A 57671-nucleotide genomic window follows, 5' to 3' on the forward strand; every position below is an offset into this window, starting at 1 on the left:
ACTCGTTGTCGTACCAGCCGATGACCTTGACCAGGTCGCCGGACACCTTGGTCAGCGGCGCGTCGAAGATGCAGGAGGCCGGGTCGGTGACGATGTCGGTCGACACCAGCGGCGCCTCGCTGTACTTCAGGTAGCCCTTCAGCGGACCCTCGGCAGCGGCCTTGACGGCGGCGTTGACCTCCTCGGCGGTGGTCTCCTTGCCGGCCTGGAAGGTCAGATCGGTGGCGGAGCCGGTCGGCACCGGGACCCGGATGGCGAAGCCGTCGAGCTTGCCCTTGAGCTCCGGCAGCACCAGGCCGATCGCCTTGGCCGCACCCGTCGAGGTCGGCACCATGTTGAGGGCGGCAGCCCGGGCCCGGCGCGGGTCCTTGTGCGGACCGTCCTGCAGGTTCTGGTCCTGGGTGTAGGCGTGGATCGTCGTCATCAGACCCTTGACGATGCCGATCGAGTCGTTCAGCGCCTTGGCCATCGGGCCCAGGCAGTTCGTGGTGCAGGAGGCGTTGGAGATGATGTGGTGCGACGCCGGGTCGTACTGGTCGTCGTTCACCCCCAGCACGACGGTGATGTCCTCGTTCTTGGCCGGGGCGGAGATGATCACCTTCTTGGCGCCACCGTCGATGTGGGCCTTCGCCTTGGTGGCGTCGGTGAAGATGCCGGTCGACTCGACCACGATGTCCACGCCGAGGTCGCCCCAGGGCAGTGCGCCCGGGTCGCGCTCCTCGAAGACCTTGATCGACTTGCCGTCCACACTGATGTCGGACTCGCTGGCGACCACGTCTCCGGGCAGCCGGCCCAGAATCGAGTCGTACTTCAGCAGGTTTGCCAGGGTGGTGTTGTCGGTGAGGTCGTTGACGGCCACCACCTCGAGGTCGGCACCGGCGGCCTGCGCGGCCCGGTAGAAGTTCCGGCCGATGCGGCCGAAGCCATTGATGCCTACGCGTACGGTCATGCTTACGTTTCCCTCCAGCGTCGCTTTGGGGCCCCCGGGAGGTGGAGCCACCGCTCACCCTAACGGAACGCACCGATCGGATTACGAGCCGCTCACGCCAGTGGTCTCATCGACGACGCAACTGGTGACCAAGGTCCCGTGCTCGAGTCGCGGTCGGGTCTGCCTGCCCACCCGACACCCGGCCCAGCGCCGTGAAAAGGGCTCAGTCCTCGTCGAGGAGGTCGGCACTCAGGCTGGCCTCGGTGTTCGGGATGCCCAGCTCGGCGGCCCGCTTGTCGGCCGTCGCGAGCAGCCGCCGGATCCGGCCGGCGACGGCGTCCTTGGTCAGCTGCGGATCGTGCAGCTGACCGAGCTCCTCGAGGCTGGCCTGCTTGTTCTGCACCCGCAGGACGCCCGCGGCCTTCAGGTGGTCGGGGACGTCGTCGCCCAGGATTTCCAGCGCTCTTTCGACGCGGGCACCCGCGGCCACCGCCGCCCGGGCGGACCGGCGCAGGTTCGCGTCGTCGAAGTTCGCCAGCCGGTTCGCCGACGCGCGCACCTCGCGACGCATCCGGCGCTCCTCCCAGGCCAGCAGGGTCTCGTGCGCGCCGAGCCGGGTGAGCAGCGCGGCGATCGCGTCGCCGTCGCGGATCACCACCCGGTCGACGTTGCGCACCTCGCGCGCCTTGGCCGCGATTCCCATCCGCCGCGCCGCGCCGACCAGGGCCAGCGCCGCCTCCGGTCCCGGACAGGTCACCTCCAGCGCCATCGAACGGCCGGGTTCGGTCAGCGAGCCATGGGCCAGGAAGGCGCCTCGCCAGGCGGCCGCGCAGTCGCAGAGACCTCCGCTGACGACCTGCGCCGGCAGCCCGCGGGCCGGCCGGCCGCGCGAGTCGATCAGTCCCGTCTGGCGGGCCAGCGACTCGCCGTCCTTGATCACGCGGACCACGTAGCGAGTGCCGCGGCGCAGCCCCGAGCCGTTGACGATCACCAGCTCGCTGGTGTGGTCGAAGACCTCGCTGATGTCGTTGCGCAGCCGCCGGGCGGCGGCGCCGGTGTCCAGCTCGGCCTCGATGACGATCTTGCCGCTGACGATGTGCAGACCGTTGCAGAACCTCAGGATGGCCGCCACTTCGGATTTCCGGCAGCAGGGCTTGGTGACCTTGACGGTCGCCAGTTCCGCCTTCACCTGAGCAGTCATGGCCATTGGTGCATCTTGCCACGGGGCGCGGGTCGCCCCGGCGGCCAGGGCAGCACCGGTCGGACGTCGCGAACGACTCGCCTAGTCAGCAACGGTCGTGCCTGACCGGTGTGCGGACACCATGCTTCGGCCTCGTCGCACGGTGGCCGCGGAGGTCGGTGCTAGATGCCCAGGACCTCGGCGTACGCGGAGGCCAGCCGGAAGACGTCGTGCCGCGGCGAACCGTCCCGGGCGGCGAGGTCGGCCACGATCAACTTGGCCCCCATCGAGGCGGCGTAGGAGTCCAGGTGCGGGTCGTTCGCGGCGAACCCCTCGTCGGCGAGCACCACGTCGAGCCGGAGGTCCGGCGCGTGCTCGGCCAACAGCTCGATGTGGCGGGCGGCGGTGAACCCGGCGGTCTCCCCGGCCGGCTCCAGGTTCAGCGCCAGCAGCCGGCGGGCCGAGGTGCGATGGATCGCGGCGGCCAGGCCGGGCACCAGCAGGTGCGGGATCACCGAGGTGAACCACGAGCCCGGACCGAGGATGATCCAGTCCGCGGCGTCGATCGAGTCGACCGCCTCCCGACACGCAGGCGGGTCCTCCGGGATCAGATGGACCGAGCGGACCTCGCCCTGGGTCTTGGCCACCGCCGCCTGGCCGCGGATCGACGACACCTCGTCGGGGCTCAGCGGATCCATCCCGATCACCTCGGCCAGGATCTCCAGCGGCACCGCCGACATCGGCAGCACCCGGCCCTTGGCGCCGAGCAGCCGGGCGACCATGTCCAGCCCGGCGACCGGGTCGCCGAGACTCTGCCACAGGCCGGCGATGAGCAGGTTCCCGATCGCGTGTCCGGCCAGCGGCCCGTGCCCGCCGAACCGGGACTGGAGCACGTCCGCCCAGGTCCGGCCCGACTCGTCGTCGCCGCACAACGCCGCCAGCGCCATCCGCAGGTCGCCCGGCGGGAGGCAGTCGAACTCGGCCCGCAACCGGCCCGACGAGCCGCCGTCGTCGGCGACGGTGACGATCGCGGTCAGGTTGTCGGTGACCCGGCGCAGCGCGCTCAACGAGGCGAACAGGCCGTGCCCGCCGCCGAACGCGACCACCCGCGGCAGCGCCGGGCGCAGCCGGCCGAGCCGCCAGTAGTTGTCCCCGTCCAGTCCGCTCACTCCCGCCCCAGATCTCGGTGCAACACCTTCGTCGGCAGCCCGGCGACCCGCAGCCGGCGGCCGAGCTCCTCCGCCATCGCGGTGCTGCGGTGCTTGCCACCGGTGCATCCGATGGCGATCGTGACGAACCGCTTGCCCTCCTGGACATAACCGCCGATCATCACCTCGATCAGCGCCTGCAGCCGAGTCAGGAACTCCTCGGCGCCGTCGCGGCTGAGGACGTACTCGCTGACCTCGCGGCTGAGTCCGGTCTGCGGACGCAGGGCGGGAATCCAGTGCGGGTTGGGCAGGAAACGAACGTCGAGGACGAGATCGGCGTCGACCGGCAACCCGTTCTTGAAACCGAACGAAAGCAGCGTGACCTTCAACGGCGCGTCCTCCTCGCCGCCGTAGGTGTAGCTGATCCGGGACCGGAGCTGATGGATGTTGATCGCGGAGGTGTCCACCACCAGGTCCGCCGCGGCCCGGAGCGTGGCCAGCGTCTCCCGCTCGCGGTGGATCCCGTCCAGCAGCCGACCGTCGCCCTGCAGCGGGTGCGGCCGGCGGACCGACTCCTGGCGCCGGACGATCACGTCGTCGGCGGCCTCGAGATAGAGGATCTCCGGCAAGACGCCGGCCCTGTTCAGGTCCGCGAACATCGTCGGCAGCTGTTCGAAGAAGGTCCGGGTGCGGACGTCGATGACCACCGCGAGCTTGGTCAGGTTGCTCCGCCGAGCCTGAGCGCACACCTCTTCCACCAGCGTCGGCGGGAGGTTGTCGACGACATACCAATCGAGGTCCTCCAGCGCGTTCGCTGCCGTCGACCGGCCGGCCCCCGACATGCCGGTGACGATCACCAGCCGAAGCGGCGCCGGTCCGGCCTCCGGCTCCGTGCCAGCCTCCGGCTCGGGTCCGGCCTCCGGCTCGGTGCCGGCCTCCGGCGCGGGCCCGGTGCCGGCGAGTTCGCCGGCGGCCGCGGGGGAATCGGCCTCGTCAGGGTCGGGCGGATCGGGAAGGCGGGCGGTGCTCACCGGACCATTATCGCGAGCGGGCCGGCGGCGGGACCCCTAGCGGCGCACCCGATAGCGAAGATCGACCGAACCGGACGCGAACCGGTGCTCGTCGAGGAGCTCGAGATCGAGCCGGAGATCGGGCGGCAGCCAGTGTGTGCCGCCACCGACCAGCACGGGCACGGCGAGGAACTCGATCTCGTCCACGAGCCCGGCGCGGAGCGCGTACGCGGCCAGCCCCGCACCGCCGACGGCGAGGTCGGCGTCGGCCGAGGCGATCAGCTCGGCGACCTCGCCGGCGTCGAAGCGGGACCTCAACCGGGTGTGCGGACTGTCGAGCTCGGTCAGCGTGGCCGAATAGACGATCTTCTCCGCGGCCCGCCAGATCCGGGCGAAGTCGGCCGCGACCGGTTCCGTCCCGGCCGAGTCCGGAGCGGTCTGCCAGTAGCGCATGGTGTCCCACATCCGCCGGCCGTACAGATAGGTCCCGACGTCGCGCATCCGGTCGTTGACGAAGCCGTGCACCTCCTCGTCGGGCGCGGCCCAGTCGAAGTTCCCGGTCCGGTCGGCGATGAAGCCGTCGAGGGAGGCCATCACGAAATAACGAAGCGCTGCCATGCCGGTTCAGACTCGGGTCAGGTCAGGATCTCACCGGTCGCGGTGTTGACCGCCTCCGGCTGCGGCTTCGCGTCCAGCCGGACCTTGATCGCGAGCGCGGTCTTGGTGCCGAAGCCGGGCACCGCGGCGATCTCGTCGACGGTCGCCGCGCGCAACTTCTTCAGCGAACCGAAGTGGCTGATCAGCGCCTTGCGCCGGACCTCCCCCAGCCCGGGTACGTCGTCCAGCAGCGACTCGACCATCGACTTGCTCCGCCGGTTGCGGTGGTGGGTGATGGCGAACCGGTGCGCTTCGTCCCGGATCCGCTGCAGCAGATACAGCCCCTCGCTGGTCCGGGACAGGATCACCGGCTCGTCGCTGTCGGGCAGCCACACCTCCTCCAGCCGCTTGGCCAGCCCGCACAGCGCTACGTCGTCGATGCCGAGCTCGGTCATCGCGGCCGCCGCCGCGGCGACCTGCGGCGGCCCGCCGTCGACCACCACCAGCGCCGGGGCGTACGCGAACTTCCGCGGTGCGCCGGTCGTCGGGTCGATCAGCAGCGGGCCCTCCTCGGTGCTGCCCGAGCCGTCGTCGACCACGCCGGGTCGCCGCTCGTCCAGCAGCCGGCGGAACCGCCTGGTGATCACCTCGTGCATGGCCGCGACGTCGTTCTGGCCGTCGACCCCGCGGATCACGAACCGGCGGTATTCGCTCTTGCGCGGCAGGCCGTCCTCGAACACCACCATCGAGGCGACCACCTCGGTGCCCTGCAGGTTGGAGATGTCGTAGCACTCGATCCGCAGCGGCGGGCTCGGTAGGTCCAGCGCCTCCTGGATCTCTTCCAGGGCGCGGTTGCGGGTGGACAGGTCGCCGGCCCTGGTGGTCTTGTGCCGGACCAGCGCCTCGCTCGCGTTGCGGGCGACGGTCTCCATCAGCGTGCGCTTGTCGCCGCGCTGCGGCACCCGGATCTGCACCGCTGAGCCGCGCTGCTCGGTCAGCAGCTGGGTCAGCGACTCCAGCGAACTGGGCAGCGCGGGGACCAGGATCTCGCGCGGGATGCCGGAGTCCTCGTCGGCGTCAGCGTAGAGCTGGAGCAGGAAGTTCTCGATCAGCTCGTCGGTGCCGCCGTCGTCGACCCGGTCGGCCACCCAGCCGCGTTCGCCACGCACCCGGCCCTGCCGGACGTGGAAGATCTGCACCGCGACCTCGAGCGGGTCCTCGGCCAGGGCGATCACGTCCGCATCGGTGCCGTCGCGGAACACGATGGCGTTCTTCTCCATCGCCTGCTGCAGGGCGGCGATGTCGTCGCGCAGCACGGCGGCCTTCTCGAACTCGAGCTCGGCGCTGGCCGCCCGCATGTCCCGCTCCAGCCCCTTGATCAACGGCGCGGCATGGCCGCCGATGAACTGGCAGAAGTCCTCGGCGATCTCGCGGTGTTCCTCGGCGCTGACTCGGCCGACGCAGGGCGCGCTGCACTTGCCGATGTAGCCGAGCAGGCACGGTCGGCCCAGCTGCCGGTGGTTCTTGAACACCCCCGGCCGGCACGATCGCATCGGAAAGACTCGGAGGACCAGGTCGACCGTCTCCCGGATGGCCCAGGCGTGGGAGTACGGGCCGAAGTAGCGGGTGCCCTTCTTCTTCGCGCCGCGGCCGACCATCACCCGCGGATATTCCTCCGACATCGTGACCGCCAGCCACGGATAGGACTTGTCGTCGCGGTATTTCACGTTGAACCGCGGGTCGAACTCCTTGATCCAGGAGTACTCCAGCTGCAGCGCCTCGACCTCGGTCTGCACCACGGTCCAGTCCACGTGCCGAGCCGTCGCCACCATCGTCGCCGTGCGGTGGTGCAGACCGGCCGGGTCGCCGAAATACGAGTTCAGCCGCGACCGCAGGCTCTTCGCCTTGCCGACATAGATCACCCGGCCGTCGGCGTCGGAGAACCGGTAGACCCCGGGCTGGTCCGGGATCTCGCCCGGCTTCGGCCGGAACGCCGGCGTTCGGGTCAGTCGGGTCGGCACCCCATCAGCCTAGGCGGGCCCGCCGACAGTGTTTTCCGGCTCGCGCCCGCTCCGCGCCTCCGAGGCTTTCACTTTCTCCCTCGCTCGCAGGTCGGCATACCGGGCGCTGCCGCAGTCTCCGATCGCCTGCTCGTTCAGTCGGAAGTGAAAGCCCGGCGCTCCGCTACCCGACGCTCGCCGGTGATGTCCGGCTCGCGCCCGCTCCGCGCCTCCGAGGCTTTCACTTTCTCCCTCGCTCGCAGGTCGGCATACCGGGCGCTGCCGCAGTCTCCGACCGCCTGCTCGTTCAGTCGGAAGTGAAAGCCCGGCGCTCCGCTACCCGACGCTCGCCGGTGATGTCCGGCTCGCGCCCGCTCCGCGCCTCCAAGGCTTCCACTTCCTCCCTCACTCGCAGGCCGGCATACCGGGCGCTGCCGCAGTCTCCGACCGCCCGCTCGTTCAGTCGGAAGTGAAAGCCCGGCGCTCCGCTACCCGACACTCGCCGGTGATGTCCGGCTCGCGCCCGCTCCGCGCCTCCAAGGCTTCCAGAGGCTTCACACCCATCGCTGCCGCTTCACACCGCCTGCTTGGGGTGTGGGGCGGCAGCCAGGGGTGTGGGGTGGCAGCCAGGGGTGTGAAGCGGCTGACGGGATACGGACGGCAGGCGGAGCCGGGTCAGGCGTCGACGTACACCTTGCCGCCGGTCACCGTCGTCTTGGACTCGGCCAGCGGCCGGGTGGCGGGGCCGTTCACGACCGAGCCGTCGGTGATCGAGAACTTGCTGCCGTGGCACTTGCAGTCGATCGTGTCGGTGACCTCGGTGACCGCGCAATTCTGGTGCGTACAGATCTTGCTGAACGCCTTGAACTCGCCCGTGCTGGGTTGGGTGACGACGAAGTCGGCGTCCTCCATGATCACGCCGCTGCCCGCGGGCACCGACGACTCCGACACGCTCGGACCGCTCGGGGCCTTCTCCGTGGCGGAGCTGGCGGCCTTGCTCGGCTCGCTGCTGGACTGGGCAGCGCTCGGCGAGGACGCGGCCGTCGAGCTAGCGGCGGCGCTCGGCGAGGGGCTCGTGGTCTCGCCGCTGCTGCAGGCGGCGAGCACCGCGGTACCGCCGCCGGCGAGGGTCAGCAGACCGGCAGCCTTCAAGACGGTACGGCCGCGCGGGTGTCCGGCCGCCGAGACGAAGGGGGACGCAGCGTCGGGCCGGTCGTCATATCGGGTGTCGGGAGTCGGGTGGGGGTGCTCGGTCACGGCTGGCCTTCCGGTCGTCGCGGTGGATGGTGTCGACCACTCAAGCAACTCCGGCTGTCCCCGAGCTGTGGGAACGTTGTCGGCGCCGCGCGGCTCGACGGTTGTTCAGGTCAGGACGAACGGGAGGTCCGATCGGTTCAGCGGCGGCTGCCGGACGTCGTGCGCCCCGTCCCAAGTACGGTTGCTGGCGTGCCAGCGGAAGGTGTCGACCGGGCGCTCGGCGCGTCCTACCAGCTGGTCGAGCGGATCGGCCGCGGCGCGGCCGGCGAGGTGTGGCGTGGCACGGACCGGCGTACGGGTGAGCAGATCGCGGCGAAGCTGCTGAGATCGGAGTACGTCGAGGACCACGAGCTCGTCGGCCGGTTCATCCGCGAACGATCAATCCTGGTCGGCCTGCGCCATCCCAACATTGTCGCCGTCCGCGACCTCGTGGCCGAAGGCGATCGGCTGGCCTTCGTGATGGAGTACGTCGACGGCGGTTCGCTGCGGACCGTCCTTGCCGACGGGCCGCTGCCGGCCGGGCTCGCGCTGCACGCGAGTGTCGGGGTGCTCGACGGTCTCACCCTGGCCCACGAGCGCCGGGTGCTGCATCGCGACGTCAAACCGGACAACGTGCTGGTCGCGTCCCGGTGGCGCGAGACCGCACCGCTCGGGGTCAAGCTGTCCGACTTCGGCGTGTCCAGCCTGTTGGGTGACCGCGGCGGCACGTCCACCGGCCTGGTCGGCACGCCGGAGTACATGGCCCCGGAGCAGCTGCTGACCGGGTCGGCGGACGTCGAGGTGGACGTCTATGCGGCGGGCGTCCTGCTGTACGAGCTGCTCGCCGGCCGGACCCCGTTCGCCGGCCCCGGCACCGGCTACGTGATCGCCCACCGGCACGTCACCAGCCTCCCGCCTCGGCTGCCCGTCCCCGCCCCGCTGTGGGAGGCGCTGGAGCAGCTGCTGGACAAGAGCCCGGCCGGCCGGCCCACCGCCCGCGAGGCGTCGGCCCTGCTGCGGGCACTGCCGGAGGAGGTGTTCGAGCTGCCGGCGCTGGAGACCCAGCTGGCTCCCGCATCCTTTCCGCCTGCGGGCGGTCCGGCGACCGAGCTCCGCGGCATCGAGCGGCCGAGATCGTCGACGTCCGCGACGGACTCCACCGCCACTGCCACGCCCTCGGATCCGACGGCGGCCGGCTCCGGAGCGGGCACCGGCAGGTCGAGCGCTCCCCCGCTGCCGGACCTGGGCGCACCGTCGGGCGAGACCATCCTCCGACCGATGGTGGTGGCGGCGACGACCCGCCCGACCGAGCCCGCCGAGGAGCTTCCTCGGCGGCGCGTCGTCGATCGGCTGCGCAGCGTCCGCTGGCGCAGTCCGCAGGCCGTCGCGTCGCTGGTGGCCATCGCTCTCGTCATCGGACTGGGCGTGTTCTGGATCGCCGAGCGCCGGGGTTCGCCGAGCACCGGCCCGTCGGCCGAGCCGACCGCGGTGCCGGTCCAGCAACAGTCCCAGCCCACCGTGACCGGACTCGGCATCGCCCGATCGGCGACCTGGGACGCCGCGACCCGTTCGGCCCGACTGACGATCAGCTACTCCGCACAGCGGGCGCCGTTGCTCGGACCGTTCCTCGAGGTGCTGCCGGCGACGACCGCCCAGGGCCGGTGTCCGTCCGTCGTCTGGGAAAACGTCACCGTACGGCGCAACTTGAGCGCGGTGACCGGCATCGACGCACCGTGCGGCTGGTCCGTCGAACCGGCCCAGGTACCCGCCCGCGGCACCACCCAGGTGTCGGCGACGGTCGCCCTGGGCGCGCTCGACGGCGACCCGACGGCCGCCCTGCAGCAGTGGTTGCAGTCCGCGGCCGAGGCGACCGAGACGGCGACCGGTGACAGCGACACGGCCAGCACGGCTTATCCGGCGCAGCGGATGACCGACATCCAGGTCGTGGCGCCGAGCCGGACGGTGAGCGGGAGGACGCTGCGGATATCCCTGCTCCCGGTGTGGCCGAACGGAGTCGACCAGCTGAACCCGCTGTTCGTCAGCCCGCCGTCCGGACGCCCGTCGACGACGCTGATCGCGGTCGCCGGCGGTACGTCCGGGGTCCGGTTCTCCGACGGCTGCTCGGGCGCGCTGTCGATCTCCCCCGACGGTCTGGTGGTCAGCGCGGCATCGGTCTCGGACAGCTGTCAGGTGGATGCGACGGTCGGCAACTTCACCGATCTGAGCAGCAACTCCTTCGCCATCACCACCCGCGGAAGCTGATCGCGCACCCGTCCCGAGCCGTCCCCCGGCAGAGTCAAGGTCATCGGCGCCAGCTTCGCCAGCTGCCGGTCGGCTGTGTTCAACCGGTCCAGATCCTTGATCCCGGCGAACGCGGCAGGACGCCGCCGGACACGGCCGGCGTGGGCCGCGCCGCCATCCCGGCGGTCGTAGGCGGAGCGGCAGTGGGCATGGGCGAGCGTCATGCACTCACGGTGTGCGGCGGTGTCATTGCCGGCAGCACGTGCGATGGGCGGGCCGTCACCCCACAGCGTGCGGAAACGGCTCCCGTACGTGCGGAGGACGCGTCGAACGAATTCCCGGGTCGGTCCCTCCGGGACCGGCGAACGGCAGCGAAAGGTCGCAGCCCGTTCAACGATACTGTCCAGGCTGTCCTGGCTCTATCCAGGCATTTCCGGCCGAGCCTGGACAGCGACCCGAACTCATCGCACCTAACCACAATCGGTTTACAACGTACGCGAGAATGAGCGTGTATATATGTCTCTCCGGAATCGGAGATCACATATATACACACCGTTCTTTCACACCATCTTTCACACATACACATACGGATCGTCGACGATCTCACTCAAGCGTTCGAGGTGTTTCTCCTCCTCCTTCTACACACGCCGCTCGACGGCCCTCCGTGTCGCGCCTCGTCCGCAGCGGCGACCGCCACCGGGCAGCCTTTCCGGCTTCACGACGTGATCGGCTTCGCATGATCAATGGAAACGAGGCACACGGCGGAAGCCTGGAGAACCTCGATAGAGGCGACAGCACGGCACGGTCCACGCAGCGGGCCCGGCCGCCGCAGGTGTCCGGTGCCAAGCGCCAGGCATTTTGCCTAGGGACACAGCAAACCCGACTGAGGTAGGAAGAGGAGCCGAAGTTCACTCGGCTTTCGCGCCAGCGGCGAGCCAGATCGACCCGCATCTCGGCCGTTGAGCCGTCCGGCCCAGACATCCCTGGAGGTACCCGTGTCTGCAGAGCCAAGCGATCCGGTCGGTTCCGATTCCCGCGACCTGACTCGGCGTTGGATGCTCCGGGGCGGCGTCGTCGCGACCGGGGCCGCGGTTGTTGCGGCGATGACGCCGTCCGCGGCGATGGCCGCCGACGGCGACCAAGTCGTCTTGGGCGGCGACAACGACGCCAGCTCGGCGACGACAATCGGCATCGGCGGCGGCGCCGGATCCACCGACCCGGCGCTGTCCCTGGTCAACGCCGACGGTCCGAGCCTGCACCTGGAAGCGCTGGCCGCGGACTACGCGGCCGCGCTGGAACTGGGTCAGATCGCCAACACCGTGCTCGGCCCGTTGGTCGGGGTCGACACGTTGAGCGGGCTGAGCACCACCTTCCTGGTGACCGGCATCGACCTGGCCGACCTGCCGACGCCGCACCCGCTCGCCACACCGAAACGGATCCTGGACACCCGTACCTCATCGGGCCGGTCCCGGGTCATCCGCACCTCTCCCGGTGCGTACGACTCCACCTTCCGGTTGAAAGCCGGAGCCTGGCTCGACGTCGAGGTGGTCGTCGAGGGCGGCGACGTGATCGTCCCCGGCGCTCATCTGAACGTGACGTCCACCGGCGCCACGAGTGGGGGTTTCCTGTCGGTGTACCCGCCGGGCGACTTCCCCGGGACCTCGACCGTCAACTACCCCGGCAAGATGACCATCGCAAACGGCACCTTCGTCGGTACGGGAGTTGTGCTCGGCCGCTACGCGGTGCGGGTCAGGGCATCAGCGCCCAGCCATGTCGTGCTCGATCTGACGGCGGTGACCATCAAGGGCAGCGCTCCCGAGCCGGCGGCCCAGCAGGCGGCCCGCTCCTCGCGCAGAGCGCGGATCTCCCACCGGCTGCGTTCCAGGCTGAGCGAGCGCCTGCAAGACCTGCTGGCTCGGTAGGACCCGGCGGCAGACGATCGACGAGGCGGGCAGATGAGAGCACCACGGTCCACCTCGAGCCGCTACTCCGGGTTCGCGTGGCTGCGATTCCTGGTCATCGGCGCCCTCGTGATCGCCGGCTACGTGATCGTGCCGATCGCCGTGCCGGACCGACTGCCCGCCGCGCACGCCGATCCCCAGCCCGTCTCCGGTGCCTTCAGTCTCGGCGGCGGGGTCGACGGCTCGATCGACGCTCGGACCGGCCAGTTCTCGGTGTCGGTGCCACTGGTGAACGTCCCCAGCCGCGGCGACAGCGGGATCGATCTCACCCTCCAGTACGACCAGTCGAGAGCGTTCGGCAACGTCGACCGGTTCGGCATCGGCAGCGGATGGAGCCTCGGCACCACATTCGTCAACACCGTCAACGGCCTCACCGCCTACCCCGCGAGCGGCGGCTCGTATGCGTACGACCCGACCGGCCGGTTCTCCTCGAACCTCGTCAACTACCCGAGGCAGGACCTGACCTTCGACCTCACCGGCGGCACGCTGCCCGCGAACGCCCCGCTGCCAGCCCTGGACTACAACTACCGGATCCGCTACGACGACGGACGATGCGACTACTTCGACGCCGCCGGCAATCTCATCGCTCGTGCCGATCGCTTCGACAACCGGACCTACGTCGACTACGACAGCATCGGGGCCAACCAGTTCCACCCGACGAGCATCACCGACGCGTACGGCCTGGTCACCACCCTCGCCTGGGACGGCACGACATCACTGACCGTGACCTCACCGACACGCTCGGACAAGCTGGCGGCCTCCAGCGTCGTCACCTTCGACAACAATCGACGCGCCGGCACCGTCACCGACCCGGTTGGTCGGGTGACGACCTTCCAGTACGGACCGGTGCCCGAGGCCACCAGCCAATACCTCAAGACGATCATCGGTCCGGCCGGCGCCACGACCACGGTCACCTACAAGCCGATCGACTTCACCTCACCGACCCTCAAGTTGTTCGTCGCGAGCGACCTCGCCGTCACCGACTCCGACGGCAACGCGCTCAGCCCGACCCGCCACTTCGACATCAACCCCTCCGGAAACGGCAACCACAACTACGCCGGCTACCCGACCTACGTCAGCACCACGACCGACCTCCTGTTCGCGCGCGCCGATCCCGGGTACCGCTACTCGACCTCCCTGTACACCGACGCCTCCGCCACCGTTTCGACCTACGACTCGATGCACCGGCTCCGCTCGCGCCAGGTGCAGGTGAGCGGTCTCCTCGTCCAGCAACACGACTTCGACTTCCCCGGTTTCAGCCCGACCCCCAACTACGCCCAGCCCACGACGACGACGCTCACCAACTGGGGCACCAGCGGACCGGACGGCTTCACCGTCGCCGACACGCCGCGGGTGACGTCGACCACCACCAGCTATGACGATCACGGCCGGGTCGAGACCAGCACCGACAACCAGACCGGCACCACGACCACCATGACCTACGACCCGACCTTCGGGTTGATCACCGACAAGGAGATCACGCAGGTCCGCACCGTCGGCGGCCAGCCTCAACCGGCGATCACGCTGCAGTCCGTCAGCAACACCCTGACCGCCGACCTGAGAAGCGTCCAGACCTCGACGACGTCGGAGGCCTCACCGACCGGAGATCACCTGTCGGCGCGAACCTCCGAAACCTACGGATACGACGGCTACGGCCAGCTCGCCAGCAAGAAGGTGAGCTTTGCCGCCGGCGCCGCACCACCGAACAACGGTGGCGGCCCGGCGTCGTCGACGACCACGTACACCAGCACTGTGAATCCGGGCGCGGTGACCCGCACCGTCGCCGTCACCGTCGGTGCCGGCACCGCGGACGCGCAGACCACCACCACCGTCCTCGATCTCGTCTCGGGATCGCCGGTACAGACCATCGACGGACTCGGCCGGATCACCCAACGCGGCTACGACGCGGCGAACCGGATCGTCAGCTCCAAACTGCCCAGCGGGCTGACCACCACGACGAGCTACACCACGCCCGACGCCGACACGCCGCCGGCCACCACCGTCACCGAGCCCGACGGGCACATCCAGCGCACGACGTACGACGGCATCGGCCGGGTCAGCGTGGTCAGCGACAACGTCGTCGCGGGTCCGTCGACGACACCCGGTCTGGTCTTCACCTCCGCACCGACGGCCCGCATCGTTTCATCCTTGTGCTACGGCGATCTCGATGACACCGACACGTGCCAACCCGACAGCACCGTCATCACCGCCACCGACAAGGCCGGCCGCACCACCGTCACCACGCACGACGCACTGAACCGACCCGTGTCCAAGGTCGGACCCACCGGAATCAGCTATGCCACCACGTACAACGACGTAGCGAACCTGACCACCACCCAGACCACACCCGACGGCGCTAGCTCCCCGTCGCAGGCGACCACGACGCGGTACGACTCCCTCAATCGAGAGCTCTCCTCCCGGACCACCTATCCCGTCCCGGGACCGCGGCCCGGCGCCGTGCTCGACCCCGTTCGCGCCACCACCTACGACGGGTTGGGCCGGCCCACCACGGTCACCGACACCGACGTGACGATGGTGCCCGACTACGCCGGGCCGGGCAGCGTCACCCAGACCACCACCATCGCGCCCGCCAGCACCGCGCGCGTCCAGAGCGACCCGATCACCTCCGCGATCACCACGGCGGTAGACGGCCGTTCCACCCTCAACGCGCTCAGCCAGGACAACACCACCCGAAACGGGATCGCCCTGACCTACAACGCGGCCGGGCAGGTCGCGACCAGCCAGGACGCCAACGGCAAGACCACCAGCTACACCTACGCCGACGACGGCCAACAGACCGTCACCAACGCACCAAGTGGCATCGTCACGACCCGGACCTTCAGCCCCACCACCGGCCAGCTCCAGAACGAGACCGCCAAGAGCCCCAGCGCCACCACCAGCACGAGCTACACCTACGTGCCCGCAGGCCAGATCGGCGCCGGCCTCGTCGCCACGGTCACCAACGAGTCCGGCACCGTCAGCTACGGCTACGACGCGGACCGCAACCGCACCTCGGTCAGCTATCCGGACGGGACCAGGACCACCGCGGTCTACGGCGCCAACGGGCTGCTCCAGTCCTCGACCGACGCGACCGGGGCGACGACCAGCTACCTCTACAACCCCGACAGCTCGCTCAAGTCCGCAACCCAGGCCCGCGGCAGCACGACGCTCGCCTCCGTCGGATACACCTACGACGGGCTCGACCGGATCCACTCCATCACCCGCGGCAACGGGCTGACCACCACGCACACCTACACCCGCACCGGACTGCTGGCGACTCAGATCACCGGCGACTCGACCGGCAACCAGGTCGAGGCCCACAGCTACAGCTACGACAACCACCACAACCTGACGCAGCGGACCGACACCACCGCCAAACCCACCCAGTGCACCGTCATCTGCACCGCGAGCCCCAGCACCTACGGCACCTACACCACCAGCTATCGCTACGACAGCTACGACCGGCTCACCGGTTCGTCCGTCTACAACGGCAGCACCGCCACCGGCACCCCGGTGACCAAGCTGGCCTACACCCTCGACGTGTCCGGGAGCATCGCCGCCACCACCCGGACGACGACGCTGACCAGCAACGGACGAACCACCATCACGACCGCGGTCGCCACCAACGCGCTCGACAGCGCGGGACAACTCACCGCGCAGACCACCGGATCGGCGTCCAGCCCGACCACCACGTCCCAGACCCACGACGACGACGGCCGCGTCCTCACCTCGCTGACCGGCTCCGTCACCACGTACCGCCCCGACGGCAAGCCGGCCAGCGTCACCACGAAGTCCGGCAGCCAGACCATCTTCAGCTACTGGGCCGACGGAACCCGCCGTCGGGCCAGCACCACGGACTCCTCCAACCAGACCACCTGCGTCGACTTCCACTACGGTGTCGACGGCACCCTGGTTAACGACACGACGACCACGTCCTGTGGATCGGCCGGCGCCACCGCGGCCACTGCCTCCTACCTCCTCACGGCGGGCCGCGAGGCACGCACGCTCGTCCCGTCCGCGGCCGCCACCAAGACCGCCGGCCGAAAGCTCGCCACGACCGCCGCGCCCGTCACCCAGGGCAGCGGCGTCGGCTATCTGCTCCGGGACCGGCACGGCTCTGTCACCGCCCTCGTCGACAGCGGCGGGGCGGTCACCAACACCTACGCCTACAGCGACTACGGCGCCCCGGCGCTCCTCGACGGACGGTCCGGTTCGGTCGTCGGCGCGGCCAGCGGCACCGGACCGGGGCAAGCGAACGGGCTCCGCTTCACCGGCGCGGCCCAGCGCGCCATGTGGACCGACGCCAGTCTCGGCACCCTGACGACCCCCGCCCGGACGTACGACCCAACGCAGGGCCGGTTCCTCGTCCGCGACCACGCCGACGTCCACAACCGGTACGCCGGGTTCGACGCCAACCCGATCACCAAAGTCGACCCGACCGGTCTCAGCCCGCAGGCCGACATCACCGAGGACGTCTTGTACATCGTGGCGTTCGCCATCGCTGCCGTGATCACCGGGGTCGCCACTCTCGGTGCCGGGGCTGCGCTCTTCGGCGCGGCGGCCGTCGAAGCCACCGGGGCGTTAGTCACCAGCTTCGCCGCGCAGGGTGTGGCAACGCTCGCCAATCTCGGCGTGGTCGCCTCGAACGCGCTGCTGTTGACCAACGACACCATCAAGTTCACGACCGGCAAGCAGGTGCTCACCGACGACCAGCGCAGCGACGTCAACAACATCTCCACGGTGCTGGGCTCGGTCGCCGGCGTGGCCGGCATGGCTGCGGCCGGCGCGGATGCCATTACCGCCGCAGCCAACGCCGACATCGAGCTCGACGAGTTCACCCACATCGACGTCGGCGACGACACGCAGGACCTGCCCAACGACGCCAAGATCTTCCGGCGAGGCGGATTCCGAGGTCCTGCACACGACGCGACTGAACCCAACAATGTGCTGCCGGACCTTACCAACCAGCAACCGCCGGATTCGGTGAACAACGCGGACCAGAACGTCGAGGTCGATCCCCCAGTGGTCCGACCCGATGCCGCCGCGGCTCCCAGGCCGCGATCCGCCAGTTTCAACGCCCGAAGCGCGCCCACGTTGACCGAGGACAACGACACGGTGGTCAACGTGCGCGACGACGGGGCCGCGCAGGCCGACCAGCAACGGGCCAACATCCGCGGGCGCTCGGCCAGCTACGGAGCGATCGGCGCGGCGAGCGAGGAGTTCCTCACCTTCGTCCGACCCAGACCCGAGCCGCCGCACCCCGTACCCGAACCACCCGTCAACCTCCTCCAACGCGACCATCCGCCGCTTCCGAACAGCCAGAGAGGCACCCATGAGTGACTCGCGCCCGAACCGGCCGCAGCACCGAACCCGGCTCGTCCTCCTCGCGGTCACCGTCCTGGCCGTCATCGCGTTGCCCACTCCGGCCGCGACCGCCCAGCCCACCGCCCAGCCGACCGCGCCCAAACACGTGGCCCGCGCTGCCCTCGTGGGCGCCGATGCCGACCCCAACGACGAGTCCACCAAGATGCCGCGCACCATGCGCGACGACCTGACCGGCGACTTCCTCGGCCTCGGCTACGACCAACGGATGCGGGCGGAGGACTCCAGCCTCAACATCTACGACAACGAGTCCCGAGGTGGCGGCCTGCTGCAGAGCACCGCCATGGACCTCAGCGTCCCACCCGCTGGCGGAGCGCTGTTCAACGACGGAATCGAGGCCGGCCGGATCAACCTCTTCTCGGCATGGACGAGCCTGCGCAACCGCAGCGGTGCCGGCATTCCGGCCCAGCGCCGCGACGACTACCACCTGAACACGATCCTCCTGGCCACGGTCAACGGCTCGATCTTCATCAGCGGCACCAAGGGCTCCACCATCTACGCCAACGGGACCGGTTCGGACGCGTACCGGGTGCTCGTCTACAAGGTGCCGTTCAACGGCTCCTGCGCCAGCGAGGCCTGCGCGCTCAAGGTCGCGTCACTGCCCACCGACATCGAAGTCAGCGACCCCACCACGCTGTGGTACGAGCACCGCTCGATCGGCGTCACCGCGCTCGCCGCCGGGTGGAACGGCAGCCTGGCCGAGGTCGTCGTCGGCCTGTCCGACTACGGCGTCTACACGTTCCACGACGATCTCACGGCCATTCCCTTCGGCACGTGGGGCGGGATGAACATCCCCACCGACCCCGGGACCCAGACAGTGGTGACGGCGATCTCGTTCCTTCCCAACGACGGCCAGCAACGTCTGATCATCTGCGTCATGGGCATCTCCACCCAGGTCTATGTCGTCAGCCTGCTGAGCAGCGGCCAGCCCAACGTCTCCCACGCCATCGCGACCCTGACCGGCGACACCAACTTCAGCTCCATACCGCTCTCCGCGGCGGGCGGCTACCGACCCAACTCCGATGGCGCCCGGGTCGCCACCGTCGGCATGTCCAACGGCACCATGCCGCTGATCCAGACGGACAACCTGAGTCCGTCCGTGATCAACACCACCACCCTCGCCGCCCCGGCGGTCGCCATCAATCCCGTTCCCCGCCTGGACACCACCGGGGGCACGGACTGGGCCGTCGCCACCCAGACCGGAGCCGACATCGGCAACGGTGTCGGCCAGATGTTCCGCGACAACGGCACGACCCTGATCGCGCAGAAGCTGTCCATCGACGACAACGGCACCACGCAGAACTATGCCCCCGACCGGACGTCGTTCCGCAGCTGGTTCCCGGGGTACCGGCAAGGCCGGTTCCGTCTCGTCAGTGGCACCGATGGGCCGACCGTGATCAAGCTCTGGTCCGACTTCCGGTCCGGCGCCGGCTGCTGGCTCGCCTACGACAGCGACGGCAACGCCTTCCCGGAAGACGGGATCACGCTGCTTCCCACCCAGGAGCAGTCTGCCTACTTCACGCTCGGCGCATACACGGCCGGCGTCGGCGAGGCGGGCTGCTCCCAGGACCCGAGCGTCGACGGCGCCGGCAGTTGGCGAGGCTACCTCTCGTTCACTCCACTGGAACGGCCGGGAGATACCCGCATCGTCGGTCTCAACCTCAACAAGGCCGGCGCGGACCCGTGGACCGTCGACACCAGCGACCAGGCCGGCGGCTCGACCGGGTTGATCGTCATCCCCGAGCACGATCCGTCGCTGCCGGTGATGCCGTACGGCTACCACACGTTCTACTTCCCCGGCCCGGTCGGGCCGATCCCGGGCCCGGCGCCGGCGCTGACCGCCTACCGCCTCTCCGGACCGGTCCGCAACGTGACGAACGGCGTGTACCGCATCGACGTCGGCAAGCTGTCCTGGACCGTCAGCGAGGGCGACGACGCCGGCACCACACAGATCCAGACCGTCACCTCCCCGCTGCGGGTGCAGGGACTCAGCGGAACCACCTGGACCGACCTCGGGGGCTTCATGCCGCTCGTCAAGCCCGCCTCGTCGACCAGCAACGGCGTCACGACCATCACCATGGGCACCAACACCACGCCCGCCGGGACGTTCTACTGGGAAAATCCGCTGAACGGTCCCGCCTACACCCAGCTCCGCGTCCAGAACGCCAACGACGACGGCACGTCCACCTCGACGCCGGTGGTGCTCGCCAACACGGCGCCATACGGTCCCGCCGAGAGCTTGAGCCAGATCACGCTGACGCCCCCGAACAACGGCAACGCGACCCCCGTCCCCAACGGCGTCGACGCCGCGCCGGTCCAGGTCGCGATCAGCGCCGCCAACGCCCAACCGGGCGCCCCCGTCCTCGACGCCAGCGACCTGGCGTACAAGTCGGTCTACTACCGGGATCCGCAAGGGCACCTCGTCACCAATCTCTACCCGGTCGACCCCACCCCGGCGTCGGGATGCTCGACGCCGTGTTACAGCTACGACTCCTTCATCGGCGTCCAACCCGGCGTCACCGCCTATCCGACCGTCGGAGTCTCCAAGAGCGGGCAGAGCTTCGACTACGTGACCACCACCCTCGCCGCGGAGGACGGCACCGAACAGCTCACGAGCTACGTCGGTCTGGCCAAGACACCGCTGTCCAGCCCGGGAACCGTCACCGTCGGGGGCACCACCTCGACGCCGAACAGCAGCATCTCCGGCGGCGACGGTCGGGCCGGGTTCTCGGTCGAAGGATGCGTGGAAGGGACCTGCCGGATCCCGGCCATCACCGCCACCCAGCCGGCCCTCTATCAGGCTGGCTCGCAGGATGCCGGCCCGTCGATCGGCTTCCAGCAGGCGACCCAGGCCACCACGTCGCTCGAGAGCCTGCCGCTCACCTGGAAGGGGAACTACCAACCGGCGCTCGCGACGAGTCCGCTGTCCATCAGCAGCTCCTACCTCATCCGTCTGGCCAGCCCGAACAACTTCCCGGCCAACACGACGAGCAACCCGACCGTCGCGCAGACGGTCGACATCACCCTGGTCAGCCACGGCCAGCCGCTGAGTCTGGAACGGATCGGTGTGCCTGCGGCCACGACGTCAGCGGTCAAACGCCGCCACCGCTAGGTGGGTCGACCGGCCCGGAGCTGGCGAGGGGCAGACCGGCGCCGGCGGGCTTGTCACCCGCACGCTTGATTCTGGGTCTGGCGTAATCAGCGCGCCAGTGGTGAAAATGCCAAGGTGCGGAACAAAGCCGAAGCAGCGCCCCGGATGGCTCGCAGGACGAGGCAGGATCGGGGCTGACGGTGTCGACCGTGATCGACAGGCCTGCCGTCCTGGCCGGACGCGATGCGGAACTGGCAACTCTTCACCGTGCACTGGAGGCGGCCAGATCGGGCACGCCCCAAGTCGTCGTCATCGAGGCCGAGGCCGGTATGGGCAAATCCACCCTGGCCGAGGCATTCCTCGCCGACGCAGCGGGCATAGGTGAAGCGCTGTGGCTGCGCTGCGACGAGTTCGAGCAGCATGTCGCCTACGGCGCCGCCGGAATCCTGCTCGACGATCCATGGCTCTCGACCTCGTCCGATGTGGAGGTCGGCCGGGCCATTCTCGACCGGTTGGGGCGGGCCCGAACAACTGCCGGACAGGTGACCGCCCTCGCGATCGACGACGCACAGTGGATGGACCGGCCCTCTGCCTGGGCGGTGCGCTTCGCCCTTCGACGGCTACGTTCCGACCCCGTCCTGTCCATCATCGTCGTCAGACCGGGATCGGCGGACTTCGGCGAGCACCTGACCACAGAGCCAGCCGCAACTCACCTCGTCCGGCCCGGACCGCTGACGGCGGCCGCAGTCCGCCAGCTTGCGGCGAGCCTCAGGTCATGGTCGGTGCCGCCCGGGGCAATCGACCGGCTCGTCAGTCGCACCGGCGGCGTGCCTCTGCTCGTCAACGCAGTTCTCGTCGGCGCGTCCGATCCGACCCAGCTCGAGTCGGACGCCCACCTACCCCCGTCCACAGCCGCTGCCGCCAGCCACCTCCTCGCGGCGGTCGATCCGCCGACTCGTCGACTGGTCGAGGCCTGCGCTGTCCTGGCCGAGCCGAGCGACCTGCTCGTCGTCGGTGAGATGTCCGAAGTGGACGAGCCGGCCGCGGCCGTGTCGATCGCCGCCCGCGCCGGCTTGCTCCGGGTGACCCCATCCGGAGCAGTCCACTGCGCTCACGCCCTGCTGCGCGAGGCGATCTACGCAGACCTGTCCCCGTCGAGGCGCCGGCAGTTCCACGCCAGGGCCGCGCAGGCGACTACCGGCAACCGCCGGCTCGCGCATCTGGTCTATGCCGCGGACCGGCCCGATCCCGTACTGACCGAACAGTTGATCAGCGCTGCCGAGACCGCCCGCTCGTCGCTGCAGTACGGCATCGCGGCGACCCACCGGCTCCAGGCCCGTTCCATCGCCGCAGATCCGGCCGCCCGGGAGAATCTTCTCCTGCGTGCGTTGATCGAGTGCGTCGAGGCGCTCGAACTCGATCGTGCGGCTGCGCTGGGCCCTGCGGCCGAAGAATCCGCACCGACCGCGTTACGGAACCTTGCTCTCGGTCTGCTGGCCAGGGAGACCGGCCGGATCGGTGAGGCGAAGACGCTGCTGCGAACCGCATTGACGATGGCCAAGGCGAGCGGTGAGACGACGTTGCGGCAGCGCGCCGCCCTCGAAGCGGCCATCCTGTACGTCCGCATCGACGAGGCGGAAGCCGCTGTCGCTGTCCTGCAGGACGCCGAGAACGCTCAGGATCCCGAGCTGGGCGGCGATGCTGCGACAACCAGAGGTATCGCGCTCTGGCAGAGCGGCGACGTCCGTGCGGCCCTGGCCTCCCTGCACGACGTGCCCCGTACCCCAGACGGCGCGTCGTGGGAAGCCGACCTGCTCGCCGTCCGGGGCATGGTGCACTGGCACGCCGGGCACTTGGAGGAAGCGCTGAGAGATCTGGACGCAGCGATCGGACTGATCCACCTCTGGCGGCCGTCGACCAACCAGAGCCGCATCCACGTCCTGCGCTCGGCCACCCGCTACAGCCTCGGCGACTGGGACGGCGCTGCCATCGACGCCGCGGCGGCGTGCGCACTGGCGGAAGCGGGCGCTCAGACCTGGAGCGCAGCGCTCGCTCACGCACTGTCGGTAGACGTACCGGCGGCCCGGGGTCAGTGGCAGGCGGCCGCAGAACACCTCGCCCTCGCCAAGGCCGGGCTGGCCGACATACCGTCGGTCCAGGTCCGGCTGACCGTGGCCCACCACGAGACCAAGCTCGCGCTGGCTCGTCGAGACTGGGATCGGGTCGTCGCCATCTGTGCCCCACTCGGCACCGCAGACTTCATGCGGAGCGTGTCCTGGACGCGGGCGGAGCGGTGGATCATGCCCGCCTGGATCCAGGCCTGCCTGGCGCTGGGCCAGCCGTCCACCGCGCGCGCGGCCCTGGAGGTCTACGAGGGGGCGATCGCCGACCGGCCGGACGGACCCAGCCCGAGCCGACTCGGCTGGCTACGCGGACTGCTGGCCGAGTCCGACGGCGAGCCCAGGACAGCACGCGAGCTCTACGCCGACGACCTCGACGACCCGATGACCGGACTCGTCCCATTCGTCCGCGCAGAACTGCTGCACACCATGGGGTGCCTCGAACACGCCCTCGGCAACCGGCACGACGCGATCAGCCACCTCGCCCGAGCCCGGGACGAATTCGCCCGGCTTCGCGCCGCACCGCAGCTGGAGCGCTGCACTGCTGAACTGGTCGCCTGCGGACTCCGATCTCCCGCACCGAACCCACTGGTCCTGAGCGAACGGGAAGAGGACGTCGCGGCCCTCGTGGCTCGCGGGTACACCAACAAGGAAGTCGGCGTGGCGCTGTATCTGACGCCGAAAGGGGTCGAGTATCACCTGCGCAACATCTACGCCAAGCTGGGAATCAAGCGTCGGCAGCAACTGCGGCAACTGCGGGGTTAGCCCGTACGACTGCTGGCGGCGACCTCGAGCCGGACCAGGCCGCGTCACAGCTCGCCGCCGTCGGATGGTGCTCCACCTTGCCGCCGAGGACGGTGGCGACATAGGTCCGGCACTCGTCGAGCTGCTCCAGCGCCCGGCCGACGGCGCCGCGTTCCCGCGATATCAGTACAGCTCGACGGCTCGCCGTATCCCGCTGTAACGATGTGCGACGGCACGCCGACCGTATTACGCGCAATCTGCGCAGTTGCACGGCTCAGCAGATACCCAGACCAGAGGCGGAGGCCGCGATCGAGGCGCTACTCGTCACCCACGAGGACAGCGCTCTCCGGCGCACGGTGCAGCCCGTCCTCGACCGCCGCCACCCCAACCCACCGAGACCCGATCGACAGCGCACCTCGGTCGGGATCCCCGATGGACTGCACGGCCGCGCTCTGGATGGCCTCGGGGTCGCGTCCACCGGAGAGCTCCACCGAAGCCGGGTCGGCGCGCCCCTGCGCAGAGCCGGCCGGTCGGCGACCCTAGGATCGCGGCATGGTCCTCGAGGTCGCCCAGTTCGACGTGACGGATGCCGACGCGTTCCTGACCGCCTATCGCGGTGCCCGCGAGGTGCTGTCCAGCACGTCGGGGTGCCGGAGTGTGCGGATGACCCGCGGGATCGAGAGCCCGCTGCGGTTCACTCTGCTGGTCGAGTGGGACTCCGTCGCCGCCCACGAGGAGAACTTCCGCGGCACCGAACGCTTCGTGCAGTGGCGGGGCGCGATCGGCCCGTACTTCGCCGCACCACCCCAGGTCGAGCACTTCGAGGACGTCGACTGAGCCACCGTGCCGGCCGCGATCATCAGCCGATCCGGCTCAACCGGTCGGTCGGAGTGTCGACCGTGTATCGCGGGGAGTCGTGGCTGACGAAACCATACGGCGCCTCCACCAGCAGCAGCCGGTCCGGATACGCCGCGATGATCTTGACCACCACGTCGGCACCGTCGTCGCGGCGGTAGCTCCACGACTCGGCGAGGCTGGCCAGGCCCCGCGCCCGAAGCACGTCGACGGCGGTGGCCCAGCCGCCGGGCTCGGCCAACGGCCCACCGAACAGCGTCACCGGGGTGATGCCGTCCGCGCCAGAGAGCAGCCGACCGATCAGCTCGCCGTCGCCGGCGCGGTACACATTCGCTCGTCGGGTCGTGGTCATTCCTCCACCCCAGCGGATCCGCAGGGCGGTCGCAACCGAGTTGTCGGGGTCAGTCGGCGCAGATCCGCACCGGGTCGCCGCGCCGGACCCCCGGCACCCCGTCCAGCAGGTCGTACGCCCGGCGGCTGAGATACAGCATTGCCGCGCCATGCGGATGCCGGGAGACCGCATCCGCGTCGCCGACCGCGCCCCGGGGCATCCAGAAGAAGCCGTCGAGGCTGCCGTGCGCGGTGCCACAGACCGGGCAGAAGGGGTCGCCCTCGATCCGGGTGTGCCGCGGGCAGGGGGTGAGGACGACGGTGCCCGCGCGGATTGCCGCCGCCCGCCTCGACACCCGCCCGTCCGGGTGCAGCACGGGCTCGCGCTCGAGGCCGCGGATCCCCGCCGCTTCGAACCGGTCCAGCAACCGGGCCGACAGCAGCAGCCCGCCGGTCGGCAGGTTCGCCACCTCCCAACCGCGCGGACCGGGCCGGGAGCCGTCGGCCGCGCGGCCGTCGAGCAGGGTGGGATCGATCCGCAGCGGCTCGCTCACCCGGACATCGAAGGCGTCGTGGTGCCCGCAGCGCGGACACGGTGGATCCGGTGTCAGAGCCCGGTCGGCGTCCAGGACGAACGGCGGGTCGAGGGTGAGGTCCACACCGAAGACGCCGATCAGGTCGGCCTCGGCGTAGTCCTCGTCGTCGTACACGGTCCGCGCCGACCGCAGCGGCTCGACGCGGAGCGCCGCCAACTCGTCGGACAAGGCATCGGCCACCTCCGCCGATTCGGTGTCGGCCAGCCACATCACGTCGCCGACCGGAGTGATCGTCGCTCGGCGGCTCCAGCCCCGCACGACATCGCCGATCCGGCGCCAGGAATCCTCGTCGCGACCGTCACGTGGGATGGCCACCGACCAGATCCGCCGCACGACGTGTCTCCTGACTGCTCGCGAAACTCTTCCTACAGTCTGGCTGCCGAGTACGCGATTCCCGCGCCGTACGCCGCCGGCGGGATGCCCGGATCGGTCTGGGTGTGGACGAGCAGGTAGTAGGAGGTCATCACCGCGATGAACGCGGCCTTGTCACCCGGATTCGCCCGGAGGTGGGCGATGAAGGCCGTCGCCGGGGCGTTCGCCGGCAACGTGAAGCCTCGGGCGGCGGCGAAGGCGGCCATGTCGATGTGCAGCTCCGGATGGATCACGTGCAAGTGGATGTCGTGCCGTACGTCCATCAGCGGCTGGTCGGGCGCGCCACCGACGTACTTCGGCCAGGAGTGGTGTCCGTGGATCGGCTGCGGACCGGGGTCGAGCTTGCCGTTCCAGTCGAGGATGCCGCCCAGGAAGCGCAGGTTCCAACGGAACGGCTTGGGAGTGCGCTTGCGGCGTCGGCGGGCCCGCTCGCGCGGCCGGTCGCGCGGAATGGGCCGCGGCCGTGCCTTCAGCAGCTCGCGGATGACCAGATAGAGCAGCACCAGGAACGCGATGATGAACGCGGCGACCGCAAGCCACCACAAGATCACCCCGATCTCGATGCCGATCACGATCGGAATGGCGACGGCGGCCGCCGCGACGGGCGGCGACGCCATCCCGGCCGCCGACTTCAGTTGTCCGGTGGTGAACGGCTCCAGCGGCGCGCCGATCGACTGGTCACCGCTGGGCGTGCCGCCGGTGAGGAACTCCCGGATCCGGCTGACCACCGAGCGGAGCAGGGAGCGGGCGGCGTCGAGCACGGAGCGGGCGACGTCGGCCAGCGCCCGCACCGGCGCCCGGACCAGGTCGAGCACCGTAGCGGCGATGCTCCGCAGCCCCTCCGCGACCCGGGTTGCGTAGCCTCGGACCAGTTCCAGTGCCTGCCGGACGACAGCGGTCACCGCCTCGCGGGCGCGGCCGAACAGGTCTGCGACGAAGCTGCCGATCCGCTGGGCGACGGAGGCGATGCCGGCCCGCAGCCGGCCGACGTACTCCCCGGCCGAGGCCAGCGTGCGCGAGACGATCCCGCCCTGCGCCGCCGCGGTCTGCTGAACGGTGGCGGCGTTCTCGGCCCGAACCGCGGCGACCTCGGCCACGTCGGTGGCCGGATCCGGGCCCACGTCGAGATTGGCATGGCCGTCGGTCCGGTTGGCCTCGATCCGGGCCACCGCCTCCCGCTCGGTGGCGCTGAGATGTCCCGCTGAGGTGCCGAACAGCTGCCGGACGGCCGACGAGGCGGCGCTCCAGGCCGACCGCAGGCCGTTCGTGACGGTCTGCACGACCAGGCGCAGCGCTGCGGCGATGGCGGCGATGCCGCGGTCGATCATGGATCGGACCTTGTCGCCGATCTTTCGGATGGCACCCTGGGCCGCCCGCGCCACCCGTTCGATCAGGCCGGCCGTCTCGCCGACGATGGACGCCAGGAACCCGGTGACCCCGGAGATCGCCGACCGGACCCGTCCGGCCACCCGCTCGGCGGCACCGAGGATCCAGGTCCGGATCCGGCCGACGCCGGGCAGGTTCGGAATCGGCAGGCCGCGAGCCAGTGACAGCACCCCGGACGCGATCCGACCGACCGTGTTGTCGACCAGCCCCCTCGCCGCGCTTGCCCCGGAACGGATCCGGGCGGCGGCGCCGGCGGCGAGTCCCGCGGCATTCGCGGCGATGCCGGTCACCGTCCCGATCACCGTGCCCGCCGTTCCGCGGAGCCATCCGGAGACCCGCTCGATGCCGCCCTCGACGGCGGCTCCGGCCCGCCCTATCGCCGCGCCGAAGCCGGCGTCCACGGCCTGCCCGGTCTGCGCCTGCTGGGCGAGCAACGCCGCGCGACGGCCCTGGGACGCGTCCCGGACGGCGGCGATCGAGGCGTCGGAGTCGGCGTCGATCGCGTCGGCGTGCTCGGCGATCGGGTCGGGCACCGAGATCGGCGCCGTGTCGCCGTCGGAGACGTCTGCGCCCGCTCCGCCACCGTCCCCCGAGGGTGCGGCCGGCGGCGCCACCACCCGCTGGACGGCTGCGTTGCCCGCCGCCCGCTGCAACGACAGGAGGTAGCCGTCCATGCCGGCCGGAGCGGATGCCCCCAGCGACGAAGCCCCGGGCCGGTGCGGGTCGCGCTGAGCTCCGGCCTCGGGCCGCTCGGTCGCGACCGCCCGCGCTGTCTGCGCCACCGGCTACTCCTCGGTCGGGTTCGTCAGGGGGCTCCTCCCCAGGATGAAGCCGTGACGAGACCCCGCGTAGGCCGAACTCACCCACGATCGTGCAGTGTTCGCTGCCCTTGCGGGCAAGCGTTCCCGAGCGAGCTCGCAGGTCAGGTTCGTCGCGACCGCTGCACCCGCTGGGCCTGCTCGACCACGAGCAGATAGGTGGCCCGATCCAGCGCCGCTCCCTCGCGGCGGACCGCACCGATCGGCAGCCGCAGCAGCCGGTCCAACCGGACCTCGCTCGGCCGGCCCTTGCGGTCCCATGGGCCGGACCCGACATCCATCCAGTAGCGGCCCCACCGTGCCTCGTCGGCGGCGTCACGGTGGTGGTCCTTGCTGGTCAGCATCAGCGCCCGGACCTCGTCGCGCTGGATCGTCAGCACCAGCACCGGACGGTCCTTGCCCCGGCCGTCGTTCTCGTCGAACGGCACCCAGGCCCAGACCACCTCACCCGGATCCGGCTTGCCGTCGCGCCGGGGCGCGTACTCGGACCAGGCCGGTTCGGACACCGGGGCGGCGGCCCGGCGGGGACGCAGCAGCCGACGCAGTCGGGAGATCAGGGCCACGGGGCCATTCTCACCGAGCCCGGGCGGGTTCGCTCAGACCGGGGGGATGCCGTGCCGCCGGTCGCTGAAGTGCCGGTCGCGCGTCGCCGCGGCCGCGAACCGGCTGACCAGCTCGCCGCGCAGCTCACCGGGTGTGATCACCGCGTCGATCACCAGCTCACCGGCCAGCCGGAGGATGTCGATGTCGGCCTCGTACTCCGTCCGCAGCTTCGCGACGTAGGCCTCCCGCTCTCCGTCGTCGGCGATGGCCGCGATCTTGTTCGCATAGACGGCGTTGATCGCCGCCTCCGGCCCCATCACCGCGATCTTGGCGCTCGGCAGCGCCAGGCAGGCGTCCGGGCCGAAGCCGGGACCGCACATCGCATACAGGCCGGCGCCGTACGCCTTGCGGACGATCACCGAGATCCGCGGCACCGTCGTCTCGGCCACCGCGGTGATCATCTTCGCCCCGTGCCGGATGATCCCCTGCCGCTCGACCGCGCTGCCGATCATGAAGCCCGGCACGTCGGCGAGATAGAGCAGCGGCAGGTTGTAGGCGTCGCACTGCCAGATGAAGCGGGCCGCCTTGTCCGCCGAGTCGACGAACAGCACCCCGCCCCGGACCGCCGGCTGGTTCGCGATCACGCCGATCGGATTGCCTTCCAGGACGGCGAACCCGGTCACCAGCTCGGGGGCGAACAACGGCTTCAGCTCCAGGAACGAGTCCGCGTCGACCAGCGCATCGATCACCGTCTTGATGTCGTAGCCGGCCGTCTCGTCGGCCGGCACCAGATCGTCGGTGAAGTCACGGGTCGGTTCGCCCGCCGCGTACGTCGGTGGCGCGCTCCGCCAGTTCCCCGGCAGATAAGAGAAGTAGTGCTTGGCCTGCTCGATCGCGTCGGTGTCGTCGACCGCCAGCTGATCACCGCAACCGGAGACCTCGGCGTGCATCCGGGCGCCGCCCATCTCCTCCAGGGTGACCCGCTCGCCGACCACCATCTCCGCCATCCGGGGCGAGCCGAGATACATCGATGCATTGCCCTCGACCATGATCACGACGTCGCAGAAGGACGGGATGTAGGCCCCGCCGGCCGCGCTCGGCCCGAACAGGCAGCAGATCTGGGGCACCTTGCCGGACAGCGCCACCTGGTTGCGGAAGATCCGGCCGGCGCCGCGCCGGCCGGGGAACAGCTCCACCTGATCGGTGATCCGGGCGCCGGCGGAGTCGACGAACCAGAAGATCGGCAGCTCACTCGACAGCGCGACCTCGGTGATCCGGATGATCTTCTCCACCGTCCGGGCGCCCCAGGACCCGGCCTTGACGCTCGGATCGTTGGCCACCACCAGAGCCGGCCGCCCGTCCACCAGACCGCGACCGGTGACCACGCCGTCGGCCGGCAGGTTCCCGGCGGCCGCATTGGCGAGCTGACCGTCCTCGACGAACGTGCCGGCGTCGAACAGCAACCCGATCCGGTCGCGGACGTACAGCTTGCCCTGGCTCGCCAGCTTCGCGGCGGCCGCTTCGCCGGGGGCGAGCGTGCGGACCCGCGCGGCGGCCACCTCGGCCGTGTGCAGCGTCTCCTCGCCCACGGACGGCTCCTTCCTCTCCCCCAGGGCGGACGCTACTCGACCGGCAATCCGAGGCCGCGGGCGATCAGCAGGCGCTGGACCTCCGAGGTCCCCTCGCCGATCTCCAGCACCTTCGCGTCGCGATAGAAGCGGGCGACCGGATATTCCTCCATGAACCCGTAGCCGCCGAAGACCTGCGTCGCGATCCGAGCGGCGCTCACCGCGTGCTCGGTGCTGACCAGCTTGGCGATGCTCGCGGCCCGGGCGATCGCGGCTGGATCCACGCCGTCGTCCTTCATCGCGGCCGCGGAGTAGACCAGCAGGTGGGCCGTGTGGGCCATCGCGTCCAGGTCGGCGATCTGGAAGGCGACGGCCTGCTTGCGACCGATCGGGACGCCGAAGGAGGTCCGCTCCAGCGCGTAGTCCCGAGCGAGATCGCGGCAGGCGCGGATGGAGCCGAGGGCGAGCGCGGCGATGGCGATCCGGCCGTCGTCGAGGGTGGCCAGGAACTGGGCGTAACCCCTGCCGCGGGTGCCGAGCAGCGCCTCGGGCCCGACCCGCACGTCGGTCAGGGTCAGTGGATGGGTGTCGGAGGCGTGCCAACCGAGCTTGCGATAGGCCGGCTCGGCGACGAAACCCGGGGTGCCGGTGGGCACGATCAGGGCGGAGATCTCGGGCTTGCCCGATTCGCGCACGCCGGTCCGGGCGGTGACCGTCACGATCGAAGTGATGTCGGTGCCGGAGTTGGTGATGAACTGCTTGGCGCCGTTGATCACCCAGTCCTCGCCGTCGCGGCGCGCGGTCGTGGCCAAGCCGCCGGCGTCGGAGCCCGAGCCCGGCTCGGTCAATCCGAACGCGGCCAGCGCGCGGCCGGCCAGCAGGTCGGGCAGCCAGCGCTCCTTCTGCTCCGGCGTGCCGTAGCCGGCGATCGGGTTGCTGCCGAGGCCCACGGCGGCCTCCAGCGTGATGCCGAGCGACTGGTCGACCCGGCCGACCTCCTCGATCGCGATGCACAGGCTGGTGAAGTCGCCCGCGCCGCCGTACTCCTCCGGGCCGCTCAGGCCGAACAGGCCGAGCCCGGCCATCGCCTTGACCGCGTCGAGCGGCAGCTCGTGCAGGCTGTTCCAGTGGGCGACGTGCGGGGCGAGCTCAGCGGCGGCGAACTCGCGGACTACTGCGCGAAAGTCCTCGTGTTCCTCGCTCAGCGCGAATCCGCTCATCGGGCCCCCTCGTCGTCGACCGGCTATTGAACCGCAGCATACCTTACGTTTACGTAAGCGTCATCCTGATCTAGGATCGTTCTCCGTGACGCGGACGTGGTCGATCGGTGAGCTGGCGGACGAGTTCGACACCACCCTGCGCACTATCCGGCACTACGAGGAGCTCGGCCTGCTGGCCCCCACCCGGAACGGGCAGCAGCGGGTCTACACCGAGCGGGACCGGGTCCGGCTGCGGCTGATCCTGCGCGGCAAGCGGCTCGGATTCACGCTGGACGAGGTCGCGCACATCATCAACCTGTACGACGATCCGCCGGGCGAGTCCGGCCAGCTGGAGTTCCTGCTCGGCGAGATCGACCGGCGGCGCTCCGACCTGCTGCAGCGACGGGCCGACCTGGACGCAGTGCTCGACGAGCTCGACGACCTGGACCGCCGCTGCCGAGCCGACCTCGCCGCGCTGGGCGGACGTACCTCCTGACCTCGGCCGGTCCGCCGAGGTCTGGCCTCAGTCCTCGGGTTCCGCCGGGTCCTCGGGGTCCGGGGCGATGATGGCGGCGGCGTCCTGCTGGCCGGTGACGTCGTAGAGATGGTGGACGACGTCGTGCAGGAAGTACTGCGCGAGCGTCTCCACCGTGAACACGGCACCGTCGGAGCGCCGGCCGGTCCGCTCCAGCTGGTCCGGCCGGACGCTCTGCAGTCGCTCGGCGAAGGCCTCGGCCTCCTCCTCCAGCTCATCGGCCACCTGCTCCGGATCCTGCTCCCGGTAGCGCTCGGCGAGCGCCGTCTGGTCCTGGTCCCAGTTGGCGAACACCGGATCGTCCTCGGTCAGCATCAGCGCAAGCCGGGTGTCGAACATCCGGTAGACATCGCGGACGTGGGCGCCGTACTCCAACGGCGACCAGACACCGGGTTCGGGGCGGACGTTCACCGCCGGGCTGGCGGTCAGGATCTGGACCCACTCCCCGGCGGCCAGCTCCGCCCTGACCGCAACCTCCTCGAACGGGATCTCCCCCGCCGCGAGACCGCACTCATCGCAGCGCCGGGTCAGCGTCCAGGTCCAGTCCTTGCTGTCGGGCTCGGGCTCCATGACGCTCAGACTAGTGGCGCGCCTCTCGGCGGGAAGATGTCGCACTTCGGGCGCTCGAACCGCGTTCGCGGCCGGCTCGGCCACCGGCGGACGATCGAGCGCCCGAAATGCGTCAGTCGCCGCCGCCGCCCCGCCGTTGTCCACAGCTCGATCCACGAGCTGTGGAGAAGGCGGCCGTTTCGGTGCACGACACACACCATGTCGGTGGACAACCCGGTGGACGCAGAACTCTCAGGATTTCCTTGCTCCCAAGGGCTTGCGGCGGCGGGCCCGATGAGGGAAGACTCGGCGTCGAGCGCTCCCCGGAGTGCTCGATCGATCGGATCAGAGATCCATTCGGCGAGGCGACTCGCCGCAGCAGTCGGTGACGGACTGATGGGATGCTCGGTGCGGTAGATCGGCCGGAGACGTCACTTCACTCCAGCCACACCGTGGGCCTTCTTCCACTCATACTGGAAGAAGGCCCACACCCATGTCCGGCCTGGTTCACCGGCCAGCCCGCCGGTTCCCCGCGGTGGCCGCCCGAACCGTCACGGCACTCCCGAACCGTCATGACACTGGTGTTCGATGGGACCCGTGAAGACCCGCACCCGGCTCACCGGACCGGCCGTCGTACGCCGGCTGGGCACGATCTCGGCGGGTCTTGCCACGGTGCTCGGCGGGCTGGCCCTGCTGATCGCGCTCGGCTCGGGGCTGCCGGCGTCCGCACACGCCCCGACACCCGGCGAGGGCGGGCCGACGGCGGCCTCCCAGAGCGCGACCGACGAGCCCACCGAGCCGACGCAGACACCGACCAGCCCGGACGCCACCGGCACGAGCACCGACGAGCCGACCGAGAAACCGACCGGACCGATGACCTCCGCCATCCGTCCCACCGAGCCGAGCACGCCGACACCGACGCCGACGGCAACCCCGAGCCGGGCCACCCCGACCCCCAAGCCGAGCGCGAGCACCACCACGGCCACCGTGCAGCGCCCGGCCACCCCGCCCGCCAGTGCCGACAGCGACGTGCCGGTCTGGTCGGTGATCATCGCGCTGGCCGTGCTGGCCTTCGCGGTGCCGATCCTGGTCGCACTCGGCCGGGCCGCACCCGAGTCGTCGGAGTCGGACACCACCATCCGGCCCGATGCCGACGGCGAGGCGCTCGCCCTGATGAGCGAGGCCGGCGAGGCGATGATCGACTCGGGCTACGACGTGGTGTCGGTCCAGGCGGCGATGGACGACATCGCCTTCGCCAACGGGTTGCGGCACGCCGAGTCGATCGCGCTACCGACGGTGATCATGGTGTCGGCGCGCGTCCGCGGCCAGGTGCGTACGTCGGTGGTCGCGACCGGCACCCAGAGCCTGCGGCTGCACCAGATCGAGGAGATCGACGACGTGGTCACCGCGGCGCGGCGCGGTCTCGCCACGACGAAGGAGGGCATCGACCGGATCGCCAAGATCAGGGCGATGCCACCGCCGTACCCGCCTCCGGTCCAGCTGGTCGGCCAGATCCTCACCTCGGCGGCCCTGGCCGTGCTGCTGGGCGGGTCCCTGCTCGGCATCGGCATCGCGGCGCTGCTCGGCTCCTTCGTCGGCGCCCTGGGTCTGGCCGGCGCCCGGCTGCCGGCCCGCTACCAGGTCCTCGTCACCGTGACCGCGGCGTTCGTGGTCGGACTGTCGGTGTTCCTGCTGTCCCGGACCAACCTCGACTTCGGCGTACTGCCCTGCCTGATCGCCCCGCTCGCGCTCCTCCTACCCGGTGCCCAGCTGACCACGTCGATGATCGAGCTGGCCACCAACCAGATGATCTCCGGCGCGGGCCGGCTGGCGGCCGGCGCCATGCAGCTGGTGCTGCTGGCGCTCGGCATCGTCGCCGCTGCCGCCCTGGTGGGCATCCCGACGCTCGACCTGAGCCGCGCGTACAGCCCGCTCGGCCCGATCGGCCCCTGGATCGCCGTCGCCGTGTTCGGCCTGGGCGTGGTCTTGAACCGGGCCGCCCGGGCCCGGTCGCTCGGCTGGATCCTGCTGGTGCTCTATGTCGCCTACGGTGCCCAGGTCCTCGGCAACCTGTTCTTCGGCGGGGTACTGTCCGCCTTCGTCGGCGCGGCCGCCATGACCCCGGTCGCCGCCCTCGTCGCCCGCCAGCGCACCGGCCCGCCGGCGATGGTCAGCTTCACCCCGGCCTTCTGGCTGCTGGTTCCCGGCGCGCTCGGGCTGGTCGGGGTGACGACCATCCTGGACGGTGACTCCAGCGGCCTGACCACCGTGCTCACCACGGCCTCCACGATGATCGCGATCGCCCTCGGGGTGCTGGTCGGCTGGGCGATCACCGGCGTCTTCCGGCGGATCCGGGAGCGCCGCCGGATGATGGTCCCGCCCTAGCGCACGGCGCGCCCGCGAGGCACCGGCACGGCGGGCCCGCCAGGCACTGCCGCAGCGGTAGCTAGAGTGCAACCGGAGGGCTCGACGAGGAGGAACCGGGTGGCCATCAGCAAGGTGCTCGTCGCGAACCGGGGCGAGATCGCCGTCCGGATCATCCGCGCGGCCGCCGACGCGGGGCTGGCCAGCGTGGCGATCTATGCCGACGCCGACGCCGACGGGCTGTTCGTCCGGCTGGCCGACGAGGCGTACGCCCTGAGCGGTGCCACGCCGGCCGAGAGCTACCTCGATATCGCCAAGATCGTCGCCGTCGCCGCGGCCAGCGGTGCGGACGCCGTCCACCCGGGCTACGGCTTCCTGGCCGAGAACGCGGCCTTCGCCCAGGCCGTGATCGACGCCGACCTGACCTGGATCGGCCCGCCCCCGGCCGCGATCGACGCGCTCGGCGACAAGGTCAAGGCGCGGCACATCGCGGAAAAGGTCGGCGCTCCGCTGGTGCCCGGCACGCCCGATCCGGTCGCGGACGCGGACGAGGTGGTCGCGTTCGCCGAGGAGCACGGCCTGCCGATCGCGATCAAGGCGGCGTACGGCGGCGGCGGCCGGGGCCTCAAGGTCGCCCGCACCATGGCCGAGATCCCGGACCTGTTCGAGTCGGCCACCCGCGAAGCGGTCGCCGCGTTCGGCCGCGGCGAGTGCTTCGTCGAGCGCTATCTCGACCGGCCGCGGCACGTCGAGACGCAGTGCCTGGCCGACACCCACGGCACCGTTGTGGTGGTCTCGACCCGGGACTGCTCGCTGCAGCGGCGGCACCAGAAGCTGGTCGAAGAGGCACCCGCGCCCTTCCTGTCCGCTGCTCAGATGGACAGGTTGTACGCGGCGTCGAAGGCCATCCTGCTCGAGGCGGGCTACGTCGGCGCCGGCACCTGCGAGTTCCTGGTCGGCCCGGACGGCACCATCTCCTTCCTCGAGGTCAATACCCGGCTGCAGGTCGAGCACCCGGTCTCGGAGGAGGTCACCGGCCTCGACCTGGTCCGGGAGATGTTCCGGATCGCCGACGGGCAGCCATTGGGCTACGACGACCCGCCGATGCGGGGACACTCGATCGAGTTTCGGATCAACGCCGAGGACGCGGGCCGCAACTTCATGCCCGCACCGGGCACCCTGGCGGTCTGGCGCCCGCCGGGCGGCCCGGGCGTGCGGGTCGACGACGGCTACCTGGCCGGGATGACCGTGCCGGGCAGCTTCGACTCCCTGATCGCCAAGATCATCGTTACCGGCGCCGACCGGGAGCAGGCCCTGGCGCGCTCCCGGCGAGCGCTGCGCGAGCTGGAGGTCGACGGCATGCCGACCGTCGTGCCGTTCCACCGGGCCGTGCTGGCCGACCCGGCGTTCGTCGCCGCCGACGGGCGCTTCGGGGTGCACACCCGGTGGATCGAGACCGAGTTCGACGGCGAGATCGAGCCGTACGCCGGCACGCCCGCCGACGCGCCGGAGGAGGTGGAGAAGACCCGGGTCGTGGTCGAGGTGAACGGCAAGCGGCTCGAGGTGGTGCTGCCGGCCGGGCTCGGCGCCGGCGTCGGGGGCGGGAACGGAGCAGGGGGCCCGGGCCGGGCCCGCAAGCCCCAGCGGCGCAGTGGCGGCCGGGCCGGGGCGAGCGCGCCGTCCGGCGACGCGCTCACCTCGCCGATGCAGGGCACGATCGTCAAGGTGGCCGTCTCCGACGGAGACGTGGTCGAGGCCGGCGACCTGGTCGTCGTGCTGGAGGCGATGAAGATGGAACAGCCGCTGAACGCCCACCGCGGCGGCAAGATCACCGGCCTGGCAGCGTCGCCGGGTCAGACGGTGACCAGCGGGTCGACCCTGTGCGAGATCGTCGATCCATGATCAACCCGGTTCGGCGTCAGCGAACCGGGCTAAAAGTGACCTAAAAACTGCCCATGGGCACAGCGAGTGCACAGATCCTCGGGGGAGACTGAAAGCCATGCCCGAACTGCTCGTCCTGCTGCTGATCCTGATCGTGGTCGGCGGCGGTGTCGCGCTCTATCGCCGGCACGCGATCGCCCAACGCGACGCGGCCGAGCGGCGTGAGCTCGAGACGCAGCTGACCACCTCCAAGCGTGCGGCCGACGAGGACGTGACGAAGTTCGGCGAGGAACTCCAGCGACTGGACGTCGACGTCGCCGGGCATCCGCTCGACGAGGCCATGAACCAGGACTACCAGCGCGCGCTGGACGCGTACGACAATGCCAAGACCAGCCTCGACGCGGTCACCCGGCCCGAGGAGATCAAGCACGTCACCGAGATCCTCGAGGACGGCCGCTATGCGGTGGCCTGCGTCAAGGCCCGGGTGCGGGGAGAGCCGCTGCCGGCCAAGCGACCGCCATGCTTCTTCAACCCGGCACACGGCCCCTCCTCGCAGGACGTCGAGTGGGCGCCCCCGGGCGGGGTGCCCCGCTCGGTGCCCGCCTGCCCCGCCGACGCCGAGCGGGTGCTGGCCGGCGCCGACCCCTACATCCGGACGGTCCAGGTCGGCGCCCAACGGGTGCCGTACTGGGAAGGCGGCCAGGCGTACGCACCGTGGGCGCAGGGCTACTACAGCCGCTGGCGCGGCAGCGACCTGCTCACCGGCGCGCTGATCGGCAGCTTCCTGTTCGGCGGCGCCGGCGGGTTGTTCGACGGGATCGGCGACGGCGTCGGCGACCTGATGGGCGGCATCGGCGAGGGCATCGGTGGCGTCGGCGAGGGCCTCGGCGACATCGGCTCCGGCATCGGCGACATGTTCGGCGACCTGTTCGACTAGATCGGGCTCGTTCGCGCTGACGGCGCTCAGTGACCGACCCTTCACCGGAAACTGTCCCTTCGGAAACTGTGCAGAACCGGCAAGCTGAATCGATTCATAACTGCCGGAACCGGCCACTTTCCTGCGCGGGGCGGTTGAAACACAGAAGATCGCGGAAGGGTTACGCACCGCGCGCCGCCGGGCGCGACCAGGCCCCGGAGCGGCAGGATGGGCGCCATGAGTGAACCCGTCGTCTATGTCTCCGAGGAGTTCAGCAAGACCGCGCGGCACGCCTGGATCTGGCAGATCGTCCGCGGCGCGCTGGCCATCATCTTCGGCATCCTCGCCCTGTTCTGGCCGCTGCAGACAGCGGTCGCCCTGGCGCTCCTGGTCGGCATCTTCGCGCTGGTCGACGGCATCGTCGACATCGTGGACGCGATCCGGTTCCGCGGCTCCCCCGGCGTCGGTCTCCGGGTTTTCCTGGGCATCGTCAGCCTGCTGTTCGGCGCGCTGGTGCTGTTCTGGCCGCAGATCTCGCTGGCCGTGCTGGCCGTGCTGGTGGCCATCTGGGCCATCCTGATCGGCGCGCTGCAGATCATCGCCAACATCAGCCTGCGCAAGGAATCCGGCCGGAGCTGGGTCTGGGGGGTGGTCGCCGGCGCCATCGGGGTGATCTTCGGCATCGTCGTGCTGATCACACCGAAGGCCGGAGTGATCACGCTGATCTGGCTGCTCGGCATCTGGGCGATCGTCTTCGGCATCATCTTGATCGTGCTCGGCCTGCAGCTGCGCAAGGCGGCGTCGGTGGCGATCGTCGCGCCCTGACCCCGGGACCGACGTTCAACCGTCGGTCAGCGCCACGCGCAACTCGGTCAGCGTTTCCGAGCATCCCGCGTCCAGCTTGATCGTCGCCAGCTCGTCGCCGCGGGTCGGGCCGCGATTCACGATCACCACGTCGCGGCCGCGCTTGACCTGGTGGCGGACGAACCGCAGTCCGGACATCACCGTCAGCGACGAGCCGACGACCACCAGTACGTCCGCCGGCTCGACCAGCGCGTACGCCGCCTCGACCCGCGGCTTCGGTACGTTCTCGCCGAAGAACACCACATCCGGCTTCAGCCGGCCGCCGCAGCCCAGACAGGTCGCCAGCACGAAGTCGTGCCAGTCGTGCACCACCGCGTCGCCGTCGGGTCGCAGCTGCCCGTGGTCCGGCGCGGCGACCTCTCCCAGTCCGGGGTTGAGTCGCGCCAGCCTCGATTGCAGAGCGGTCCGCGGCGTCCGCCTACCGCAGTCGAGGCAGATCACCATGGCGATGTCGCCGTGCAACTCGACTACGTCCCGGCTGCCGGCCGCACGGTGCAGCCCGTCGACGTTTTGGGTCACGATGCCGGCCAGCCCGAACGGCTCCAGCGCGGCCAGCGCGCGGTGCCCGTCGTTCGGCCGGGCGGTGCCGATCCGGCGCCAGCCGACGTACGAGCGGGCCCAGTAGCGCCGCTGCGCGAGCTCGGACCCGACGAACTCCCCGTACTGCATCGGGGTCGCCCGGACCGACGTCGGTCCGCGATAGTCCGGGATCCCGCTGTCGGTCGAGACGCCGGCGCCGCTGAGCACGGTCCACCGGCGGCCCCGCAACATGGCCACGAGCCGGTCAACGTCGACGCCGGACTCGGCGGTCAGCGAACCGTTCGGCACCCGGCCATGGTAGTTCGGCGTTCCGGGCGACCCCGGCGACGATCCGGCCCGCAGGACTAGCCTGGGCCACGTTGCCGATCAGCTGCGGGCGGAGGACGGATGTACTTCATCGTGGTCAAGTTCCCGGTCAAGCCGGAGTGGACCGACAAGTGGATCGACCTGGTCACCCCGTTCACCCAGGCCACCCGGCAGGAGCCGGGGAACCTGTGGTTCGAGTGGTCGCAAAGCGTCGAGGACCCGAACGAGTTCGTCCTGGTCGAGGCGTTCACCGACGACGGCGCCGGTCCGCACGTGAACAGCGACCACTTCAAGCAGGCGGTCCAGGACATGCCTCCAGCGCTGGCCGCGACCCCCAAGATCGTCAGCAGGCAGATCGACGGCGACTCCTGGGACGCCATGGGCGAGATGCGAGTCGACTGAGTCGACGCGATCTCCCGCAGCCAGCGGCCACCCATCCCGCCCACTTCGCGCGCCCAACCGCGACTTCGCGCGCCGTCGTGCGCGAGCGAAGGAGCACCAACCCGCGCGAAGTCGCGATCCGGGGTCGGGAGGGTTCGGGAGGGGGCCGCGACCGGGTCGGGTCGGCCTGGGCTGGCGCCGCCGTGGCTAGGCGCGGGTCAGCGCCTCACCGTGCAGGTGCAGTTGCCGCGCGGCCTCCGCGAGCGAGCCGGACACCGACGGATAGACCGTGAAGGAGGCCGCCACCTGGTCCACGGTGAGCCGCTGCGACACCGCGATGGCCAGCGGATAGATCAGTTCGCTCGCCCGCGGGGCAACGACCACTCCGCCGACGACGATACCCGTCACCGGAAGGCAGAAGACCTTGACGAAGCCGTCATGCAGCCCCTGCATCTTCGCCCGGGCATTGCCCTGCAGCGCGAGCTTGACCGTCGCCACCTTCGGCACCGCCACGTCCGCCTGGGCCTGGCTCATCCCCACCGTCGCGATCTCCGGTGCGGTGAACACGTTGCTGGAGACGATCTTCAGGTCCAGCGGCGCGACCGCGTCGCCCAGTGCGTGCCACATCGCGATCCGGCCCTGCATCGCGGCCACCGAGGCCAGCATCAGCACCCCGGTGCAGTCCCCCGCCGCATAGACGCCGCGGGCCGAGGTCCTGGACACCTTGTCGACGGTGATGAAACCGCCGCGATCCAGCTCGACACCGGCCTCCTCCAGGCCCATCCCGGCGGTGTTGGGGATCGACCCGACCGCCAGCAGGCAGTGCGAGCCGGTGACCTCGCGGCCGTCGGTCAGCCGGACGGTGACCACATCACCGTCGCGGGTGACCGACGCCGCCCGGGCCCGCGACATCACGGTCAGCCCGCGCCGGTCGAACACGTCCTCCAGCACCTGGGCGGCGTCCGCGTCCTCACCGGGCAGCACCCGGTCGCGGGACGAGACCAGCACGACCTCGGCGCCGAGCGCGTCGTACGCACTCGCGAACTCCGCCCCGGTCACGCCGGATCCGACCACGATCAGCTTCTCCGGCAGCTGATCGAGCGCGTACACCTGGGTCCAGGTCAGGATCCGCTCCCCGTCCGGTACGGCGTCGGGCAGGATCCGGGGGTGCGCGCCGGTCGCGATCAGCACCACGTCGGCGTCGAAGCCCTGCTCGCCGTCCTCGGTCTCGGCGATCACCCGCTCCCGGCCGTCCAGCCGTCCCCGGCCGCGGACGATCCGCACGCCCTGGCTCGCCAGCCGGCTCGCGATGTCGCCCGACTGCCGGTCGGCGAGATCGAGCACGCGACCGTTCACCGCCGCCAGGTCGACGTGCACGGCGTTCTCCGCGTCGCTGTCGCCGCGTGCCCCGAACCGGATGCCCAGTTCGTTCGACTCCCGGACGCCGGTCATCACCTCGGCGGTCGCGATCAACGTCTTGGACGGTACGCAGTCGGTCAGCACGGCCGAGCCACCGATGCCGTCGGTGTCGACCAGGGTCACCTCCCCGCCGAGCTGAGCGGCCACGAGGGCCGCCTCGTAGCCTCCGGGGCCTCCACCGACGATGACGACACGGGTCACCCGCCGCATTCTTGCACCGTGTCGTTACGGGTCGCGACGCCGACGCCCCGGGGCCGGTTCGCTATACGCTCGCTCTCGTGCTCTATGCCGCCTACGGGAGCAATCTCGACCCGCTGCAGATGTCGGCCCGCTGCCCCCACTCGCCGCTGCAGCAGACGGGTTGGCTGACCGGATGGCGGATCACGTTCGGCGGCGAGGGCTGGGACGGCGCGCTGCCGACGGTCGTCGAGGATCCCGACTCGCAGGTGTTCGTGGCGCTGTACGACATCACCGAGTCCGACGAGAGCGCCCTGGACAGCTGGGAGAGCGCGGACTCGGGGCTCTATCGCAAGGTGCGGGTGCGGATCGACACACTGGAGGGCGAGGCGGCTGCCTGGGTGTACGTCCTGGACGACTTCGAGGGCGGCACGCCGAGCGCCCGTACCCTCGGGCTGCTGGCCGACGCCGCCGAGGCCGCGGGCGCGCCCGGCGACTACGTCGCCGAACTGCGCAACCGCCCCTGCACCTCCGGCTGGTAGCTGATCTGTTCTCGCCGCCCGAGCCGGGAGGCAGCCGGTCACGACCGGGGGCCCGCGCCGGGCACCATCTGCGTTCTCGTGTCAGGCGGACGGCCGGACGAGGGTCTGAATGGCGAGCACGGCCGGCCCCTGGGCCCAGTCGGCCACGGTCAGGGCCGGATTGTGGATCTCGAGCTGACCGGCGTCGGGGTCACGTTCGATGCCGATCTGTGCTCGCATGGCGTCCCCGGCGACGGCGGCAAGGCGTCCACCTTCGCCGGTGACGATGATGCGGTAGCACATGGTGAGGTTGGCGACGGCGGCGACGAGCCGGCCGAGTGCGCGGCCGGACTGATCGGCGACGGCCCTCGCCGCGGGATCTCCGTCAGCGGCGAGGTCGAGCGCTTCGTCGCGGTTGACGGCACGCCGGATGGCCACGCTGGTCTGTGCGGCGATGGCATCGTCGGTGAGCATGGCCTGCGCGCAGCCGTGGTGGCCGGCCGGGCACACCGGTCCGGAATCGTTGAGGGGGAAGTGCTGGATCAGCCCGAGGCCGGCGTCCGGGCTCTCGATCAGCTCGCCGTGCATGACGATGCCCAGGCCGACGCCGACACCGAGGGTGATCACGGCGAACCGGTCCATCCCGCGACCGATACCGAACCAGGACTGGGCTCGGGTCAGGGCCATCACGTCGTTGTCGATCACGGTAGGGATCGCGGTCGCTCGGCGGACATCCGCGGCGAGGTCGACCGGCTCCGCCCAGTCGTAGAAGTGAGCGGATCGAACCCGGGCGTGGTGGTCGACCAGGCCGCCGAGACTCACGCCGACCCGGTAGGGATCCACCTGCTGGTCGGTCCGCAGGCGATCGATGACGTCTCCGACGGTGCCGACCACGCCGGCCGGGGTCGTGTCGTCGAGCCGGGCGACGGCGACGCCGAGAATGTCGGCGCGCATATTGGTGACGACGCCGTGTGCCTCGGTAGGTGTGAGGCGAACGCCGATGAAGTGGCCGGCGCCGGCGGCGATGCGGACGGGCCGGGTCGGGCGGCCCAGGGCACTCGTGCCCATGCCGTCGGTCTCCTCCAGCAGGCCGTCGGCCACCATCGGCGCCACCAGCCGGGTCAACGACGCGGGCGAGAGCCGGAGCCGCCGGGCGAGCTCACTGCGGGAGACAGGTCCGTGGAGCAGCACCTCCAGCGCGACGGTTCGCTCGGTGTCGCTCCGCACGTCCCACGGTGACAGGGAGGGGCTCGTCACTGCCGGAGTCTCCCACACCCTCTCCGTCGATCCCTCCCGCCTAGCCGGGCGGGACCCGGATACTTTCATTGAGGAAGTCTCGCACGGCAGATTGTGCCTCGCAAGGGAGCATTGACATGCGGGAGCTTCTGTTGTGAAACTAATGACACCCAGTCCCCCGCACACGGAGGTGCCCCATGGCCGTAAGTCGACGCGCATTCCTCGGAACATCCGGAGCCATCGGCGCCGGAACCCTTCTCGCCGGTCTCGGCGCGCAGTCCGCCGCCGCCGACCCGATCGCCGCCATCGGCAACCCCGTACCCCGCCCGGCCGCCAGGAACAGCCTGCGGATGCGAACCGGCCAGCCCGGATTGCAGTGGGTGACGTACGGCTACAACCTGCCCAACAACGCGAACATCCCCGAGGACGTCTGGAAGAAGAACCTCGACTGGGTGATCCGCGAGTTCGCTCCGTACGGCTACGACACGATCTGCACCGACGGTTGGATCGAGTCCAGCCAACGCGTCGACAAGAACGGCTACATCGTCTCCCAGAACGACGAGTGGACCCACGACTTCCCGTACTGGATCAACTACCTCGCCGGCCACGGCATGAAGCTGTCGATCTACTACAACCCGTTCTGGATCACCGAGTCCGCCCGCCAGGACCGGTCGATCAAGGTCAAGGGCCGGCCCGACATCGCCGTGGCCGACCTGACCGCGGACTGGGATCCGTTCACCAAGGACAAGATCTACTGGGTCGACCCGCACCGCGACGGCGCGAAGGAGTACGTCCAGGGCTACGTCGAGCACTTCAAGGCGATGGGGGTGCCTCGGCTGCGGGTCGACTTCCTGGCCTGGTTCGAGACCGGCTGGGATCAGAACCTCGGCGTGGTGATGCGCGAGCACGGCCGGGAGTCCTACGAGATGCTGCTGGACTGGATCGACGAGGCCGCCGGGAAGGACATGGTCGTCTCGCTGGTCATGCCCAACATGGCCAACCACGGCGAACTCGAACGGTCCCGCGGCGACTCGTTCCGGATCAACGACGACGCCGACAAGGGCGGCTGGGGTCGGCTCAGCGGCGGCCGTCAGGACTGGCGGCCCTACTGGACCCAGTGGAGCAACCCGTTCACCGGACTCACCGGTTGGAGCGACGTCAACGGGCCCGGCCTGATCGGTCTCGACGCCGACTTCCTGATCGCGTCTTCCTACGCCAGCGACGACGAACGGCGGACCACCGTCGGGCTGTTCACCATCGCCGGCTCACCGATCTGCATCTCCGACACCGTCGACACCATCGGCGACAGCGCCTGGGTCTTCACCAACCCGGAGGTCATCGCCCTGAGCAAGGACGGCCTCGCCGGCAAGCCGCTGTTCAACAACAACCACGGCTACAACTGGGACACCGGCTCTCGCGACACCGAGCGCTGGATCGGTCAGCTCAGCGACGGATCGTGGATCGTCGGCCTGTTCAACCGCGGCGACGAGCCGAACACCCGGGCCATCGATTTCGCGAAGGACCTCGGCATCACCGACCAGGTCAAGGTGCGCGATCTGTGGGCCCGCAAGGACCTCGGCACGATGACCTCCTACTCCGCCGATCTCCCCACCCACGGCTCCGCACTGCTCAAGATCACCCCCACCGAGGGGCCGGTCCGCTACGACTCCACGGTCGCCGGCTGGTCACTCGGCGCCGTCTTCGACAACGAGACGGCCGGCTACTCCGGACGCGGCTACGCCACCAACCTCGACAAGACCGACGCGACCGTGTCCTTCGCCGTCACCGGTGGCGGCACCGGCGGGTCCCGCTCCATCCAGCTCCGTTACGCCACCGCCACCGGCCGCGCCGCGGACGTCTGGGTGACTGTCACGTCCGGCTCCAGGGTCGCCGGGACGGCCCGCTATCGGCTGCGCCTGCCCGGCACCGGCGGTGCCTGGAAGACGGCTCGAGTTCAGGTCGACCTCGTCAAGGGACGCAACCTCGTCAAGGTCGTCGGCATCGGTGCTACCGCCCCCGTCCACCTGGACTACCTCACCGTCGAAGGAGGCCCGTCGCCCAAGGTCGCCGGTCGCTGACGGCTGACCGCAACCGGGCCGGCCCCCTGCACCCGGTATCCGTCCGCGCACTCGCTCTCCCGGCTCGCTCTCCCGGCTGAAAGCCGCAGCAGGAGGGGACGGTCCGGTGGGGCGGGGACGGATCGGCGGTGCTGGATACAGTGCCAGCCATGGTCGATGCGTACGAACGTGCCGAAGAGGCCGCCGCCGCCCTGAGGACCCGGTTCGGAGTTGGGAGTGTGGACCTCGCGTTCGTGCTCGGCTCCGGCTGGTCGGCGGCCGCCGGCTCGCTCGGCACCGAGATCGGGCAGTGCCCGCTGGAGGAGCTGCCGCACTTCGCGGCCCCGGTGGTGCTCGGTCACGGCGGCCTGCTCCGGCTGGTCCGCACCAGCGGCGGCAAGGTGGCCGCGGTCTTCACCGGCCGCACGCACCTGTACGAGGGCCGCGGGGTCGAGCCCGTCGTGCACGGCGTCCGGACCGCGATCGCCGCCGGCGCGTCGATGATCGTGCTGACCAACGGCTGCGGCGGGCTGCGTCGCGAGTGGGGGCCGGGAACGCCGGTGCTGCTGTCCGACCACATCAACCTCTCCGGGGCGACTCCCCTGGTCGGCCCCCGGTTCATCGATCTCACCGCGGTTTATTCCCCGCGGTTGCGGGCGCTGGCCCGCGAGGTGGAGCCGGACCTGCCCGAGGGGGTGTACGTCCAGTTCCACGGGCCGCAGTTCGAGACCCCGGCGGAGGTCCGGATGGCCGGCGTGCTCGGCGGCGACCTGGTGGGGATGTCGACCACCGTCGAAGCGGTCGCCGCCCGCGAGCTCGACGCGGAGGTGCTCGGCATCTCGCTGGTCACCAACCTCGCCGCTGGGATCTCACCCGAGCCGCTGAACCACCACGAGGTGCTCGAGGCCGGCGCCGCGGCGGCGCCGCGGCTGACCGCGCTCCTGTCCGGTATTGCGGAGCGGCTGTGAAGGCTCGGAGTACGCGCGCTGAGGGCACGTTCGGTGAGTGACCTCGAGCGGGCGGTCGCCGCGTGGTCGGCGCAGGACCCGGACCCGGACACCCGGGCCGCGCTGGAACGGCTGCTGACCGCTGCAGCCGGCGGCGACCGGGCGGCCGCCGACGAGCTCGCCGACGCGTTCGCCGGCCGGCTGCAGTTCGGCACCGCCGGGCTGCGGGGCGCGCTCGGGCCCGGGCCGAACCGGATGAACCGGGTGTTGGTCGGTCAGGCGGCGGCCGGCCTGGCGACGTACCTGATCGACCAGGGGCTCGCCGGCGGCCGGGTGATCGTCGGCTTCGACGCCCGGCACAAGTCGGACGCGTTCGCCCGGGACACCGCCCAGATCATGGCCGGCGCGGGCTTCGAGGCGCTGATCACGCCCGGCCCGCTGCCGACGCCGGTGGTCGCCTTCGGCATCCGGCACTTCGGCTGCGTGGCCGGGGTCGTGGTGACGGCGTCCCACAACCCGCCGCAGGACAACGGCTACAAGGTCTATCTCGGCGACGGTTCCCAGATCGTGCCGCCAGCCGACGCCGAGATCGCTGACCGGATCGAGGAGATCACCAAGCACGAGCTGAGCGACGTGCCGCGCTCGCCGGACTACCGGACCCTCGGCAACGACCTGGTCGAGGCCTACCTCGACCGGATCGCGACCCTGGTCCCACCGGCCGCGCCGCGCGAGCTGAGCTGGGCGTACACGCCGCTGCACGGCGTCGGAGCCGCCGTCGTCGAACAAGCGGTGGCGCGGGCCGGGTTCGCAGCTGCCGCCGTCGTCGACGCGCAGGCAGCTCCCGACCCCGACTTCCCGACCGTCTCCTTCCCCAATCCCGAGGAGCCGGGCGCGATCGACCTGGCGCTGGCTCTGGGCCGCGAGCTCGAGGCGGACCTGGTGATCGCCAACGACCCGGACGCTGACCGGTGTGCCGTCGCGGCGCCGATCGACGGCACCTGGCGGATGCTGCGCGGCGACGAGCTCGGCGCGCTGCTGGGCGACGACGCGCTGCGCCGGGGCGTCCACGGGACGTACGCCTGCTCGGTGGTCTCCAGCACGCTGCTGGGCACCATGGCGAGGGCGTACGACCAGCCGTTCGCCACCACGCTGACCGGGTTCAAGTGGATCGGGCGGGTGCCCGGACTGGCGTTCGGCTACGAGGAGGCGATCGGCTATTGCGTCGACCCGGCCGCCGTACCGGACAAGGACGGCATCTCCACCCTGGTTGCGGTGTTGCGGCTGGCGGCGGAGCTGAAGGCCGCCGGCAGCACTCTGGCCGAGCGGCTGGACGCCATCGAGCGGACCTACGGCGTGCATGCGACCGGTCAGTGGGCGGTGCGGGTTGACGACCTGTCGATCATCACCGACGCGATGGCGCGGCTCCGCTCGGGTCCGCCCAGTCATCTCGCCGGCGAGCCGGTGGAGGTCACCGACCTCGCGCTCGGCTCCCCCGACCTGCCGCCGACCGATGGGATCCTACTGGCGGGGGCCGCGGTCCGGGTGGTGGTCCGCCCGTCCGGCACCGAGCCGAAGCTCAAGTGCTATCTGGAGGCGCGTCGGTCGCTGGCCGAGAGCCGCGAGGATCTGACCGTCTCCCGCGTCGCGGCCGCGCAGGTGCTCGACCGGCTGCGGTCGGCCATCGCGACGGCGCTCGGACTGATCTCCGACTAGGTCGTTTCCGAGCGGGCGTTCGCGCTCACCGAGTCGCCGGTCGACGGCTCGGCAGGTGCCTCGTTCGAGCCGTCGGTCGACGGCTCGGCCGGCGACTGGGCCGGCGACTGGGGGTCAGGATCGGACTGGGTGCCCCGCTTCTCGAACCGCTTGTCGAGCTCCTGCTCGACCCTGGTCATGACCCGCTCGCCGAACTCGGCGGCGCGCCGGGGCTCGGCCTCCAGCTCCGCGAGTCGAGCCGCGGCCGCCTGCTCGGCCGCCGCCCGTGCCGCCTCTTGCGCCTTGAGCGAGCGGCCGGCCACCTCCACGTTGATCTGCGCCCCGAGCAGCACCGCGAAGGACAGCATCCAGAACCAGATGAGGGTGATGATGATGCCGGCCAGCGTGCCGTAGGTCTTGCTGTAGCTGGAGAAGTTCGAGATGTAGAACGAGTAGCCGCCCGAGGCGATCAGGAACAGCAACGTCGCGATGATCGCGCCGAGCGAGGCCCAGCGAAACGTGGGTGGCGGGTTCTCGGGAAAGAAGCGGTACATCAACGAGAGGCTGAGCGCGAACACGACGGCCGTCACCAGCCAGCGGCACACCTCCACCACCCAGCCCGGCACCCCGAAGTCGATCATGCCGGCCACGGCCGGCAGCACGGCGACCAGGCCGAGCATGACGACCATGAAGACGACGCCGCCGAGCATCGCGCCGAACGCGATCAGCCGCCGGGTGAAATAGCCGCGCCGCTGGACGATGCCATAGATCGCATTGATGGCCGTCATCAGATTGCTGATTCCCGACGATGCGCTGACGACAGCGATCACCACCGACACGACCAACCCGGCGCCGAGACCCTCGGGCTGGGTCACCAGCACCTTGACCTGGTCGACGATCAGGGTCTGCGCCTCGTCGGGCAGCCCCTGGGTCGCCCGGGTGACCATCGAGATGATCTCCTCCGGCTCCGCGAACAACCCGAACATCAGCACGCCGGCGACCAGCGCGGGAAACACGGCCAGGAACGCGTGGTAGGCGAGACCCGCGGCGAGCAGGAACAACTGGCGCGCGCGGGAGGTCTGGTAGCCGTCCATAACGGCGCTGACCAGGTCCGCCAGCCGGCGCGGCAGGTACGGCAGCAGATGGTTGACGATCCGCACGGAGACGAGCTGCTGCTCCGGCATGGTGGCCGGATCCGGACTCGTCAGACTCACGCTCACATTGAGCCTGGCCGGCGACCGGAGCGCAACTCCCGGGTGGTCGCGGCGCGTCTCGGCCGGATCCTAGAAGTCGGGAGACCTTCTCGTCTACACTCGCGATATGCGCCAAATCTTGGCGCATTCACTGTTCTTCAGAGGAGGATCTCGTGGCCGAACAGACTCATGTGGCCCCCGAAGATGTCCACGAGGTGCTCGCGCGCCACGTGCTGACCGACGGCATGAAACTGGTCCTCGACCTGCAGCGCAGCAGCGGCAGCACGATCGTCGACGCCCGCACCGGCGAGCGCTATCTGGACATGTACACCTTCTTCGCCTCCGCCCCGCTCGGCCTCAACCCGGCCGCGCTGGTCGACGACCCGACCTTCATGACCGAGCTCGCCGCGGCGGCCGCCAACAAGCCGGCCAACCCCGACATGTACTCGACCGCGTACGCCGAGTTCGTCGAGACCTTCGTCCGGGTGCTCGGGGACCCCGCGCTGCCCCACCTGTTCTTCGTCGAGGGCGGTGCACTGGCGGTCGAGAACGCGCTCAAGGTGGCCTTCGACTGGAAGAGCCGGCAGAACGAGGCCGCGGGCCGATCCCCCGAGCTGGGCACCAGGGTGATCCACCTGACCAAGGCGTTCCACGGTCGCAGCGGCTACACCCTGTCGCTGACCAACACCGAGCCAGGAAAGACGGCCCGGTTCCCGACGTTCGACTGGCCACGGATCGACGTCCCGGCGATCACCTTCCCGCTGGCCGAGCACCTGGCCGAGGTGGAGGCCGCCGAGGAGCACGCGCTGGAGCAGATCCGCGCCGCGTTCGCCGCGCACCCGCACGACATCGCCTGCTTCATCGCCGAGCCGATCCAGGGCGAGGGCGGCGACAACCACATCCGCGGCGAGTTCTTCGCGAAGGTGAAGGAGATCGTGCACGAACACGACGCGCTGTTCGTGTTCGACGAGGTGCAGACCGGCGCCGGGACGACCGGGACGGCCTGGGCCTACCAGCAGCTCGGCGTCACCCCCGACATCGTCGCGTTCGCCAAGAAGGTCCAGCTCGGCGGCATCATGGCCGGCGGGCGGGTCGACGAGGTGGCCGACAACGTGTTCGCGATCTCCGGCCGGATCAACTCCACCTGGGGCGGCGGGCTGGCCGACATGGTCCGCTCCCGCCGGGTGCTGGAGATCGTGGAAGCCGACGGCCTGATCGATGCGGCCGCGGTGAAGGGCAACCGGTTCCTGGCCGGCCTGGAGCTGCTGGCCACCTTCAACGCCGGCTATCTGAGCAACGCTCGCGGGCGCGGGCTGTTCCTCGCCGTCGACGTGCCGACCGCGGCGGACCGAGACGCGGTGGTGCGCGACCTGCACGACGTCGAGCACGTGATCGTGCTGCCCTGCGGTCAGCGTTCGGTCCGGTTCCGCCCGGCGCTGTCGGTGAGCGAGGATGAGATCGACGCCGCGATCGCAGCCCTCGGCCGCTCGATCGCCCGGGTGAAGGGACAACAGGCGTGACGTTCACCTCGGTGGTCAACGGTTCGGCCACGATCGGCTCCCGGACGGTCGCGAGCACCAATCCGGCGCGACTGGAGGAGGTCGTCGGCGAGGTGTCGTACGGCGACCGCGACACCTTCGTCGGGGCCGCGGAGGCGGCCCGCAAGGCACAGGCGTCCTGGGCGGACGTGCCGGCACCGGTCCGCGGCCGGGCGATCGCCCACATCGGCCGGCTGGTCGAGGACAATGCCGAGGCGCTGGCGCGGCTGGTGACCGCCGAGATCGGGAAGCCGTACGCAGAGGCGCTCGGCGAGGTCCGCGAGATCGTCGACACCTGCGACTTCTTCCTCGGCGAGGGCCGCCGGCTCTACGGCCAGACCGTGCCGAGCGAGATGGCCGACAAGCAGCTGTTCACGTTCCGCAAGCCGGTCGGCACGGTGGCGGTGATCACCGCCGGCAACTTCCCGGTGGCGGTCCCGTCCTGGTACATCGTGCCCGCGCTGCTGGCCGGCAACACGATCGTCTGGAAGCCGGCGGACTACTCCCCCGTCGTCTCCAACGCGTTCTTCGAGCTGTTCGTCCGCGGCGGCGGGCTGCCGGACGGCGTGCTGAACCTGGTGCACTGCGACGGTCCGGACACCTTCGCCGGGCTGGAGCGTTCGCTGCAGCAGGGGCTGATCGACAAGGTCGGCTTCACCGGCTCGTCAGCGGTCGGCCGGGAGATCGGCGCGCTCACCGGCCGGCACCTGCAGACCGCCTGCCTCGAGCTCGGCGGCAAGAACCCGCTGGTGGTCACCCCGAGCGCCGATCTCGACCTGGCCGTGGAGGGCGCGCTGTTCTCCGGCTTCGGCACGGCCGGGCAGCGCTGTACGTCGCTGGGCACCGTGATCGTGCACGAGTCGGTGCACGACGAGTTCCTCAGCCGGTTCACCGCCGCGGTCTCGGCCGCCCGGGTCGGCGATCCGACCCAGGACGTGCTGATGGGCCCGCTGCTGGACGCCAAGTTCGCCGAGCGCTACGAGGAGTTCCTCGGCTGGATCCAGCCGCACCACACGGTGGTCGGGCCGCGCGGCCGGATCGGCGCGGACAATCCGCGCGACGGGTTCGTCGGCGATGCCGCGGCCGGGCTGTTCTACCACCCGGTGGTGGTCGACGGGGTCCGGCCGGGTGACCGGATCTTCGACGAGGAGACGTTCGGGCCGATCGTCGGCGTGACGACGTACCGGACGCTGGACGAGGCCATCGAGCTGGCGAACGCGCCGGGTTACGGGCTGTCGAGCTCGATCTACACCACGGATCCGAAGGACGCGTTCACGTTCCGCGACCGGATCGGCGCCGGAATGGTGTCGATCAACAACTCGACCTCCGGCGCCGAGGCGCACCTGCCGTTCGGCGGCAACGGGAAGTCCGGCAACGGCTCACGCCAGTCCGGCATCTGGGTGCTGGACCAGTTCACCCGCTGGCAGTCGGTCAACTGGGACTACTCCGGCCGGCTGCAGAAGGCCCAGATGGACACCGTCGAGCTGACCCCGGACACGACGTACCGGCTCTGACCCCGGAACCATCCCACCCGCCGATGCCCGCCTCGCCCACAGCCGCCCTGGACGCCGCCCTGCGCACCCACCTCTCCGAGTTGTCAGGTTCTCAGCGCGCTATAGCTCGCCCAGAGCCTGACAACTCCGAGATCTGGGCGGTGTTCGAGGCGCAGGCGGGCAGTCGCTGGTTGGACGTGGTGGCTCGTGAGCTGCAGGCGCGGGGCGAGGGCTTCTACACCATCGGCTCGGCCGGGCACGAGTCGAACGCGTACGTCGCCGCCGCGCTCCGGCCGACCGACCCGGCCCTGCTGCACTACCGGTCCGGGGCGTTCTATCTGGCCCGGGCGGCGCAGGTCGCGGGATCGACCGGGGTCCGCGACGTGCTGCAGGGACTGATGGGGCTGGCCGACGAGCCGATCGCCGGTGGCCGGCACAAGGTGTTCGGGCATGCCGCGCTGAACGTGATCCCGCAGACCTCCACCATCGCCTCCCACCTGCCGCGGGCGGTCGGTCTCGCGCTCGCCCTGCACCGCGCGCGGCGGCTCGGCGTCGATCCGGGCTATCCCGAGGACGCGGTGGTGGTCTGCTCGTTCGGGGATGCCTCGGCGAACCACTCGACCGCCGTCGGCGCGATCAACACCGCACTGAACGCGTCCTTCCGGGGCCTGCCGGTGCCGATCCTGTTCGTCTGCGAGGACAACGGCCTGGGCATCTCGGTACCCACCCCGGACGGCTGGACCGAGCAGGCGTACGGCCATCGGCCCGGTCTGCGCTACGACCCGGCGGACGGCGCGGAGCCGGCCGTCGCGCGAGCGGCGATCGCCGACGCGGTCGCCCACGTCCGGACCGAACGGCGACCGGTCTTCCTGCACCTGCGCACGGTCCGCTTCCTCGGCCACGCCGGCTCCGACGCCGAGATCGCCTACCGCAAGCCGAGCGCGATCGAAGCCGCGTACGACCGCGACCCCCTGCTGGCAACGGCCCGCCTGCTGCTGGCCGGCGGAGCGTCCGCAGCCGACGTGCTGACGCGCTACGACGCGATCGGCTCCGAGGTCCGGGCCGAGGCCGCAGCGCTGGCCGGCGGTCGTCGGCTGGAGTCCGCCGCCGAGGTGATGGCCCCGCTTCCCCGATTTACGCGCGCTGAGCAGACGACTACGTGCCCTGAGCTTGTCGAAGGGCACCGTTTGAGCCCTTCGACAAGCTCAGGGCACGTGGCGGGGCGCACGCTGGCCGAGTCGATCAACGAGACTTTGGCCGGCCTGCTGGAGACCGACAACCGTGTACTGGTCTTCGGTGAGGACGTCGGCACCAAGGGCGGCGTCTACGGGGTGACCCGCGGCCTGCAGCGCCGGTTCGGCAGCGCCCGGGTGTTCGACACGATCCTGGACGAGCAGTCGATCCTCGGCCTCGGGCTCGGGGCCGGGCTGGCCGGGCTGATCCCGGTCCCGGAGATCCAGTACCTCGCCTATCTGCACAACGCCGAGGACCAGCTCCGCGGCGAGGCGGCCACGCTGCGGTTCTTCTCCAGCGGTGCGTACACGAATCCGATGGTCGTCCGGATTGCCGGTCTGGCGTACCAGAAGGGATTCGGCGGCCACTTCCACAACGACAACGCCGTCGGCGTGCTGCGCGACATCCCCGGCCTCGTGGTCGGCTGCCCGGCCCGCGGCGACGACGCCGCGTCGATGCTGCGCAGCTGCGTCGCGGCGGCGGCGACCGACGGCACCGTCTCGGTCGTGCTGGAGCCGATCGCGCTCTACCACACCCGCGACCTGCACTCGGCCGGCGACGACGGCTGGCTCGCCGTCGACCGTGGCACCGACGTACCGATCGGGCGGGCCCGACACTATCCGGTCGACGATCCCGAGCTCACCATGATCACGTTCGGGAACGGTGTGCCGATGAGCCTCCGCGCGGCGAACGCCCTGCTGTCACAGGGAATCCGGGCCGACGTGCTGGACTGCCGCTGGCTGTCGCCGCTCCCGGTCGACGACATCATCGATGCCGCCTACCGGACCGGCCGGGTGCTGGTGGTGGACGAGACCCGGCACAGCGGCGGAGTCGGCGAGGGTGTGATCACCGCACTGGTCGAGGCCGGCTTTCCCGGTCCGATCGCGCGGGTCGCGAGCCGAGACAGCTTCGTACCCCTCGGCCGAGCCGCGAACCATGTGCTGTTGAGTGAGGACGAGATCGAGAAGGCCGCGATCGGCCTGGTGGAGAGGAACTGACGAGGTGGCTACCGTGCGACCGCTGGACCTGTTGAAGGTCGATCACCTGTTCTCAGACGAGGAACGCGACATCGCCGCGGCGGTGCGCGAGTTCGTCGACGAACGGGTCCGGCCGAACGTGGCCGACTGGTTCGAGGAGGGAACCGTCGACCTCGGCCTGATGAAGGACGCCGGGGCGCTCGGCCTGCTCGGCATGCACCTGGAGGGCTACGGCTGCGCGGGCACCAACGCGGTCTCGTACGGCCTGGCCTGCCTTGAGCTCGAGGCCGGCGACTCCGGCGTACGCAGCATGGTCTCGGTGCAGGGATCGCTGGCCATGTTCGCGATCTGGAAGTTCGGCAGCGAGGAGCAGAAGCAGGCCTGGCTGCCGCGGATGGCCGCCGGTGATGCGATCGGCTGCTTCGGGCTGACCGAGCCCGACTTCGGCTCGAACCCGGCCGGGATGCGTACCCGGGCCCGGCGCGACGGCGACGAGTGGGTGTTGGACGGCACCAAGATGTGGATCACGAACGGGTCCGTCGCCGACGTCGCGGTGGTCTGGGCCAGGGTGGCCGACGGCGGGGACGACGACGGCATCCGCGGTTTCGTGGTGCCGACCGACACTGAGGGCTTCTCGGCGCCCAAGATCGGCAAGAAGCTGTCGCTGCGCGCCTCGATCACCTCCGAGCTGGTGCTGGAGGGCGTCCGGCTCCCCGCCGACGCCGTGCTACCCGAGGTGAAGACCCTCCGCGGTCCGCTGTCCTGCCTGAGCGAGGCCCGGTTCGGGATCGTCTGGGGTGCGCTGGGCGCCGCTCGCGACTGTCTGGAGACCGCGATCTCGTATGCGGCCACCCGCGAGATCTTCGACCGCCCGTTGGCCGCGTTCCAGCTGACCCAGGCGAAGCTCGCCGACATGACGCTGGAGCTGCAGAAGGGTTTCCTGCTGGCCCTGCACCTCGGCCGGCTGAAGGATGCCGGACAGCTCGATCCCCGCCAGGTCAGCCTGGGCAAGCTGAACAACGTCCGCGAGGCACTCGCCATCGCCCGGGAGTGCCGGACCATCCTCGGCGCCAACGGGATCACCCTGGAATACCCGGTGATCCGCCACGCCGCGAACCTGGAGTCGGTGCTGACCTACGAGGGCACCACCGAGGTGCACCAGCTGGTGATCGGCCAGGCGCTGACGGGCGAGTCCGCCTTCAGTTGAGGGGCAGCGTGATCCTCGGCGGCGCGTAGTGCTGGGACCAGGTCGTGTTGTACGAGCCGTTGTTGTTGCAGATCGTGTAGTGCGGCACCGGGAAGGTGTTGTGCCACCAGGTGGGCTGGTACTGGAAGGCGCCGGACGATCCGGTCGAGTCCGGGCCGTAGATGTCGGTCAGCAGACTGTCATCAGGCAGCGTCGCTTGGGCATGCTCGTAGTCCCAGGTGCCGAGGTTCTGCGCGAGCACCCAGGCCTCCCAGGTGTTGACCGTGTCGTTGGCGTTGCTGTTGTTCGTCGGCGCGCTGACCATCTGCAGCTGGCCGAGCGCCGTGGCCTTGGCAAACGGCTTGCCGGGATACGGCGCCGCGTCGCCACCTTGGTTGCAGACGTACAGCGCCGGATTGTTGGTCTGCGTCTCCGTCGATCCGGGCTTGAGGGCGTACGGGGTCCACTCCAGCGGGATCAGCGCCGTGTATGCACTGCTGCGCGCGGTCGCGTTCAGGGTGTCGACAGCGTCCGGCGTGTCGCCGCTGTCCCAGGTCCAGTCAGGATCCGAGCCGAGCTTGACGCCGACGTCGTGCAGCCGGCCCCAGTCGGTCAGCAAGATGTCCTGCATCCGGTCCAGGCCCTCCACGGACGCGGTCTGCTGGTCGGCCATCTGACTGGCCAGCTGTTCCGCCGTCGAGTTCACCGTGCTGGCCGAGCCGCCGTCCGGGGTCTGGATCATGTCGCTGGCCATGCTCAGGCTGCTCGCCAGCAGGCCGATGAACGGCTCGGCCTCGATGCCGGCGGCGCCCGCGACCGCGTCGCCGACGAACAGTGAGTCCACGAAGATCGACAAGAATCCCATGCTCGCGTCGTCCGACGACGTCGGCTTGATCGCGGCCGAAACCTGATTGGTCACGTTCATCACGTTGAAGTAGGGGTCACTGCCGGACTGGATGTAGGGCGACAGCATGTTGTCGATGAACGCCAACACCTGCGGCACGTAGGTGAACTCCAGTTTCAACTGGCTCTGGACGTCGGTGAACTCCGTGCCGCAGAAGGACTGTCCGGTGCACTGCAGCTCGGTCAGCGCGGCGTAGAAGCCTCCCCAGCTGTACTTGTAGTTCGCGTTGGTGTAGGCCGAGCGCACATCCGGGTTGCCGAGGCCGATCCCGGCGGCGATGTAGCTGAGCACGTCGGTGTCCGCGGCGTACGGCCAAGCCTGCGCCGGCTGGTACATGATCGAGTAGAGATCGTTGTTCGTCGGCCCGACCGGATCCCCGCTCTGCGGCGTGTAGAGCATCTGCCGGTTGGGTGTGATGATGCCCGAGATCTGGCCGCTGGCCTTCTTCTGGATCGCCCCGGAGGTGGCCATCACCGTGCTGGATTCGAGCCCGGCGTTGCCGTGGAAGGGCATGTTGGTCGCCGCGCCGACCAGGGCGTAGCGGTGCTTGCCGTCGATGCTCTGCTGGAACGTCTCGGTCGTGCCGCCGAGCAGGTCGATCAGGGACAGGTTGATGAAGTTCACGGTCCCCGTGAGCTGACCGTTTCCGATGCTCTGCAGGACCACCAGCCGCTGGTCGTCGAAGAACATCGGCGAGGTGTAGAACAGCGTGCCGGGTTTCGGGCTCCAACCGGCGCCGAGGGTGCTGACGAAGTCGGTCAGCGTGGTGACCGTCTTGTTCGCCAGGGGCTTCAGGGTGGTCCGGTCCACGACGACGACGTGCATCCCGTTGGTCACCCCGGCGGTGGGAGCGTACGTCTGGTCGCCGATCTGAACGGCGCAACCGTCGGAGGTGCAGGTGTCGACGTCCTGGTAGGCATCCGTGCCGGGGATGACGGTGTACTCATCCGCCGTGCCGGACTGGTCCGCCACGCCGAGGGTCAGCCAGCCCTGCAGCACGCCGTCGGTGGTGCCGCTCCGGGTGGCGGTCGCCCGCCACGCCTGGCCCGCTGCCAGGCCGGGCACGCCGATGTAACTGAACGAGCCGGTGTCGATGTCGCTGGACTGCCAGTGCGACCCCTCGGTCGAGCACTTGTTCGGCGTCGCCGTCCAGCAGTAGCCGTCGACGAATCCGTAGGACCGGGAGACGTTCCCGCCGATCTTGTCGATGACGCCGATCAGGCTGCTGCCACCGGCCGGTGCCTTGCTGCCGGGCAGCGTGACGATCACCATCGAGGAGTCGGTCAGCGTGTCGAAGTAGCTGCTCAGCGCGGAGTAGCCGGCCGATGTGGTCGGATAGCCCTGCACCGCCGTGACCCCGAGCGAACGCCGATCCAGGACGTACACCGCGATGCCCTGGCCGTCCGACCTCACGGTCTGGTCGCCGAGCTGGAGGGCCGGCGTGGTCGCGCCGTCCG

General features: G+C 70.4%; 41 protein-coding genes (2 of these 41 running past the window's edge). 21 read left to right on the top strand and 20 right to left on the bottom strand.

Going from position 1 to position 57671, the window contains the following annotated elements; all coding sequences use genetic code 11:
* The 7 genes from gap to ABD747_RS16040 form a co-directional block, all read right to left on the bottom strand.
* On the bottom strand, positions 1–949 hold the 5' portion of the coding sequence (gene gap / locus ABD747_RS16010) for a type I glyceraldehyde-3-phosphate dehydrogenase (RefSeq protein ID WP_344806318.1). Its footprint begins 56 nt before the window's first position; the window shows 949 of its 1005 coding nt (coding positions 1–949); the start codon lies at positions 947–949; its stop codon lies beyond the left edge, outside the window.
* 202 nt (positions 950–1151) lie between these two features.
* A complete protein-coding gene (whiA, locus tag ABD747_RS16015; RefSeq protein WP_344806320.1) occupies positions 1152–2135 on the bottom strand; it encodes a DNA-binding protein WhiA in 984 nt (327 codons plus the stop codon).
* A 155-nt stretch (positions 2136–2290) separates the two neighbouring features.
* On the bottom strand, positions 2291–3235 hold the full coding sequence (locus ABD747_RS16020; protein ID WP_344806696.1) for a gluconeogenesis factor YvcK family protein: 945 nt from the start codon (positions 3233–3235) through the stop codon (positions 2291–2293).
* A 38-nt stretch (positions 3236–3273) separates the two neighbouring features.
* Positions 3274–4116 carry an RNase adapter RapZ gene (gene rapZ, locus ABD747_RS16025; protein ID WP_344806698.1) on the bottom strand — a complete coding sequence of 281 codons (843 nt, stop codon included), beginning with the start codon at positions 4114–4116 and terminating at the stop codon, positions 3274–3276.
* A 207-nt stretch (positions 4117–4323) separates the two neighbouring features.
* A complete protein-coding gene (locus tag ABD747_RS16030; RefSeq protein ID WP_344806322.1) occupies positions 4324–4884 on the bottom strand; it encodes a dihydrofolate reductase family protein in 561 nt (186 codons plus the stop codon).
* Positions 4885–4901: 17 nt separating this feature from the next.
* A complete protein-coding gene (gene uvrC / locus ABD747_RS16035; RefSeq protein WP_344806324.1) occupies positions 4902–6884 on the bottom strand; it encodes an excinuclease ABC subunit UvrC in 1983 nt (660 codons plus the stop codon).
* Between the two features lie 654 nt (positions 6885–7538).
* Positions 7539–8120 (bottom strand): QcrA and Rieske domain-containing protein, encoded by a 582-nt coding sequence (locus ABD747_RS16040; protein ID WP_344806326.1) that lies wholly within the window; start codon positions 8118–8120, stop codon positions 7539–7541.
* Positions 8121–8309: 189 nt separating this feature from the next.
* Here ABD747_RS16040 and ABD747_RS16045 point away from each other — a divergent pair, with 189 nt between their 5' ends.
* Positions 8310–10361: a serine/threonine-protein kinase gene (locus ABD747_RS16045; protein ID WP_344806328.1), complete on the top strand. Its 2052-nt coding sequence runs from the start codon at positions 8310–8312 to the stop codon at positions 10359–10361.
* Here the strand turns inward: ABD747_RS16045 and ABD747_RS16050 are convergent.
* Entirely contained in the window at positions 10286–10564 is a 279-nt protein-coding gene (locus ABD747_RS16050; protein ID WP_344806330.1) for a hypothetical protein, read from the bottom strand. The genes ABD747_RS16045 and ABD747_RS16050 overlap by 76 nt on opposite strands.
* A gap of 771 nt (positions 10565–11335) precedes the next feature.
* Between ABD747_RS16050 and ABD747_RS16055 the strand changes: the two genes are divergently transcribed.
* The 6 genes from ABD747_RS16055 to ABD747_RS16080 all read left to right on the top strand — a co-directional run bounded on the left by ABD747_RS16055 (position 11336) and on the right by ABD747_RS16080 (position 24475).
* The gene (locus tag ABD747_RS16055; RefSeq protein WP_344806332.1) at positions 11336–12262 is read left to right on the top strand and encodes a hypothetical protein; all 927 of its coding nucleotides are present in this window, start codon (positions 11336–11338) and stop codon (positions 12260–12262) included.
* A gap of 33 nt (positions 12263–12295) precedes the next feature.
* The gene (locus ABD747_RS16060; protein WP_344806334.1) at positions 12296–17641 is read left to right on the top strand and encodes an RHS repeat-associated core domain-containing protein; all 5346 of its coding nucleotides are present in this window, start codon (positions 12296–12298) and stop codon (positions 17639–17641) included.
* Complete coding sequence (locus ABD747_RS16065; RefSeq protein ID WP_344806336.1) at positions 17634–20795, top strand: hypothetical protein; 3162 nt, start codon at positions 17634–17636, stop codon at positions 20793–20795. Before ABD747_RS16060 ends, ABD747_RS16065 begins: the two co-directional genes overlap by 8 nt.
* 188 nt (positions 20796–20983) lie before the next feature.
* Positions 20984–23659: a helix-turn-helix transcriptional regulator gene (locus ABD747_RS16070; RefSeq protein WP_344806338.1), complete on the top strand. Its 2676-nt coding sequence runs from the start codon at positions 20984–20986 to the stop codon at positions 23657–23659.
* 64 nt (positions 23660–23723) lie between these two features.
* Entirely contained in the window at positions 23724–23858 is a 135-nt protein-coding gene (locus ABD747_RS16075; RefSeq protein ID WP_344806340.1) for a hypothetical protein, read from the top strand.
* 332 nt (positions 23859–24190) lie between these two features.
* A complete protein-coding gene (locus ABD747_RS16080; protein WP_344806342.1) occupies positions 24191–24475 on the top strand; it encodes an antibiotic biosynthesis monooxygenase family protein in 285 nt (94 codons plus the stop codon).
* 22 nt (positions 24476–24497) lie between these two features.
* Here the strand turns inward: ABD747_RS16080 and ABD747_RS16085 are convergent, their stop codons facing one another.
* The 6 genes from ABD747_RS16085 to ABD747_RS16110 form a co-directional block, all read right to left on the bottom strand.
* Entirely contained in the window at positions 24498–24845 is a 348-nt protein-coding gene (locus ABD747_RS16085; protein WP_344806344.1) for a hypothetical protein, read from the bottom strand.
* A 49-nt stretch (positions 24846–24894) separates the two neighbouring features.
* Positions 24895–25734: a hypothetical protein gene (locus tag ABD747_RS16090; protein WP_344806346.1), complete on the bottom strand. Its 840-nt coding sequence runs from the start codon at positions 25732–25734 to the stop codon at positions 24895–24897.
* Positions 25735–25784: 50 nt separating this feature from the next.
* Positions 25785–27959, bottom strand: a complete 2175-nt coding sequence (locus ABD747_RS16095; protein ID WP_344806348.1) for a hypothetical protein — start codon at positions 27957–27959, stop codon at positions 25785–25787.
* A gap of 140 nt (positions 27960–28099) precedes the next feature.
* Positions 28100–28558: a type II toxin-antitoxin system PemK/MazF family toxin gene (locus tag ABD747_RS16100; RefSeq protein ID WP_344806350.1), complete on the bottom strand. Its 459-nt coding sequence runs from the start codon at positions 28556–28558 to the stop codon at positions 28100–28102.
* A gap of 33 nt (positions 28559–28591) precedes the next feature.
* Positions 28592–30127 carry an acyl-CoA carboxylase subunit beta gene (locus ABD747_RS16105; RefSeq protein WP_344806352.1) on the bottom strand — a complete coding sequence of 512 codons (1536 nt, stop codon included), beginning with the start codon at positions 30125–30127 and terminating at the stop codon, positions 28592–28594.
* Between the two features lie 32 nt (positions 30128–30159).
* On the bottom strand, positions 30160–31326 hold the full coding sequence (locus ABD747_RS16110) for an acyl-CoA dehydrogenase family protein (RefSeq protein WP_344806354.1): 1167 nt from the start codon (positions 31324–31326) through the stop codon (positions 30160–30162).
* A gap of 85 nt (positions 31327–31411) precedes the next feature.
* Between ABD747_RS16110 and ABD747_RS16115 the strand changes: the two genes are divergently transcribed.
* Positions 31412–31801 (top strand): MerR family transcriptional regulator, encoded by a 390-nt coding sequence (locus ABD747_RS16115; RefSeq protein ID WP_344806356.1) that lies wholly within the window; start codon positions 31412–31414, stop codon positions 31799–31801.
* A gap of 27 nt (positions 31802–31828) precedes the next feature.
* On the opposite strand, the gene ABD747_RS16120 is transcribed toward ABD747_RS16115, so the two are convergent.
* Positions 31829–32410: a DinB family protein gene (locus tag ABD747_RS16120; RefSeq protein WP_344806358.1), complete on the bottom strand. Its 582-nt coding sequence runs from the start codon at positions 32408–32410 to the stop codon at positions 31829–31831.
* A 576-nt stretch (positions 32411–32986) separates the two neighbouring features.
* Between ABD747_RS16120 and ABD747_RS16125 the strand changes: the two genes are divergently transcribed.
* The 4 genes from ABD747_RS16125 to ABD747_RS16140 all read left to right on the top strand — a co-directional run bounded on the left by ABD747_RS16125 (position 32987) and on the right by ABD747_RS16140 (position 38375).
* Positions 32987–34774: a threonine/serine exporter family protein gene (locus tag ABD747_RS16125; RefSeq protein WP_344806360.1), complete on the top strand. Its 1788-nt coding sequence runs from the start codon at positions 32987–32989 to the stop codon at positions 34772–34774.
* Positions 34775–34873: 99 nt separating this feature from the next.
* Entirely contained in the window at positions 34874–36655 is a 1782-nt protein-coding gene (locus ABD747_RS16130) for an acetyl/propionyl/methylcrotonyl-CoA carboxylase subunit alpha (protein WP_344806361.1), read from the top strand.
* Positions 36656–36752: 97 nt separating this feature from the next.
* Positions 36753–37571: a hypothetical protein gene (locus ABD747_RS16135; protein WP_344806362.1), complete on the top strand. Its 819-nt coding sequence runs from the start codon at positions 36753–36755 to the stop codon at positions 37569–37571.
* 216 nt (positions 37572–37787) lie between these two features.
* The gene (locus ABD747_RS16140) at positions 37788–38375 is read left to right on the top strand and encodes an HdeD family acid-resistance protein (protein WP_344806363.1); all 588 of its coding nucleotides are present in this window, start codon (positions 37788–37790) and stop codon (positions 38373–38375) included.
* Positions 38376–38390: 15 nt separating this feature from the next.
* Here ABD747_RS16140 and ABD747_RS16145 read toward each other — a convergent pair whose 3' ends face one another.
* On the bottom strand, positions 38391–39242 hold the full coding sequence (locus ABD747_RS16145; protein ID WP_344806364.1) for an NAD-dependent protein deacetylase: 852 nt from the start codon (positions 39240–39242) through the stop codon (positions 38391–38393).
* 99 nt (positions 39243–39341) lie between these two features.
* On the opposite strand from ABD747_RS16145, the gene ABD747_RS16150 reads away from it, so the two are divergent.
* Positions 39342–39662, top strand: coding sequence for a putative quinol monooxygenase (locus ABD747_RS16150; protein ID WP_344806365.1), 321 nt, complete (start codon positions 39342–39344; stop codon positions 39660–39662).
* 186 nt (positions 39663–39848) lie between these two features.
* Here the strand turns inward: ABD747_RS16150 and ABD747_RS16155 are convergent, their stop codons facing one another.
* Entirely contained in the window at positions 39849–41261 is a 1413-nt protein-coding gene (locus ABD747_RS16155; protein WP_344806366.1) for an NAD(P)H-quinone dehydrogenase, read from the bottom strand.
* A 77-nt stretch (positions 41262–41338) separates the two neighbouring features.
* Between ABD747_RS16155 and ABD747_RS16160 the strand changes: the two genes are divergently transcribed.
* Complete coding sequence (locus ABD747_RS16160) at positions 41339–41779, top strand: gamma-glutamylcyclotransferase family protein (protein WP_344806367.1); 441 nt, start codon at positions 41339–41341, stop codon at positions 41777–41779.
* An 81-nt stretch (positions 41780–41860) separates the two neighbouring features.
* Here ABD747_RS16160 and ABD747_RS16165 read toward each other — a convergent pair whose 3' ends face one another.
* On the bottom strand, positions 41861–43015 hold the full coding sequence (locus ABD747_RS16165) for an ROK family transcriptional regulator (protein WP_344806368.1): 1155 nt from the start codon (positions 43013–43015) through the stop codon (positions 41861–41863).
* A gap of 176 nt (positions 43016–43191) precedes the next feature.
* On the opposite strand from ABD747_RS16165, the gene ABD747_RS16170 reads away from it, so the two are divergent.
* From ABD747_RS16170 to ABD747_RS16180, 3 genes are all read left to right on the top strand, one after another.
* A complete protein-coding gene (locus ABD747_RS16170) occupies positions 43192–45072 on the top strand; it encodes a hypothetical protein (protein ID WP_344806370.1) in 1881 nt (626 codons plus the stop codon).
* Positions 45073–45221: 149 nt separating this feature from the next.
* Positions 45222–46019, top strand: a complete 798-nt coding sequence (locus tag ABD747_RS16175; protein WP_344806372.1) for a purine-nucleoside phosphorylase — start codon at positions 45222–45224, stop codon at positions 46017–46019.
* A gap of 33 nt (positions 46020–46052) precedes the next feature.
* The gene (locus tag ABD747_RS16180) at positions 46053–47711 is read left to right on the top strand and encodes a phospho-sugar mutase (RefSeq protein ID WP_344806374.1); all 1659 of its coding nucleotides are present in this window, start codon (positions 46053–46055) and stop codon (positions 47709–47711) included.
* On the opposite strand, the gene ABD747_RS16185 is transcribed toward ABD747_RS16180, so the two are convergent.
* Positions 47708–48904, bottom strand: a complete 1197-nt coding sequence (locus ABD747_RS16185) for a YihY/virulence factor BrkB family protein (RefSeq protein ID WP_344806376.1) — start codon at positions 48902–48904, stop codon at positions 47708–47710. The genes ABD747_RS16180 and ABD747_RS16185 overlap by 4 nt on opposite strands.
* Positions 48905–49056: 152 nt before the next feature.
* Between ABD747_RS16185 and lat the strand changes: the two genes are divergently transcribed.
* The 4 genes from lat to ABD747_RS16205 are packed head-to-tail and all read left to right on the top strand — an operon-like array spanning position 49057 to position 55331.
* Positions 49057–50403, top strand: coding sequence for an L-lysine 6-transaminase (gene lat, locus ABD747_RS16190; protein WP_344806378.1), 1347 nt, complete (start codon positions 49057–49059; stop codon positions 50401–50403).
* Positions 50400–51935, top strand: coding sequence for an aldehyde dehydrogenase family protein (locus ABD747_RS16195; protein WP_344806380.1), 1536 nt, complete (start codon positions 50400–50402; stop codon positions 51933–51935). The genes lat and ABD747_RS16195 overlap by 4 nt, the downstream gene beginning before the upstream one ends.
* 23 nt (positions 51936–51958) lie before the next feature.
* Entirely contained in the window at positions 51959–54145 is a 2187-nt protein-coding gene (locus tag ABD747_RS16200; RefSeq protein ID WP_344806382.1) for a transketolase C-terminal domain-containing protein, read from the top strand.
* Positions 54146–54158: 13 nt separating this feature from the next.
* Positions 54159–55331 (top strand): acyl-CoA dehydrogenase family protein, encoded by a 1173-nt coding sequence (locus ABD747_RS16205; protein ID WP_425562550.1) that lies wholly within the window; start codon positions 54159–54161, stop codon positions 55329–55331.
* On the opposite strand, the gene ABD747_RS16210 is transcribed toward ABD747_RS16205, so the two are convergent.
* Positions 55324–57671, bottom strand: partial view of a hypothetical protein gene (locus tag ABD747_RS16210; protein ID WP_344806386.1) — the 3' portion only. It continues 1120 nt past the right edge of the window; the window shows 2348 of its 3468 coding nt (coding positions 1121–3468); the start codon falls outside the window, past its right edge; its stop codon occupies positions 55324–55326. The genes ABD747_RS16205 and ABD747_RS16210 overlap by 8 nt on opposite strands.

The sequence above is a fragment of the Microlunatus ginsengisoli genome (genome assembly GCF_039537205.1).
Classification (GTDB): Bacteria; Actinomycetota; Actinomycetes; order Propionibacteriales; family Propionibacteriaceae; genus Microlunatus; species Microlunatus ginsengisoli.

What these genes read in the sequence shown, in the direction of transcription:
- ABD747_RS16120 (WP_344806358.1), bottom strand. Translation starts at nt 32,410, where the DNA reads ATGGAGCCCGAGCCCGACAGCAAGGACTGGACCTGGACGCTGACCCGG.
- ABD747_RS16050 (WP_344806330.1), bottom strand. Translation starts at nt 10,564, where the DNA reads ATGACGCTCGCCCATGCCCACTGCCGCTCCGCCTACGACCGCCGGGAT.
- whiA (WP_344806320.1), bottom strand. Translation starts at nt 2,135, where the DNA reads ATGGCCATGACTGCTCAGGTGAAGGCGGAACTGGCGACCGTCAAGGTC.
- ABD747_RS16065 (WP_344806336.1), top strand. Translation starts at nt 17,634, where the DNA reads ATGAGTGACTCGCGCCCGAACCGGCCGCAGCACCGAACCCGGCTCGTC.
- ABD747_RS16030 (WP_344806322.1), bottom strand. Translation starts at nt 4,884, where the DNA reads ATGGCAGCGCTTCGTTATTTCGTGATGGCCTCCCTCGACGGCTTCATC.
- ABD747_RS16060 (WP_344806334.1), top strand. Translation starts at nt 12,296, where the DNA reads ATGAGAGCACCACGGTCCACCTCGAGCCGCTACTCCGGGTTCGCGTGG.
- ABD747_RS16150 (WP_344806365.1), top strand. Translation starts at nt 39,342, where the DNA reads ATGTACTTCATCGTGGTCAAGTTCCCGGTCAAGCCGGAGTGGACCGAC.
- ABD747_RS16200 (WP_344806382.1), top strand. Translation starts at nt 51,959, where the DNA reads ATGCCCGCCTCGCCCACAGCCGCCCTGGACGCCGCCCTGCGCACCCAC.
- ABD747_RS16135 (WP_344806362.1), top strand. Translation starts at nt 36,753, where the DNA reads ATGCCCGAACTGCTCGTCCTGCTGCTGATCCTGATCGTGGTCGGCGGC.
- ABD747_RS16075 (WP_344806340.1), top strand. Translation starts at nt 23,724, where the DNA reads ATGGTGCTCCACCTTGCCGCCGAGGACGGTGGCGACATAGGTCCGGCA.
- ABD747_RS16175 (WP_344806372.1), top strand. Translation starts at nt 45,222, where the DNA reads ATGGTCGATGCGTACGAACGTGCCGAAGAGGCCGCCGCCGCCCTGAGG.
- ABD747_RS16085 (WP_344806344.1), bottom strand. Translation starts at nt 24,845, where the DNA reads ATGACCACGACCCGACGAGCGAATGTGTACCGCGCCGGCGACGGCGAG.
- ABD747_RS16140 (WP_344806363.1), top strand. Translation starts at nt 37,788, where the DNA reads ATGAGTGAACCCGTCGTCTATGTCTCCGAGGAGTTCAGCAAGACCGCG.
- ABD747_RS16170 (WP_344806370.1), top strand. Translation starts at nt 43,192, where the DNA reads ATGGCCGTAAGTCGACGCGCATTCCTCGGAACATCCGGAGCCATCGGC.
- ABD747_RS16080 (WP_344806342.1), top strand. Translation starts at nt 24,191, where the DNA reads ATGGTCCTCGAGGTCGCCCAGTTCGACGTGACGGATGCCGACGCGTTC.
- ABD747_RS16110 (WP_344806354.1), bottom strand. Translation starts at nt 31,326, where the DNA reads ATGAGCGGATTCGCGCTGAGCGAGGAACACGAGGACTTTCGCGCAGTA.